Annotated in this window: 56 protein-coding genes and 1 pseudogene (2 of these 57 cut by a window edge); 34 read left to right on the forward strand and 23 right to left on the reverse strand. The window is 42.9% G+C overall.

Annotated elements, in window-relative coordinates:
* Nucleotides 1–471, forward strand: the 3' portion of a protein-coding gene (locus tag H0913_RS09785; RefSeq protein WP_154603783.1) for a LysR substrate-binding domain-containing protein. It extends 417 nt beyond the left edge of the window; 471 of the gene's 888 nt are visible here — the last part of the coding sequence; the start codon falls outside the window, past its left edge; the stop codon is at nt 469–471.
* A 72-nt stretch (nt 472–543) separates the two neighbouring features.
* Here H0913_RS09785 and H0913_RS09790 read toward each other — a convergent pair whose 3' ends face one another.
* Nucleotides 544–846, reverse strand: a complete 303-nt coding sequence (locus H0913_RS09790; RefSeq protein ID WP_154603782.1) for a putative quinol monooxygenase — start codon at nt 844–846, stop codon at nt 544–546.
* 220 nt (nt 847–1,066) lie between these two features.
* On the opposite strand from H0913_RS09790, the gene yjjJ reads away from it, so the two are divergent.
* Nucleotides 1,067–2,380, forward strand: coding sequence for a type II toxin-antitoxin system HipA family toxin YjjJ (gene yjjJ, locus H0913_RS09795; protein ID WP_181477176.1), 1,314 nt, complete (start codon nt 1,067–1,069; stop codon nt 2,378–2,380).
* A gap of 48 nt (nt 2,381–2,428) precedes the next feature.
* Nucleotides 2,429–3,316 (forward strand): LysR substrate-binding domain-containing protein, encoded by an 888-nt coding sequence (locus H0913_RS09800; RefSeq protein ID WP_181477177.1) that lies wholly within the window; start codon nt 2,429–2,431, stop codon nt 3,314–3,316.
* Here H0913_RS09800 and H0913_RS09805 read toward each other — a convergent pair.
* Nucleotides 3,305–4,021 (reverse strand): sulfite exporter TauE/SafE family protein, encoded by a 717-nt coding sequence (locus H0913_RS09805; RefSeq protein WP_181477178.1) that lies wholly within the window; start codon nt 4,019–4,021, stop codon nt 3,305–3,307. The genes H0913_RS09800 and H0913_RS09805 overlap by 12 nt on opposite strands.
* A gap of 221 nt (nt 4,022–4,242) precedes the next feature.
* Between H0913_RS09805 and H0913_RS09810 the strand changes: the two genes are divergently transcribed.
* The 3 genes and pseudogenes from H0913_RS09810 (at nt 4,243) to H0913_RS09820 (ending at nt 5,648) form a co-directional block, all read left to right on the forward strand.
* Nucleotides 4,243–4,554 (forward strand): antibiotic biosynthesis monooxygenase family protein, encoded by a 312-nt coding sequence (locus H0913_RS09810; RefSeq protein WP_154603778.1) that lies wholly within the window; start codon nt 4,243–4,245, stop codon nt 4,552–4,554.
* A gap of 2 nt (nt 4,555–4,556) precedes the next feature.
* Nucleotides 4,557–4,976 carry an amino acid-binding protein gene (locus H0913_RS09815; RefSeq protein WP_181477179.1) on the forward strand — a complete coding sequence of 140 codons (420 nt, stop codon included), beginning with the start codon at nt 4,557–4,559 and terminating at the stop codon, nt 4,974–4,976.
* A pseudogene (locus H0913_RS09820) lies at nt 4,969–5,648 on the forward strand (ArsR/SmtB family transcription factor). The gene H0913_RS09815 and the pseudogene H0913_RS09820 overlap by 8 nt, the downstream one beginning before the upstream one ends.
* On the opposite strand, the gene H0913_RS18995 reads toward H0913_RS09820, so the two are convergent.
* Nucleotides 5,638–5,892, reverse strand: coding sequence for an alanine-tRNA synthetase second additional domain-containing protein (locus H0913_RS18995; protein ID WP_220127905.1), 255 nt, complete (start codon nt 5,890–5,892; stop codon nt 5,638–5,640). The pseudogene H0913_RS09820 and the gene H0913_RS18995 overlap by 11 nt on opposite strands.
* 42 nt (nt 5,893–5,934) lie before the next feature.
* The gene (locus H0913_RS09830) at nt 5,935–6,288 is read right to left on the reverse strand and encodes a type II toxin-antitoxin system YhaV family toxin (RefSeq protein ID WP_181477180.1); all 354 of its coding nucleotides are present in this window, start codon (nt 6,286–6,288) and stop codon (nt 5,935–5,937) included.
* A gap of 462 nt (nt 6,289–6,750) precedes the next feature.
* Here H0913_RS09830 and H0913_RS09835 point away from each other — a divergent pair, with 462 nt between their 5' ends.
* The gene (locus H0913_RS09835; protein WP_181477181.1) at nt 6,751–7,872 is read left to right on the forward strand and encodes a cupin domain-containing protein; all 1,122 of its coding nucleotides are present in this window, start codon (nt 6,751–6,753) and stop codon (nt 7,870–7,872) included.
* A gap of 70 nt (nt 7,873–7,942) precedes the next feature.
* Here H0913_RS09835 and H0913_RS09840 read toward each other — a convergent pair whose 3' ends face one another.
* A complete protein-coding gene (locus tag H0913_RS09840; protein WP_181477182.1) occupies nt 7,943–8,563 on the reverse strand; it encodes a LysE family translocator in 621 nt (206 codons plus the stop codon).
* Nucleotides 8,564–8,649: 86 nt separating this feature from the next.
* On the reverse strand, nt 8,650–9,558 hold the full coding sequence (locus H0913_RS09845) for a LysR family transcriptional regulator (RefSeq protein WP_154603772.1): 909 nt from the start codon (nt 9,556–9,558) through the stop codon (nt 8,650–8,652).
* Nucleotides 9,559–9,709: 151 nt separating this feature from the next.
* On the opposite strand from H0913_RS09845, the gene H0913_RS09850 reads away from it, so the two are divergent.
* The 5 genes from H0913_RS09850 to H0913_RS09870 all read left to right on the forward strand — a co-directional run bounded on the left by H0913_RS09850 (nt 9,710) and on the right by H0913_RS09870 (nt 14,150).
* Nucleotides 9,710–9,937 (forward strand): tautomerase family protein, encoded by a 228-nt coding sequence (locus H0913_RS09850; protein WP_154603771.1) that lies wholly within the window; start codon nt 9,710–9,712, stop codon nt 9,935–9,937.
* Nucleotides 9,934–10,959, forward strand: coding sequence for a quinone oxidoreductase family protein (locus H0913_RS09855; RefSeq protein WP_181477183.1), 1,026 nt, complete (start codon nt 9,934–9,936; stop codon nt 10,957–10,959). Before H0913_RS09850 ends, H0913_RS09855 begins: the two co-directional genes overlap by 4 nt.
* A gap of 234 nt (nt 10,960–11,193) precedes the next feature.
* Nucleotides 11,194–12,822 (forward strand): mucoidy inhibitor MuiA family protein, encoded by a 1,629-nt coding sequence (locus tag H0913_RS09860; protein ID WP_181477184.1) that lies wholly within the window; start codon nt 11,194–11,196, stop codon nt 12,820–12,822.
* A 119-nt stretch (nt 12,823–12,941) separates the two neighbouring features.
* The gene (gene ydfG, locus H0913_RS09865) at nt 12,942–13,688 is read left to right on the forward strand and encodes a bifunctional NADP-dependent 3-hydroxy acid dehydrogenase/3-hydroxypropionate dehydrogenase YdfG (RefSeq protein WP_154603768.1); all 747 of its coding nucleotides are present in this window, start codon (nt 12,942–12,944) and stop codon (nt 13,686–13,688) included.
* Between the two features lie 90 nt (nt 13,689–13,778).
* Nucleotides 13,779–14,150 (forward strand): DUF1283 family protein, encoded by a 372-nt coding sequence (locus tag H0913_RS09870; RefSeq protein WP_006659792.1) that lies wholly within the window; start codon nt 13,779–13,781, stop codon nt 14,148–14,150.
* A gap of 82 nt (nt 14,151–14,232) precedes the next feature.
* Here the strand turns inward: H0913_RS09870 and bioD are convergent, their stop codons facing one another.
* From bioD to H0913_RS09885, 3 genes are all read right to left on the reverse strand, one after another.
* Nucleotides 14,233–14,910: a dethiobiotin synthase gene (gene bioD / locus H0913_RS09875; RefSeq protein ID WP_036947919.1), complete on the reverse strand. Its 678-nt coding sequence runs from the start codon at nt 14,908–14,910 to the stop codon at nt 14,233–14,235.
* Between the two features lie 141 nt (nt 14,911–15,051).
* Nucleotides 15,052–16,263, reverse strand: coding sequence for an ROK family protein (locus H0913_RS09880; protein WP_181477185.1), 1,212 nt, complete (start codon nt 16,261–16,263; stop codon nt 15,052–15,054).
* Between the two features lie 119 nt (nt 16,264–16,382).
* Complete coding sequence (locus H0913_RS09885; protein ID WP_181477186.1) at nt 16,383–17,288, reverse strand: LysR family transcriptional regulator; 906 nt, start codon at nt 17,286–17,288, stop codon at nt 16,383–16,385.
* 112 nt (nt 17,289–17,400) lie between these two features.
* Between H0913_RS09885 and H0913_RS09890 the strand changes: the two genes are divergently transcribed.
* The 3 genes from H0913_RS09890 to tus all read left to right on the forward strand — a co-directional run bounded on the left by H0913_RS09890 (nt 17,401) and on the right by tus (nt 20,409).
* Nucleotides 17,401–18,663, forward strand: coding sequence for an MFS transporter (locus tag H0913_RS09890; protein ID WP_154603765.1), 1,263 nt, complete (start codon nt 17,401–17,403; stop codon nt 18,661–18,663).
* Nucleotides 18,664–18,777: 114 nt separating this feature from the next.
* Nucleotides 18,778–19,350 carry a lytic polysaccharide monooxygenase gene (locus H0913_RS09895; protein ID WP_181477187.1) on the forward strand — a complete coding sequence of 191 codons (573 nt, stop codon included), beginning with the start codon at nt 18,778–18,780 and terminating at the stop codon, nt 19,348–19,350.
* A gap of 153 nt (nt 19,351–19,503) precedes the next feature.
* Nucleotides 19,504–20,409, forward strand: a complete 906-nt coding sequence (gene tus, locus H0913_RS09900; RefSeq protein ID WP_181477188.1) for a DNA replication terminus site-binding protein — start codon at nt 19,504–19,506, stop codon at nt 20,407–20,409.
* 59 nt (nt 20,410–20,468) lie between these two features.
* Here the strand turns inward: tus and fumC are convergent, their stop codons facing one another.
* Nucleotides 20,469–21,866 carry a class II fumarate hydratase gene (gene fumC / locus H0913_RS09905; RefSeq protein ID WP_036947899.1) on the reverse strand — a complete coding sequence of 466 codons (1,398 nt, stop codon included), beginning with the start codon at nt 21,864–21,866 and terminating at the stop codon, nt 20,469–20,471.
* A gap of 178 nt (nt 21,867–22,044) precedes the next feature.
* Here fumC and manA point away from each other — a divergent pair, with 178 nt between their 5' ends.
* The 3 genes from manA (at nt 22,045) to add (ending at nt 26,121) form a co-directional block, all read left to right on the forward strand.
* Nucleotides 22,045–23,220 (forward strand): mannose-6-phosphate isomerase, encoded by a 1,176-nt coding sequence (manA, locus tag H0913_RS09910; protein WP_181478738.1) that lies wholly within the window; start codon nt 22,045–22,047, stop codon nt 23,218–23,220.
* 109 nt (nt 23,221–23,329) lie between these two features.
* On the forward strand, nt 23,330–24,970 hold the full coding sequence (locus H0913_RS09915) for a YdgA family protein (protein ID WP_181477189.1): 1,641 nt from the start codon (nt 23,330–23,332) through the stop codon (nt 24,968–24,970).
* A 149-nt stretch (nt 24,971–25,119) separates the two neighbouring features.
* Nucleotides 25,120–26,121: an adenosine deaminase gene (gene add / locus H0913_RS09920; protein ID WP_181477190.1), complete on the forward strand. Its 1,002-nt coding sequence runs from the start codon at nt 25,120–25,122 to the stop codon at nt 26,119–26,121.
* A 177-nt stretch (nt 26,122–26,298) separates the two neighbouring features.
* On the opposite strand, the gene H0913_RS09925 is transcribed toward add, so the two are convergent.
* The gene (locus H0913_RS09925; protein ID WP_154599237.1) at nt 26,299–27,276 is read right to left on the reverse strand and encodes a bile acid:sodium symporter family protein; all 978 of its coding nucleotides are present in this window, start codon (nt 27,274–27,276) and stop codon (nt 26,299–26,301) included.
* A gap of 59 nt (nt 27,277–27,335) precedes the next feature.
* The gene (locus tag H0913_RS09930) at nt 27,336–28,379 is read right to left on the reverse strand and encodes an oxidoreductase (protein WP_154638443.1); all 1,044 of its coding nucleotides are present in this window, start codon (nt 28,377–28,379) and stop codon (nt 27,336–27,338) included.
* Nucleotides 28,380–28,508: 129 nt separating this feature from the next.
* Between H0913_RS09930 and H0913_RS09935 the strand changes: the two genes are divergently transcribed.
* The 10 genes from H0913_RS09935 to osmB all read left to right on the forward strand — a co-directional run bounded on the left by H0913_RS09935 (nt 28,509) and on the right by osmB (nt 38,434).
* The gene (locus H0913_RS09935; RefSeq protein WP_154603760.1) at nt 28,509–28,949 is read left to right on the forward strand and encodes a DUF2569 domain-containing protein; all 441 of its coding nucleotides are present in this window, start codon (nt 28,509–28,511) and stop codon (nt 28,947–28,949) included.
* Nucleotides 28,950–29,036: 87 nt separating this feature from the next.
* On the forward strand, nt 29,037–29,618 hold the full coding sequence (rsxA, locus tag H0913_RS09940; RefSeq protein WP_154603759.1) for an electron transport complex subunit RsxA: 582 nt from the start codon (nt 29,037–29,039) through the stop codon (nt 29,616–29,618).
* Nucleotides 29,618–30,220, forward strand: coding sequence for an electron transport complex subunit RsxB (gene rsxB, locus H0913_RS09945; RefSeq protein WP_154603758.1), 603 nt, complete (start codon nt 29,618–29,620; stop codon nt 30,218–30,220). The genes rsxA and rsxB overlap by 1 nt, the downstream gene beginning before the upstream one ends.
* On the forward strand, nt 30,213–32,828 hold the full coding sequence (rsxC, locus tag H0913_RS09950) for an electron transport complex subunit RsxC (protein WP_181477191.1): 2,616 nt from the start codon (nt 30,213–30,215) through the stop codon (nt 32,826–32,828). The genes rsxB and rsxC overlap by 8 nt, the downstream gene beginning before the upstream one ends.
* Nucleotides 32,829–32,839: 11 nt before the next feature.
* The gene (rsxD, locus tag H0913_RS09955) at nt 32,840–33,919 is read left to right on the forward strand and encodes an electron transport complex subunit RsxD (RefSeq protein ID WP_181477192.1); all 1,080 of its coding nucleotides are present in this window, start codon (nt 32,840–32,842) and stop codon (nt 33,917–33,919) included.
* Nucleotides 33,920–33,928: 9 nt separating this feature from the next.
* Complete coding sequence (rsxG, locus tag H0913_RS09960) at nt 33,929–34,558, forward strand: electron transport complex subunit RsxG (protein ID WP_036956566.1); 630 nt, start codon at nt 33,929–33,931, stop codon at nt 34,556–34,558.
* Nucleotides 34,558–35,274, forward strand: coding sequence for an electron transport complex subunit E (locus H0913_RS09965; RefSeq protein WP_132495987.1), 717 nt, complete (start codon nt 34,558–34,560; stop codon nt 35,272–35,274). The genes rsxG and H0913_RS09965 overlap by 1 nt, the downstream gene beginning before the upstream one ends.
* 19 nt (nt 35,275–35,293) lie before the next feature.
* Nucleotides 35,294–35,935 (forward strand): endonuclease III, encoded by a 642-nt coding sequence (gene nth, locus H0913_RS09970; RefSeq protein ID WP_036956562.1) that lies wholly within the window; start codon nt 35,294–35,296, stop codon nt 35,933–35,935.
* 121 nt (nt 35,936–36,056) lie between these two features.
* The gene (locus tag H0913_RS09975; protein WP_154638440.1) at nt 36,057–38,000 is read left to right on the forward strand and encodes an exoribonuclease II; all 1,944 of its coding nucleotides are present in this window, start codon (nt 36,057–36,059) and stop codon (nt 37,998–38,000) included.
* Nucleotides 38,001–38,227: 227 nt separating this feature from the next.
* Entirely contained in the window at nt 38,228–38,434 is a 207-nt protein-coding gene (gene osmB, locus H0913_RS09980) for an osmotically-inducible lipoprotein OsmB (RefSeq protein WP_006659769.1), read from the forward strand.
* Between the two features lie 81 nt (nt 38,435–38,515).
* Here the strand turns inward: osmB and yciH are convergent, their stop codons facing one another.
* The 5 genes from yciH to H0913_RS10005 all read right to left on the reverse strand — a co-directional run bounded on the left by yciH (nt 38,516) and on the right by H0913_RS10005 (nt 41,983).
* Complete coding sequence (gene yciH, locus H0913_RS09985; RefSeq protein ID WP_154603753.1) at nt 38,516–38,842, reverse strand: stress response translation initiation inhibitor YciH; 327 nt, start codon at nt 38,840–38,842, stop codon at nt 38,516–38,518.
* Nucleotides 38,839–39,576, reverse strand: a complete 738-nt coding sequence (gene pyrF, locus H0913_RS09990) for an orotidine-5'-phosphate decarboxylase (RefSeq protein WP_132495989.1) — start codon at nt 39,574–39,576, stop codon at nt 38,839–38,841. The genes yciH and pyrF overlap by 4 nt, the downstream gene beginning before the upstream one ends.
* Before the next feature lie 45 nt (nt 39,577–39,621).
* Nucleotides 39,622–40,794 carry a lipopolysaccharide assembly protein LapB gene (gene lapB, locus H0913_RS09995; protein ID WP_154603752.1) on the reverse strand — a complete coding sequence of 391 codons (1,173 nt, stop codon included), beginning with the start codon at nt 40,792–40,794 and terminating at the stop codon, nt 39,622–39,624.
* 6 nt (nt 40,795–40,800) lie between these two features.
* A complete protein-coding gene (locus H0913_RS10000; RefSeq protein WP_006659765.1) occupies nt 40,801–41,118 on the reverse strand; it encodes a LapA family protein in 318 nt (105 codons plus the stop codon).
* Nucleotides 41,119–41,272: 154 nt separating this feature from the next.
* Nucleotides 41,273–41,983 carry a phosphatase PAP2 family protein gene (locus H0913_RS10005; protein WP_181477193.1) on the reverse strand — a complete coding sequence of 237 codons (711 nt, stop codon included), beginning with the start codon at nt 41,981–41,983 and terminating at the stop codon, nt 41,273–41,275.
* A gap of 246 nt (nt 41,984–42,229) precedes the next feature.
* On the opposite strand from H0913_RS10005, the gene ribA reads away from it, so the two are divergent.
* Together ribA and hemB are read left to right on the forward strand one after the other, a co-directional pair.
* Nucleotides 42,230–42,826: a GTP cyclohydrolase II gene (gene ribA, locus H0913_RS10010; protein WP_036956569.1), complete on the forward strand. Its 597-nt coding sequence runs from the start codon at nt 42,230–42,232 to the stop codon at nt 42,824–42,826.
* A gap of 247 nt (nt 42,827–43,073) precedes the next feature.
* The gene (gene hemB, locus H0913_RS10015; protein ID WP_181477194.1) at nt 43,074–44,051 is read left to right on the forward strand and encodes a porphobilinogen synthase; all 978 of its coding nucleotides are present in this window, start codon (nt 43,074–43,076) and stop codon (nt 44,049–44,051) included.
* A 93-nt stretch (nt 44,052–44,144) separates the two neighbouring features.
* Here the strand turns inward: hemB and H0913_RS10020 are convergent, their stop codons facing one another.
* The 3 genes from H0913_RS10020 to cysB form a co-directional block, all read right to left on the reverse strand.
* On the reverse strand, nt 44,145–44,594 hold the full coding sequence (locus H0913_RS10020) for a hypothetical protein (RefSeq protein ID WP_154603750.1): 450 nt from the start codon (nt 44,592–44,594) through the stop codon (nt 44,145–44,147).
* A gap of 203 nt (nt 44,595–44,797) precedes the next feature.
* Nucleotides 44,798–47,470: an aconitate hydratase AcnA gene (acnA, locus tag H0913_RS10025; protein ID WP_181477195.1), complete on the reverse strand. Its 2,673-nt coding sequence runs from the start codon at nt 47,468–47,470 to the stop codon at nt 44,798–44,800.
* A 93-nt stretch (nt 47,471–47,563) separates the two neighbouring features.
* A complete protein-coding gene (gene cysB, locus H0913_RS10030; protein ID WP_154603748.1) occupies nt 47,564–48,538 on the reverse strand; it encodes an HTH-type transcriptional regulator CysB in 975 nt (324 codons plus the stop codon).
* A 289-nt stretch (nt 48,539–48,827) separates the two neighbouring features.
* Here cysB and H0913_RS10035 point away from each other — a divergent pair, with 289 nt between their 5' ends.
* Nucleotides 48,828–50,861: a M13 family metallopeptidase gene (locus H0913_RS10035; protein ID WP_181477196.1), complete on the forward strand. Its 2,034-nt coding sequence runs from the start codon at nt 48,828–48,830 to the stop codon at nt 50,859–50,861.
* Nucleotides 50,862–51,189: 328 nt separating this feature from the next.
* Here H0913_RS10035 and sodC read toward each other — a convergent pair whose 3' ends face one another.
* A complete protein-coding gene (sodC, locus tag H0913_RS10040; protein WP_154603746.1) occupies nt 51,190–51,723 on the reverse strand; it encodes a superoxide dismutase family protein in 534 nt (177 codons plus the stop codon).
* Nucleotides 51,724–52,048: 325 nt separating this feature from the next.
* On the reverse strand, nt 52,049–54,667 hold the full coding sequence (gene topA / locus H0913_RS10045) for a type I DNA topoisomerase (RefSeq protein WP_181477197.1): 2,619 nt from the start codon (nt 54,665–54,667) through the stop codon (nt 52,049–52,051).
* A 287-nt stretch (nt 54,668–54,954) separates the two neighbouring features.
* Here topA and H0913_RS10050 point away from each other — a divergent pair, with 287 nt between their 5' ends.
* Entirely contained in the window at nt 54,955–55,212 is a 258-nt protein-coding gene (locus H0913_RS10050) for a DUF2498 family protein (RefSeq protein WP_154603744.1), read from the forward strand.
* Nucleotides 55,213–55,306: 94 nt separating this feature from the next.
* Here H0913_RS10050 and sohB read toward each other — a convergent pair whose 3' ends face one another.
* Nucleotides 55,307–56,353, reverse strand: a complete 1,047-nt coding sequence (gene sohB, locus H0913_RS10055) for a protease SohB (RefSeq protein WP_181477198.1) — start codon at nt 56,351–56,353, stop codon at nt 55,307–55,309.
* Between the two features lie 178 nt (nt 56,354–56,531).
* Between sohB and H0913_RS10060 the strand changes: the two genes are divergently transcribed.
* Together H0913_RS10060 and cobO are read left to right on the forward strand one after the other, a co-directional pair.
* On the forward strand, nt 56,532–57,293 hold the full coding sequence (locus tag H0913_RS10060; RefSeq protein ID WP_181477199.1) for a YciK family oxidoreductase: 762 nt from the start codon (nt 56,532–56,534) through the stop codon (nt 57,291–57,293).
* 23 nt (nt 57,294–57,316) lie between these two features.
* Nucleotides 57,317–57,671 carry the 5' portion of a cob(I)yrinic acid a,c-diamide adenosyltransferase gene (gene cobO, locus H0913_RS10065; protein ID WP_154603742.1) on the forward strand. 236 nt of this gene lie beyond the right edge of the window, so only the first 355 of its 591 coding nucleotides appear in the window; it begins with the start codon at nt 57,317–57,319; its stop codon lies off the right edge, out of view.

Below are 57,671 nucleotides of genomic sequence, written 5' to 3' on the forward strand. Positions count from 1 at the left end.
TCAATATTAGAGAATAAACTGGATCTCGTGCTTTGTTGGCATGGTAATGATGAAACGGCATTTTGTGAGTCTTTAGGTCAATTATCCCTACGTTGGATTGGCTCCCCGAAGTTCGATCTTTCATATTATCTGAACAATAATATACCGTTACCGCTATTGGTCTTTGATGCGCCATGCCTTATGCGCATGAAAGCCATTATGGCTTTAGATAAAGCAGGTATTCCATGGAGAATTGCCTTCACTAGCGGAAGTTTAAGTGGAATATGGGCGGCTGCCGCGGCGGGTTTAGGTATTACATTAAGAACTGAAATTGGCGTACCTTCATCGTTACAACTCTATGATTTATTTGAGTTACCAGACGTTGGGTATATGGGCGTTAACTTGCATCGAGCTGAAGAAAAAATGTCTGAAGCGGTAGCATCGCTGTATCACACGATTACCGAATTTGTTGCGGATAAAATCATCGCGTGATGAAGATTGGCTTCTGTATGAAGATAGTTTTTATATAAAGACAGATTTCCATCACGCGAAAGGATTGGCACATTAAATTTGTATAAAACTGAATTCACCACCACGAATAAATTGCACATTGAATAAGCCATTTTCAATGCATGCTTTCATTAACGGAACATATTTTTTGACATGTTCTTGTGCTAAATGAATATCCAGAACGTCTTGGTTTTCCCAGCGCTCAATCGTGATAAATGTTTCTCCATCAATAAAGGATTCATATTGAAGGCAGCCAGTTTCTTTATGTGAATATTCATACTGTAAAATGTCTGCAATACGCCTAAGTTCATCTTTTTTATCAGCTAAAATAGTCGCTTTTACGATAGCGGTAATCATATCTAAACCTTAATTATTTTGTTTATCTTGGGATAGACGACAATATAAATAATCAAGCTCATTTTAAAAATCAGATAATTTTTGATACAGGATCCTGAATATCAGGATGATTGATAGAGCAAAAGTTAGAGATCTCAGAAAGATGACAATACTGAAAATAGCTGCTAAATTATCTATTCATTCATCTATTCATTTATTTATTCATTAAGCGGCTAATACCATGACCAATCGCTCTGAGATGATACGTCAGTTACTCCGTAACGGACCAACAACAGCAAGGCAAATAACTGATATAATGAATATTAGTCAGCCAACTTTGTCTCGAGCGCTAAAAGTATTAGGTGACGATATTGTCCGAATTGGTGCTGCATCCTCTATTCAATATGCATTGCGTGATACGTTTCGAGGGTTTAATTCTGCTCCTATTTATCGCATCACAGAAGAAGGAACATTACGACCTCTAGGTCAGTTGATTCCTGTTTATCCAGATGGATTTGTTATGGAGCAGGTTGATGGAGTATGCCTTTATAGTGATGGCTTACCATGGTGGCTATTTGATATGCGCCCACAAGGATACCTTGGTCGAGCTTATGCATCCGCCTATTCAACGCAACTTGGAATATCGCCAAACCCAGATCGCTGGTCAGACTCCGATATTATAAGAGCCTTGCTCGCTCATGGGCATGATGCAGTAGGAAACTTATTAATTGGGGAACAGGCAAGAAACCAATTTCTGGAAATGCAGGCACCAACTCCTGTTGATCGAGCCGCGGTGTATCCAACATTAGCGCGAGCGGTTAGCTCGGGTGAGGCTCCTGGTTCATCCGCAGGCGGTGAGCAACCAAAATTTTGTACTTACACTGAACGAGGTCATGTCATCGTAAAATTTACGGCTCTCGATGATAACCCTGTAAGTGAACGTTGGCGTGATCTGCTACAAGCTGAGCATCTAGCATTAAAAGTGCTGGGAGTAGAAACAGAGGTGTTTGATTTTGAAGGTCAACGCTTCCTTGAAATTCCTCGATTCGATCGCATTGGTTTACTCGGCCGTCGAGGGCTTTTTTCTTTACAAGCTCTGGATGCAGAATTTGTAGGGCGGGCAAGGGAGCCTTGGCCTGTGTTGGTTAATGAATTAGTTAAGCAAAAACATGTACATCCCGATGCTATCACCAGTACAGCACGGCTTTGGGCATTTGGTATGCTTATCGGTAATACCGATATGCATCATGGTAATCTATCGTTTATTAGTAGCCATGGCCGTCCATACCATCTTGCACCAGCTTACGATATCCTACCTATGGGGTTTGCGCCTAAGTCGGGTGGTGAAATCGTCAATACTCTTAGGTCAGTAACACTACTTGAGGGGATCAGTAGAAAAACTTGGCGGGAAGCGTTGGAATTAGCTGAGACGTTTTTTACTTTAGCCAATGATTGCGACTGTTTTTCTGAAAACTTTGCTTTATGCTTACAAACGTTACGCGTTCACATCGATGAGGCCAGTTCGCGGATATCAAGACTTGCTGATGAGCTATGATGCTAAAACTTAGCCTAAGTATGGGTTATAAACATTTTCGGAGCGATTATGCGTTTTGATATGGTTGATTTACGGTTATTTGTAAATACCCACAAAGCTGGGAGTATTACAGCAGGGGCCAATTTATCTAATTTAAGTTTGCAATCAGCCAGTGAACGTATTCGAGGTATGGAAAATGAGCTTGGTGTTTTATTATTGACGCGCTCTTCGTCGGGGATAAAACTGACAAATGCAGGGTTGGCATTATTAAATCATGCGAATCAGGTGCTATTGCAAATCGACCATATGCGCAGTGAATTGCGACAATACAGCCAAGGTCTACGAGGGTATATTGATTTATTATGCAATTCTTCAGCACAAGCTGGTTTTCTTCCAAAAAAATTAGCGGACTATCTGCAAAAATACGCGAATATTAGCGTTGGGATCCGTGAAATGCCGAGTGAAAAAATCATCAGTAGCCTCAATAATCAAATGGCAAACTTAGGGATTGTTGCAAATCCGTCGTCATTATATGACTTGGAATTTAAGTTCTTGTGTGATGACCACTTGGTTGTTTTCGCGCCATTATCTAAATCTAACGATTTAAATGATCAAAACATCTTTTCACTCAGCCAAATTGACCATCATGATTTTATTGGGCTTTCTCAAGGCAATGCTTTGCAGGATTATATTGACCATCATGCACAAAACTTGGGAACTACATTAAATTATCGTATGCGTTTAGCAACAATGGATGCGGTGATGCAATTAGTGAGTGAAGGGCTTGGCTATGCCATTTTACCGAGACAAGTAATATCTCGGTTTATCGGAATATATCCAGGAAATATCATCCCTTTATCTGATGAATGGGCAAAGCGCAAACTGTATATTTGCGCCCGAAGATTTGATGAATTACCGAGTTATATGGATGAGTTTGTTAAGTTTTTACTTGAATAACATATAAACGCCCAATGCGATTAATCCAAAGAAAAAACAGCGTCTAAATATTTTTTCACTAATCAAATTTCTACAATATTGACCTGCGTACATACCAATAATTGCTGGAATAAGTGCAATTGAAGAGGTGTAATAATCTATAGTCTCACTACTATTTTCCCTTATTAATAAGATGGCTAACGCAATTGTTGACGTGGTAAACGCGAGACCTAATGTTTGTATTAATTCATTTTTATTAAGATTTAATGATTGTAAATAAGGAACGGCAGGGATAACAAAAACCCCCGTGGCTGCGGTAATAACCCCAGTGATATAACCAATTAGTGGGGATAGCCATCGTTCATTTTTACTCGATATTGACGATTTAGGGAGGAACATGGCCACCAGTCCATAAATGATTAATATCAGACCCAGTGCAGGAAATACCCATTCTGATGCTGAGCTCAATTTTGGTAATGGGCTATAAACAGTGCCAATAAAAATAGCGATAATAAATAAGTAAAATCGTCGAGCTAAGTTTAAAAACTTACCACCAATCATAAGCTGCCATATATTGGTGACGAAAGATGGAATAATCAGAATACTTGCGGCAACAGCAGGTTCCATGACCGTTGTTAACAAACCCATAGATAGTGTTGGCAAGCCTAGTCCAATAACGCCTTTAACAAATCCCGCAAAAAAAAAGATCACTAAAATTAATGCCATATAGGGTTCACTTTTGAATTGATGAGTATTGCTTAAAGGGTAATCAATTAAATAACAATAACCTATACGGATTATTTTTAGGGGAGCTAAGGAAAATACAGAGCAAGGCTTTCAGTAAATTATGGCTATTATTGCGCTCAATGTTTGTCATTTCGATGGTTATCGAAGTGATATTAATACGAGATTGATAACCTATTTAACGGTTAACAAGGAGACATAAAATGATCGCAGTGATATTTGAAGCACGTATTGCACCGAATAAACAGGGACGTTATTTATCTTTAGCAGAAAAATTAAAGCCGTTACTGAGCGATATTGAAGGGTTTATTTCAATCGAGCGTTTTCAAAGCTTATCGAACGAGGGCAAGATATTGTCACTGTCATGGTGGGAAAGCGAATCGGCAGTTTTGCAATGGAAACAAAATATTTTGCACATGGATGCTCAACAAGAAGGCCGCGAAACGATTTTTGATTTCTACAAAATCAGTATTGTTAATATGGTTCGAGAATATGCGTTTGAAAAGGATAAATAATAATGTTTGATATTCATGTGGTTTTAGACGGCAAACCAGGGCAATTGGCGCTGTTAGGAAAAACATTAGGTAATAACCATGTGGGTTTGGAAGGTGGCGGAGTATTTACCGTCGATGGGAAAAGCCATGCACATTTTCTTGTTAAGGATGGGATAAAAGCGAAAACTGTTTTAGAATCGATGGGATTATCTGTCGAAATTAACAAACCGATTATTCGTAAATTAAGACAGGAAAAGCCGGGGGAGCTAGGGGAAATAGCACAAATATTAGCGGATCATGATGTGAATATTTTAGTGCAATATAGCGACCATGCTAATCAGTTAATACTGATTACCGATAAAGTGGATATTGCTGAGTTAATCACGCGTCCTTGGGCGGTAGAGAATTTTTTGAATGACCATAAAAACACCAACAATGACTGATACCACCACATTAGAATTATCTATAGCCGCGATTGGAGCGGCTATTTCTGATAGTTCTAGGGTAAAAATACTGTGCGCTTTAATGGATGGAAGGGCGTGGACAGCAACGGAGCTGGGCGTAGTTGCGGAAATTTCAGCATCACCGCGAGCAGTCACTTAACAAAGTTATTGGACAACCAACTGATCACGGTTATTTCCCAAGGAAAATATCGCTATTTTCGAATTGCGAATGAAAGCGTTGCCAATATGATTGAAAGTATCATGGGATTATCTGCAAGCAATGCCTCTCAAGCCAAAATAATGACACCGCCGAACTTAAGAAAATCTCGAACTTGTTATAACCACTTGGCCGGTGAAGTGGCCGTTCATATTTATGATGCACTTAGGCAGCAAAACTGGCTCACTGAGAATGGAACCGAGATTACGTTATTAGGTATTGAGAGCTTTAGAAAAATGGGGTTCGATTTTAATTTCAAGCATTCAACAAAGGTTTGTTGCCCATGTTTAGATTGGAGTGAGCGACGTTTTCATTTAGGCGGCCAAGTTGGTGCGGCTTTTCTTGTGCATGCCGAAAAGCAAGGCTGGCTGTTCAGGCATGCGGGTTATAGAGAAGTGACTATCAGTGAAAAAGGGCGTAGGGCGTTTGCGAAATACTTTGGTATTAATCATTAAGATATATTTCGACCCGTTCTTTTCCTTTGCCGATATTCACTCTTTTTAACCGAATGGTACCAATTTCAGCTGTGGATCTGACGTGTGTGCCGCCACAGGGAACTTTAGAAAACCCTTCAATTTTCCAGTACCTACGTTCATTAATTTCATCATCAAACCCAGTCTGAATTTGATGATCCTCAAGAATGATTTCATTGGCCTTTACGGCTAAATCGGGAAGCAGATTTGTGATACTTTCTAGCAAGCAATAAAAGGCTGGGGTTCTATGAAAGAACCCCGATATTATTTACTTCGCGGCTTTAAGCAGCGCATCCCAGTCATCCGGTGGATGACCTTTTTTCAGCATTTTACCGAATACTTTATAGGCGTCCGTTTTACTGCCGTAAGTGCGCAGTGTGCTGTCATCATTAACCCATGCCAGAACAATGATTTTTTGGCTGAAATTATATCGGAAGAATAACCGGTACCGGCCATTACCAAATTTGGCTCTGGACCAGTTCGTGTATTTCTCACTGATGGCATTACCCGGCCTGAATTCCGGGGTGCGGGGATCACTTGTGATGTTCGCTATTGATCTCAGCAGATGAGCTAAAATCTTTGTGTCAGCTTTTTTCTGATAAGTATCATTGAAAGGGTCCATCTCATGAAGTTATTGGTTATTGTGTCCCATTAATTCAATTTAACATAATATGCATTATGCGAACCTAAGTGTGAAATGAAGGAATCCAGCGTAATCGTGTTGGTTCGTTTATCGCTTAAACTGCCTTTTATCTATGACCAATTAAGCTTTTAGCCGTCGCTTCATGTTCGCCAGTTAAAGTTCCATGAGATTTAAAATGTGAGCTTGGGGATCATACTGGCGTTGTTAACTTTGACGATTGAACTTCCTTACCCATTTTGTCATCGGTACTTTTAAATGACAGATCACCTCAATGCATTATGAATAAGTTAAGATTTTATTTAATAGCAAATGAAGCATCCAAAATACTAAAGCACAGACTACTCTCAAAAGTTATCACCCTACGTTTGACGCCAAACAAAAATATAGCGGTACATTACTTCTATAATGACTGGCTATATTTACTCATATAGATGTGGTCACATGGCTAACAAACTGAATCTTAACTGGCCTGAATTTTTAGAAAAATACTGGCAGAAAAAACCCGTTGTATTGAAAAATGCATTTCCTGATTTTGTCGATCCTATCACTCCAGATGAACTGGCCGGTTTGGCGATGGAACCGGAAGTCGACAGCCGCCTAGTCAGTTTTATTGATAACAAATGGGAAGCGAGCCATGGCCCGTTTGAGGACTACAGCGAATTAGGCGAAAAAGGATGGTCGCTGCTAGTGCAAGCCGTCAACCATTGGCATATGCCTGCCGCTGAACTGGTGAAACCGTTCCGCGTACTGCCTGAATGGCGTCTTGATGACTTGATGATCTCCTATTCGGTGCCTGGCGGTGGTGTTGGGCCACACATTGATAACTATGATGTTTTCATCATCCAAGGAATGGGACGCCGCCGCTGGCGAGTCGGTGACGCCCTTCCCATGCGTCAGTTTTGCGCACATCCAGCATTATTGCATGTCGACCCGTTTGAGCCGATTATTGATGTAGAAATGGCGCCGGGCGATATTCTGTATATTCCGCCGGGATTCCCTCACGATGGTTTCACCTTCGAAGATACCATGAACTATTCTGTCGGATTTCGTGGCCCGACTGGGCGCGATTTGCTGAGTAGTTTTGCAGACTATGCGCTGGAACAGGATTTGGGCGGAATAAATTATGGCGATCCTGACCTGAAAGTCAGTAAAAATGCAGGAACCATGGAATCTCATGAGGTTGAACGCCTACGAGCAATGATGATTGAAATGGTCAACAAGCCCGGTGATTTTGAACAGTGGTTAGGCCGTTTTGCAACCACCCCTCGCCATGAGCTGGATATTGCCCCTGCAGAACCGCCGTATCAGCCGGAAGAAGTACTGAGCACTTTGAATGCCGGTGAAAAATTGATACGACTAAGTGGGTTGCGTGTTATGCGCATCGGAGATTATTTTTTCGTGAATTCAGATGGTTGGGATACCTCAGAAATAAAGGGTGCCGACGCATTATGCCAGCTTACGGAAGTCGGAATGAATGAGCTCGGTGAAGCATTGGAGAACCCAATTTTTGTCGCTGAGTTGACCGAATTTATCAATCAGGGATATTGGTATTTCGAAGAGTAAATAACATCAGCCTAATAAGATAAAACACCTGCAAACGGGTGTTTTATTTCAGCGTTCCCCTGCTTTCAAACTATCTTCGACTTATCGCCAATTTTGCGGCAAACAATAGAAACAACAATCCGGTCACGCGATCCATCCACTTAACCACCGCTGGCTTTTTCAAAATTCCAGAAGCATACCGAGTTGCGGCAATAAGCGTTAATGACCACAGCGTGCCAATCACTACGTGTATAGTAACCAGAAGAAATGTCCAGCCTATAGGAGAATGTCCGGTTGGAATAAACTGCGGTAAAAATGAAACATAGAAAATGCCCATTTTGGGGTTAAGCACATTACCCAACATCCCTCTTAGGAACCAATTGCTTGCAGGATTTTTTACTTCTTGACTCAAGCTAAATTGTTGTCGTGGTCGTAGTAACAATTGAATGCCTAACCAGAAAAGATAGGCTGCCCCGCACCATTTCAGCAATGTATAAGCAAGTTCAGAAACCGCTAATAAAGCCCCCAAACCAAAGGCCACTAATGCGCCCCAGATAAAACAGCCAACATCAATGCCTAACGCTGCATGGAAGGCTTTTCGGCCACCTTCAACGGCCGCGGTACGGAGAATGAGTGCGGTATCAAGACCCGGAGTTATGGTGAGAAGTGTTGCTGCGAGAGTGTAAGCAAGTAGAGAATCTGTAACGGACATGCGCTATCTCCGAAAGAGTTAAGACTACTGAAATACTTACACAGTTGCAACAGTCATGGCGATCAGTGATGAAATCTTATCTTTCATTACGATTCATTACTCGTCATAAACTCAATAAACTTTCTTGTTTTCAACGGAATATAACGGGCATAGGGATAAATTAAAATAAACGGACGCGTTGTTCCTGCGTACTCTTGCAAAACTTCTACCAGCTCACCGCGTTGCAATTCTTGCTCGACAGTAAATCGATATACTTGCATAAGGCCAGCACCATTTTTCACTAATGTCAGAGTGGCCAAAAAATCCTGCTGGCATAACAAACGCCCTGTCGTCTCTACTTTTACAACATTCCCTTGTGAACGAAATGTCCACGGTATTTTTCTACCGCTACTGGGTAAGGAATACTGAATACATTCATGATGCATGAGGTCAGAAAGTGCATGGGGTGTGGAATGCTGCTGCAAATATGAAGGTGCCGCCACAATGATGAGTTCAGCATCCTCAAGGCGACGGGCAATTAATCCTGAATCATGTAACTCACTTCCTCTGATAGCAACATCATAGTTATCCTCTGAAAAATCAATATTTTCATTACTGACCTCCAGATTTATTTTCAACTGAGGATACAGAGAACAGAACTGATTTAATCGAGGGAGTAATCGATAATGCGCATAGAGTGTTGGAACACTAATCCGAAGTATCCCTACTGGAACCTGATGTTCCCCAGAGATTTTGTTTTCGGCCTCAATGAGCTGATTCAGCGCATTTCTGCAATCCAAATAATATTGTTGCCCCGTGTCGGTTGTTCGCATACTGCGTGTCGTTCTAACAAATAATCGGGTTTGCAATCTTTTTTCAAGTCGGCCAACAGAACGACTGACAGCCGCTGGTGTAACGCCAGCTGCATTAGCCGCCGCTGTAAAACTACCGGTTTCTACGGTAAGGCAGAACAATTCGATACTGCCCATTTGCATATCATCAAAATAGCGTTGCATAGCCACCTGAAAGATTAGTTACATAATGTATAAACTATAATAACACTGCGGTTATTTTTCAATTTTAAGTAATGAATTATTGTCATAGGCAACATCAGTACAACAACGCCAACTTCTGTAATCAGTCGATGGCACTACAGAGAATAATAAAATGCCCTATATCAATATCAAAGTGACAGATGAAGGTGTCACCGACGATCAAAAAAAACGCCTCATTGAAGGTGCAACCACCCTGCTCAATCAGGTTCTTGGCAAGCCGAGATCGTCTGTTTTTGTCGTAATTGATGAAATCAAAACCGATAACTGGGGAGTTGGCGGGGAGACCGTAACCGATCTTAGAAAAACGAAAATTCACGATAAGTTGGAGATAAAAGTATGAAAGCTGCAGTAATTCATCAATTTGGTGGCCCTGAAGAAATAAAATATGAAGAGTTAAAAATGCCTCAACCGGGTTCAGGCGAAGTGCTCGTTAAAACACTGGCAATTGGCACTAACCGACTTGACCATTATGTACGTTTAGGTGAAATTTCACCCGATATCACCTTTCCCCATATTTTAGGTTCTGATGCAGTTGGCCAAGTTATAAATTGGGGCAAGGATGTCACTGGATTTAATGTTGGTGACCGTGTTATTTCAATGCCTGGTTATCCACTGGAGCCGTCAGAAGCACATATTCGTCCAGTGACAGTTGCCAGTAGTTACGCTATTCCGGGAGTTCACACTCAAGGGACCTATGCGGAATATATTGTCGTACCTGCGCAGTGGTTACTGATTGATAATACGGATTTACCTGTTGAACAAATCGCTGCACTTCCAGTCCCACTACTTATTGCTATTCGTTCTGTTGAAATTGTTGGTGAAGTTAAAGCCGGAGATACCGTTCTGGTGCAGGCTGGTGCGTCAAGTACAGGGATGATGAGTATTCAAGTGGCGAAAGCACTCGGTGCTCGCGTGGTAACAACAGTACAGAATTCAAACTCTGTTGAAACAGTTAAAGAATTTGGCGCCGATTTTATTATTAACACCTCTGAACAGGACTTTGTTTCCGCCATCCATGAATGGACCGAAGGGAAAGGCGTTGACGTTGCAATTGATAACTTAGGTGGCGACATTCTTCAAAAAACAATCAATGTAGTGCGGCCAGAAGGCATTATTGTCTCAATGGGCTTTATGGCAGGTACGCAAGCGACAATCGATGTGCGTAACTTTTTCTTCACTCAAAAACAGCTGCGAGGAACATTGGTTGGCGATATAGAAGATTTTTCAAGATGGCTTCCTGCTATTAAAAAAGGGTTAATCAGACCATTGATTGACAGTACGTTGCCGTTATCTCAGGCAGCTTATGCTCATGAGCGAATTGCAAACAACCAGGCACGTGGCGCAATTATACTTATCCCTTGATATTATTTCGTCTCAGCCACCGACCTCTATAAAAGTCGGTGGTTTAATTCCTATCTATCCTCATAAATCAAAACATCTTTTTTAACAGCTAATCAAAAGATCAGCCAATCTTTCTGATTGTTCGTTATAAATAGAATCTTACTTTAAGCTTATTCTGTTATCTCAACTGATTAAATTCCAATATGATTAAAAACTATCAAGAAAACTAATTTATCCAGCTAATGGAGTATCAATATGTTTGTCACTCGCAAATTCACCAAAGGAATTTTATTTGTATCGGCGTTAGCGTCATGGCAAGCATTTGCTGAATCAGCACCGCTTTTGCACCCTCTTAAGCTCAATCAAGCCACGATCTTTTTACGCGGTGCTGAGTTAACGAATAGCGCCACTGTTAATTTACCGCAAGGCGAAAGTAAACTGGTTTTTACCAATGTTGCTGACCACCTTGATCAAAAAAGCCTTTCTATTAGCTTAGATAATGAAGATGTTTTGATCCGCTCAATTGACGTGCAAACCGTCGCGGTGGAACCTGTCTACACGGGTGAAGTGGCAAATTTAAAAACACAAATAGATGCGATAACCAAACAAATTTCAGAGCTTAATATCAAGATAAAAGTGGGTGATGACCAACTCGCTTTACTGAAAGATCAGCGTTTTTTTGGTGAAACAACAACATTATCCCTTGAGCAGTCCGCATCTAAATTGGAGTTTATTCGCAAGCAAATGTCTGCGATATTGAGTGAAAACTTAGCGTATCAGCAGCAGATTGATGAATTGACAGAGAAACAAGCATTATTGCAGGCAAAATTTGAAGGAATTCTTCCCGATAATATTGGTGAGCAGACGCAAATTGTGTTGACGGTTGATACACCCAAAAATTTGAGCACTAACATGCAAATCTCGTATGTCACCCCCGATGCCGGTTGGTCTCCAAGTTATGATATTCGCGCTAAAGATATTGATAAACCAGTCAAGATTACCTATAAAGCTGATGTTATTCAAAATACAGGCTTGGACTGGGATAAAGTTAAACTCACCCTTTCCTCTGCCAATCCAACACGCAATATCACCCCGCCATTTTTAGCACCATGGCTATTGTCAGTTTACGATCAATATAATCAAGGCTATATGAGCGAAAAAATGTCCGCGACCATGGATATGGAAGTAGCAGCACCCGCGCCAGTAGCGGAACTCTCTACAGTAAAAAAACGCAGCCCGGGTATGGCAAACTATGTGTCAACCAATACCAATGGCGTGAATCTCAGCTACAACATCGAATTACCTTTTAGCTTAGCCTCTACCCCTAAAGCAAAATCTATTACCATTAAGCAAGCGGATATTGACGCAAAATATCGTTATACATCAACACCAAAAATGGCTGAAGAAGTCTATTTGCAAGCACAAATTGATGACTGGGATACACTGAATTTACTGAATGGCCCTGCAAATATTTACTTTATGAACAGTTATGTCGGTGATTTTTACGTAAATTCAGGGCAATTAACTGAGACTCTCGATATTCCATTCGGCGTGGATGATAACATTCAAATTTCTCGTGTGAATAATGCGGCTATGCGTAAAAAACCGTCCTTTATGGGCTCCACAGTTGAGCAAAAAGAAAGTTTCTTAATTAAGGTGCGTAATACACGGAAAAATGACATTAAACTATCTGTTTACGACCAACTCCCGACGAGCAGAGATACCGATATTAAAGTGCTCAACCCTGAATATAAGGGCGGAAAATTGGATGAAACAGAGAATAAGATTGAATGGGATTTAACGCTTAAACCTCAAGAAACGGTCGAGTTGCCGTTAAGTTATACGCTGAAATACCCTAAAAATAAGCAGATTAATGGATTATAACTCGCTAAATAAGTTAATTATTTTATCGGTGTAAAAGAACTAAATAGGGGCTTGGAAGCCCCTTAATAATAAGGTTAGAATGATTCAAAACAAACAACGATAACAACCTGAGGTACCTAATGATTATTCTAGTAACCGGCGCAACATCAGGATTTGGTGAAGCTATTGCTCGCAAATTTATTCAACATAACTTCACTGTGATTGGGACAGGACGCAGAACTGAAAGATTAAATGCATTACATCAAGAATTGGGTGATAAATTTTATCCATTAACTCTGGATGTACAAGACCGAAAAGCCATTCAACACGCTGTCGCCAATTTGCCTTCCCACTTAAAAAACATCGATCTTTTAGTCAATAATGCGGGGCTTGCTTTAGGATTAGAACCCGCATTTGATGCAAATCCGGATGACTGGGAAACCATGATCAACACAAATACCAAAGGCTTAGTCAATATGACTTATGAAGTGCTGCAAGGTATGGTGGAGAAAAATCACGGGCACATTATCAATATTGGTTCAACAGCTGCATCTTGGCCATATAAAGGCGGCAACGTTTACGGCGCAACCAAGGCGTTTGTGAAACAATTTTCCTTAGGATTACGTGCAGATTTAGTGGGCAAAAAAATCCGTGTGACCGATATTGAGCCTGGGTTAGTCGGTGGAACTGAGTTTTCAAATGTCCGTTTCAAAGGTGATGATGAAAAAGTCACAAATACCTATAAAGGCGCGGATGCCCTTACTGCTGAAGATATTGCGGAAACAGTTTATTGGGTGGCAACACTTCCGGCTCATATGAACGTTAATACACTGGAATTAATGCCAGTGTGCCAAACATTTGCTGGATTAACCGTACATAAACAATAATAAATTTTCGTACTATTCTATAAAGACGGCATTATTGTTTATTAGTTATACTCTGGCTATAGATCGAGTATTGAAACGAAAGGAAATTACATGAGCACGTCACAAAAATTTATCAAAAATGGTCTGGCTGCAATCTGCTTCTGCCTCCCTTTGATGTGGGTTAATGCGGCGCAAGCAGCTAATACATCATGCGCTGCGGGTAGCACTTGTGTTTCTGTCGGTAATGGTAGTAATGACCCGTTGAATAAAGAACAGGCGCGACAAGATAAAGAGCAGTGGGATGAGACTAAAATGCTGCGTTCTAAAGTTAACCGCCGCACCGAAAAAGAGTTTGATAAGATTGATGCCGCATTTGATGCGAAAGATAAATGTGAGAAAAGTTTGAATCTTAATGCGTATTGGGAGCCAAATACTCAACGTTGCCTTGATGTTAACTCAGGCCGTCCAATTATCAATCCATAGTTGAAAATAGAATATCTCGGTAAAATAAAGGGCGCTATTTGCGCCCTTTTGCTTAGATATTAAATTAAAATTTATATAAAGATTAAAATGCAGGAACCGAAACAAACTCTTGCAGTTTTTCACCATCTAAATAATGTCCCAATTCTTTTTCTTCAGGACGCAATAAATAAGGAATTTCACCCAGTAATGGCGCATTAATATGTTGTTGCATACGCTGAATAATTTGAGCGTAATGTGCCAAGCCTGGGTTGATTCTATTGGCTAACCAACCGACTAACGGTAAACCATCCGCTCGAATAGCTTCAGCTGTCAATAATGCATGATTGACACACCCATGCTGAATGCCGACAACTAAGATCACGCCAACAGATTGTTTTTTCAGCCAATCGGCATAAAAAGTATTATCATCAAGAAGATAACGCCATCCGCCATTACCTTCGATAACGACTATGTCGCTTTGCTCATGAAGGTGGTCTAACCCTTTGTTGATTTTATTAAAATCGATACTGTTTTCATGGCTGTAATTATCGCCAAGTCTGACAGGGTTAACTTCATCATACGAGACAAGGTCTTGCGAAACACGGTGAATAAGAAGAGCATCCTTATTGCGCTTCCCTTCAGGTGTATCGATACATTGATCTGCAATAGGTTTGTACCCTACGGCTTTAATACCTTGATTATTAAGTGCTTGTAATATTGCTAGTGTTGATACCGTCTTCCCGACATCTGTATCTGTCCCGGTAATAAATAGATTGTTCATGGTTGTTCTATCCTGAAGTGACAGACTAAGGTCAGCAAAATGCTATAAAAATGATATGAATTCAGTTTATGGGAATGGGGAAATGATAAGTTTGCGTTAGCTCAATTTTGTGTAAGATAGTGAGAAGTTTATCAAATTGTATTAGCCTTGCAGTAATTGCAACAACAGTGAGCCATCATAAAGTGCATTCTGAATTAATGCCGTTTCACTTTCTTTAATTGAAATCGTTGATTTATCAAGCATTAATTTATTACTGTAAAGCGGGTTCCCATATAAAGAGATAAAATATTGTAGACGAGTAAGCCAGTAATTTTGCTCATCAGTTAAAGCAGAATTAACTAAAATCAATTCGGTTCCAAATAAATTAATCATCATTGCTAATGGATAAGCAAGGCGCTGGGCTGTTATATCGAGTAATAAAATACATAATGGATCATTTTCTATTACACCTCGATTAATTGTATTAATATCGATGCTCTCTTTATGCAAAATGGATGCAGGATAATCTGCAAGTAATTCCCTTGCTTGCTGAACAATTGCAGGAATGGATATCTTAGTTTCTAAGCAGCCCTTTCCTCCACAATAGCAAGATTGTGGCCTTTCTGAATCAGTTTGAGTATGCGCAAATAATATAGGTTGATGTGTTATTGCATCCAAAGAATAACCGTGATTCAGCACCGCGATATTAACCACATCTTGAATTTGTAGATAAATAATATTTTTTTGTGGACGAGACTCTGAATATTTGAGGTGGTCGCCGATAGCCAGGGCATTAACAGTAGGGTGAAGATAGACGGGCAGACCTGTTTTTTCTGTTAGCAATTCACCGATATCCAGTTGGTGAACATGGTAGTCAGGCAACCTATGAATAACCCCAGAATAAGAGTCTAAGAGACCATCTAATAAGATACTGATCGCCGTGACTCTTTCTAAGTGAGATGCGTTTTCTTCGAAAAATAGACCAATCAGTTCCGATAACCGATCACTAAATTGTTGATTGCCTTTTACATCAAAAGGATAGCTTTTTTCTGTGAGGGTTTTAGCATTAATTTCTTTTAACGAAATGATGGCGTGTTGTTGTTCAATTCGAATGGCTAAAAATTGCCAACCTTCACTTTCAATGACTAACCCAACAGCTGGACGCCCTCTTAACCCTAATACTGGAAATTCACGTTCCTGTATCAAGTGAGCATCCATCAGTTCACGGGTAATTTTGGTGATACTCGCTGGGGCCAATTGAGACTGTTTTGATAACGCAATACGGGAAATAGGACCATGCTGTGCAATAATTCGGTACACAAGCCCAGTATTTAATTGCTTTATTTGGTCGGTATTCCCCGTTTGGTTTATCATCTTAACACTCAGAAATCGTTATAAATTATGATTGATTATGCCTGATACAAATGAAAATGCGGCTACATTTACATATAAAACGTGATACAAATCTCGTTAATCATTTCAAATTCTACGCCTTATATATCCACAATATTGTGCAGCAGTAACTCAGTCAGTTTTTTGGCTGCAGCAGGTGGCGTTCGTCGCGTATTGTAGACTAACCAGACCTCTGAAGTAGCTTGAATATTCGCGAGTTTTAGATATCTCACGCCGTCAATCTTCATTCGTGTAAAGGATTCAGTGATGATAGAAATTCCCATTCCAGCAGACACTAAGCCTAGAATGGTCATAGCTTCCCCCGCTTCTTGGGAAATAGTAGGAACCACCCCTTCAGAGGCTAATAATTGGTTAATCTCATCATACAGCGCCGTACCCACTTCCCGCTCAAAGAAAACTAACGGGTAAGCCGCAAGCTGCTTAATATCGACCCCACTTTCTTCGAAAGCCAGTAAAGGATGCCCTTCATAAACAGCAACCATGAAAGGCTCTCTGAATAATAATTGATAGTCCAATTGTTCAGGCAATATTGTATTGCGCATGATGCCAATGTCTATGCGCCCAGTCACTAAAGGCGGGATTTGCTGCTTCGTATTCATTTGATGCATATGAATGGAAACATCAGGGTATGCTTCTCGGTATTGGCGCAGGCTCATAGTGACTTTATGCATAAATGGCGTTGTGGACGTAAAGCCAATAGACAGTTCGCCAAGCTCCCCTTTTTCCATCCGAGCCGCTTTGGTCGCTGCCGCATCGACCTGTCCTAAAATTTGGTAGGCTTCTTTGAGAAACATGGCACCGGCTGGCGTTAAGGCGACATTGCGGTTATTGCGCTCTAATAATTTGGCATTTACCATCTCTTCAAGAGCTTGGATCTGCTGGCTTAATGGTGGCTGAGACATGTGCAAGCGCTCAGCCGCACGTCCAAAATGTAGCTCTTCGGCAACAGCAATAAAATAACGTAGGTGGCGTAATTCGATGTTCATCTGATTGATATTTTAAATGTATCATTATGTATTATTAATATATTAGACAAAAAAATAGAAAGTTTCTATTCTTTGAACGAAATCAAGTCCGTCTAGTCGTCAAGGAATTTACATGGAACAGCAGTCAAATAGCCTCTCAACGAGCCAATCTCTCCAAGGAAAACAAACCAAAACCTTGACCAATGCAGCCCCGAAAAAACACTATATTCAACGGGATGATGCGCTGTATCTGCGTGTAACGCTGTCATTTTTTACTGTGGGTTTTGCAACATTTGCGTTGCTGTACTTTGTACAACCTATTCTGCCAATGTTGTCCGCGGACTTTAATATTTCCCCGGCGACTGCCAGTTTATCACTCTCCTTAAGTACGGGATTAATGGCATTGGGGTTATTGATCACCGGCCCTATTTCCGATGCAATTGGTCGTAAAAATGTGATGGTCATTTCCCTGACGTGTGCTGCACTCTTTACGTTAATGAGTTCAATAATGGAAAGCTGGCAAGGGATTTTGATCGCTCGCGCATTAGTGGGGTTATCGCTTAGTGGTGTAGCGGCCGTCGCCATGACCTATTTGAGCGAAGAAATACATCCGAGCTATGTTGCACTGTCGATGGGTTTATATATCAGTGGTAACTCTATCGGAGGAATGAGTGGACGCTTAATGACTGGGGTAATTGCCGACTTTTATTCATGGCGAGTCGCAGTTGTTATTTTAGGCTCATTGGCGTTGTTGGCGGCGATTGGATTCTGGCGTTTATTACCACCATCCCAACACTTTCGTGCAAGCTCTCTGAAACCTAAAAACCTTTGGGTTAACTTACATTTACATCTACGTGATACGGGTTTGCCCTGGTTATTTGTTGAGGGCTTTATCTTGATGGGCGGTTTCGTCACCATGTATAACTACATTGGATATCGCTTACTTGAATCACCTTATAATTTTAGTCAGTCTGTCGTGGGATTCTTATCTGTTATTTATTTAACAGGAACTTACAGTGCGACGAAAACAGGGAGCTTGACCCAGAAACATGGTTTTGGGCGAATTTTAATTGCAGCCATTGCGATGATGTTAATCGGCGTAATTTTGACGTTACACAGTAATATTTGGGTCATTTTATTAGGCATGACAGTATTGACTACCGGATTCTTCGCCGGGCATTCCGTTGCAAGTAGCTGGGTGGGACGTCGCGCTAAACGGGCAAGAGGACAAGCATCGTCCCTCTATTTGTTTAGCTATTATGCGGGTTCCAGTATAGCCGGTACATTGGGCGGTTTTTTCTGGTCGGCATATGGCTGGAATGGCGTCGCGTTATTTATTGCGGCGCTTCTACTGGCCGGCGTAGGTATCGCATATAAGTTAAAAACCAAATGTTAGTGACTTATAAATTACCGAATAATCCAATAAGTTAACTGCTGCTAAAGGTTAGAATTCACATCCTCATCATGGTTAATAGAAAATATATAAATTAATCAATGATGAGGATCTTCAATGAAAAAATTATTATTATTTCCTTTATTACTCTGCTATAGCTACTTTGCCCTGCCTCATGGCTATATCGAGTATCCCGCAAGCCGAGCCTACCTGTGTAAATTACAAACCAATAAAAACTGTGGCGCTGTCCAGTATGAACCTCAATCGGTTGAAGGATTGAAAGGTTTTCCTCGAAAAGGGCCGAATGACGGCAAAATTGCCAGTGCAGGTATTGCGGCTTTTTCGCCTCTCGATGTTCAGCAACCTTTTCGTTGGACTCGCATGTTTATAGAATCTCCCGATTTTGATTTTTTCTGGCGCTTAACTGCTATCCATAAAACAACGAAATGGGAATATTTTATTACGCGGAAAGATTGGAACTCAAGTGAGCCATTAACTCGAGCGCAATTTGAATTAACACCATTTTGCAAATACGAAAAAGTAGAGACACCGGCGAGTTTAGTGCAACACAATTGCAGGCTCCCTCAAAATTATCAAGGTTATCATGTTGTTTTAAGTGTTTGGACGATAGATGACACGGCTAATGCATTTTATCAAGTTATTGATATAGAAGTTGATTATAAGAAATAACAGCAAGAAAATTCCATGATGGGATAGTATAATACCCTACTTCGCTATCCCTTAATTTCCTGATTAAGCTAGTTGATAAACACGGATGTTAATGCTACTTTTGTTTTATAAAGCAGAGAATGTTGTAACTAAACATAGAGTTGAATACATCAAATGTCCAAACAACAGTTAATTAGTTCATTCAATCTATTAGAGTCGAATATTAATCGGCTATGCCAATTGCTTCAGGCGCAAAAAGATATCCATGCGGCTGTATTTAGTTTACCGGAAACCCTTAAAGGGAATGAAAACAATGAAGTCAATTCTATCTTTGTAGATAAACATACGGGACACGATGCAATCATCCAAACAACAGAGCTATTTAAGCTATTGTTTATTCATAAAAAATCAGAATTAGTTAGCAATAAAACCGCGATACGTTTGCCTGGCGCGATTTGTTTAGCTCCCTCTTATACCGAATATAAACAATTTCAGCAGTTAATTTCTGATATCAACCAATTAAAAATAGACATAAAGCAGATAGTGACCCATGTTGATGATGCTCATCGTTTTGAATTTATAAGAGAAAGCTTGCATGGGCTACTTACGCTGAATACCTATAGAACCCTCACCGCTGTTGTCGACCCCGATACCATTCGTTTTGGGTGGGCAAATAAGAAAGTGATCAATAAAGTAACTCAAGAAGAGATGCTCAACCGTTTGCAAGCCAGTTTAGAAAGCGGAAGAACACCGGCTCATTTACAGCGCGAACATTGGCAGTTACAGTTAGAAACTGAGATCCAGTTAGTTCGCTCCCTTCCCCATGATTGCATTCTAAAAACACAGCGTCCGGTAAAAGTTCAACCTATCGCCCGAGTTTGGGACAAAGAAACACAGAAACAGACTCAATATCCTTGTGCCACGCCGATATTGGTTTTTGCTGTTGATAAAGCATTGAGTGACATAAAACTAGGGGAGCTGGCGGATTATCATCAAGATAGTATCGCACTGCGTAATCGCCCAAAAGCTAAGCCAGTTGAATTACTGATACCACGCTTAAACCTGTATATAGAGCGATAAAAAAGCCCCTGCTCTATTTCTAGTTCAGGGGCCGAAAACCTTATCTTAGATAAAGATAATTACGATTTCATGCTGCCAACCATATCTTCTGGACGAACCCATTCATCAAATTGAGCTTCAGTTAAGTAGTTCAATTTCAGAGCAGATTCTTTCAGAGTCAGGCCTTCTTTGTGCGCTTTTTTCGCGATTTCAGCTGCTTTGTCGTAGCCGATATGGGTATTTAGCGCAGTCACCAGCATCAGAGATTCGTGCAGTAATTTCTCGATACGCTCACGGTTTGGTTCGATACCTTCCGCACAGTGTTCGTTGAAGCTACGCATACCATCAGCTAATAAACGGATAGATTGTAAGAAATTATCGATAACCATTGGACGGAATACGTTCAATTCAAAGTTACCAGAAGCACCACCAATGTTAACTGCAACATCGTTACCCATAACTTGAGCACACAGCATGGTTAATGCTTCGCACTGTGTCGGGTTAACTTTGCCTGGCATGATTGAGCTGCCTGGTTCGTTTTCAGGAATCGAAATTTCGCCGATACCACAACGAGGACCTGATGCTAACCATCTAACATCGTTAGCAATCTTCATTAAAGAAGCTGCTAAGCCTTTTAATGCACCGTGTGCGTGAACTAATGCATCACAGGTTGCTAATGCTTCAAATTTGTTCGGTGACGTCACAAACGGTTGGCCAGTTAATTCAGCGATTTTTTTCGCAACACGAACCGCATATTCAGGGTGAGTATTCAGCCCTGTACCAACAGCCGTACCACCTAATGCAAGCTCACAAACATGTGGCACTGCATTTTCAATATGTTTTTCATTATGGGCTAACATCGCCGCCCAGCCTGAAATTTCCTGACCCAATGTTAATGGCGTTGCATCTTGTAAATGCGTACGACCGATCTTAACAATGTCTTTGAATTCTTTTGCTTTCGCATCGAGGGTTTTATGCAGAACTTTCAGTTCTGGCAGCAAATGCTCACGCATCGCGACAACGGCCGCTACGTGCATTGCTGTTGGGAAGACGTCGTTAGAGCTTTGGCTCTTGTTAACATCGTCATTTGGGTGGATCAGACGGTCGTTACCGCGCTGTCCGCCGAGGATTTCGCTACCACGGTTAGCAAGTACCTCATTCATGTTCATGTTACTTTGAGTACCAGAACCAGTTTGCCAGATAGCGAGAGGGAATTCTGTTGGATGCTTGCCAGCAAGGACTTCGTCTGCCGCAGCGATAATCGCATCACCGCGATCTTTTGGCAGTAAACCTAAATCCATGTTCACGCTTGCGGCCGCTTTTTTAGTAACGGCTAATGCGTGGATCAGAGCAACAGGCATTTTCTCTACAGAGATACGGAAATGTTCTAAAGAACGCTGCGTTTGCGCGCCCCACAAGTGGTCAGCAGGTACTTCAATTGGTCCCATTGAGTCTTTTTCAATGCGAGTGGCTGCCATTACTAGCTCCTTAGGTACATATTCAGAATAATTAATTTTAGAATCATCTGCTTGCAGGTAAGCAAATAACCGAGCAGTATAATGCCACAAATTGAATTTCAATTATGAGACTTGGTCGAGCTTATTGTGCTGTAGTAAAAAGGAAATTAGTTGATTTTTGCAAAAAGAGAGATTTGATATGCTAAAAATGATTAACCAAATCCAACACTATGATTGGGGAAGTAAAACGGCCCTCAATGAACTGTATGGTTATCCTAATCCGGATAATTTACCTATGGCTGAACTTTGGATGGGCGCTCACCCCAAAGCCAGTTCTGAGGTCATATCCCCCTTAACACATCAGAAAATCTCGTTAAACGCATTCATTAACGAAAACCCAGAGAAAATACTGAGTAAACATATTGCCGAGCACTTTGGCCGCCTGCCTTATTTATTTAAAGTACTGTGTGCTGCGCAACCGCTATCTGTTCAGGTTCATCCTAATAAACATGATGCAGAAATAGGATTCACTAAAGAAAATGCACAAGGGATCCCGTTAGATTCCCCTATCCGTAATTATAAAGATGATAATCATAAACCAGAGCTGATTTATGCTTTAACGTCTTTTAAAGCAATGAATGCATTTCGTCCTATAGATGAAATTGTCGAATTATTCAGCTTTATTGCAGCCGCTCACCCTGAAATTCAACTATTTGTCCAAACACCAAGTGAAGAACGACTTAAAAAACTATTTGCACAGATTCTTAATCTGACAGGCGAGCAAAAAGATCTTGCTATAGGGGTATTAAAAGCCGCACTGAATAGCAAACAAGGAGAGCCTTGGAATTCAATTAAACAAATGGTGAACTTGTATCCAGACGATAATGGTTTATTTACACCTTTAATGCTAAATATCGTTGAATTACAACCAGGTGACGCCATGTTTTTAGCCGCTAGAACCCCTCACGCCTATTTAGAAGGTGTTGGGTTAGAAGTAATGGCTAATTCAGATAACGTCTTACGAGCGGGATTGACCAGTAAACATATCGATGTTCAAGAATTGGTTGATAATATTGATTTTAAATCAATTAAAGCTGAGGATTTGTTCAATATCCCCGAAAAATCTGGAAATGTCTGGAAATATAAGATCCCAGTAGAAGATTTTTCATTTAATATATATTCTATTGACTGCTCGGGGGTATCCATAACTAACCATGTTGCTTCAATTTTGTTCTGTATTGAAGGTAAGTTAGTATTGCGATCAGGTAATCAAGAAATAAACATGAATTCTGGTGAATCTGTTTTCTTACCTGCTTATGAAGATAACATTTCTATTAAAGGAAATGGTCAATTAGCCCAAGTATTTAATTTTTAGGTCGTATTCTGTATTTAGCCGTTGGTACACACAGCCAAACGGGTAATAAAAACTTATATTATTTTTACATAAGTACGTTTTGTACGTACTGAAAGGATGGATGTTGATAATGAAAAAGTCATTAGTTGCGGTAGGTGTTATCGTTGCTCTGGGCGCAGTATGGACTGGCGCATCATGGTACACAGGTTCAAAAGTTGAAGCTGAACTGAATAAAGTGATTACGAATTCCAATGCGTTTATCACCGCTAACGATCCAAGTGCTGATGTTGTCTTTAAATTAGAGAACTATAAACGTGGTGTGTTCTCTTCTCAAGCTGACATCGTCATTACTTCAACCACTTCTGCTGACGAAAACATCGTCTTTAAAGCGGATATCTCACACGGTCCGCTGCCATTATCTCAAGTGGCTAAATTCAACCTGATGCCAAAATTGGGTGCAGTAAATGTTGAATTAGCGAACACTAAAGTGACTAAAGAGCTGTTTGAAGCGACTAAAGGCAAGCCATTCATGCATGGTTCTGCAGTTATCGGCTACAGCAAAAACGTGGATTCTAGCATTGAGCTGATCCCTCTCGAATACACAAAAGATGACGGTAAGTTCTCTTTCAGTGGTGCTAAATTTGATATCGCAACCGGTTCTGACTTAAGCACCGTTGATGCATCTTTAGTGACTGATAGCTTAGTCATTAGCAGCACCAAGGAAGAAGGCTCTATCACTATGAAAGGCCTGAAGCTGGTTTCTAACGTAACGAAATCTCAGCACGGCTTCTATACTGGTACTCAATCTTTCGTGATCGCAGATACTGATGTTAGCATCCCTGAGACTAAGTTCTCGTTCAAAAACTTAGACGTTTCAAGTGATACTTCTATCAACGGTGATGATGTTAAAGGTAACATTTCTTACAAAATCAGCGATGTGAAAGCGTTAGAGCAAAACTTAGGTTCTGGTGAGCTGACTGTTGCTATCGAAAAATTAGATGCGAAAGCATTAGGCAAGTTTGTTGAGCAATACAACCAAGCACTGGCTGATGGCTTAGCAACAGGCAACCCAGGTGAAGTTAGCGAAAAAATCGCAATGCAGATGATGACCACCACTCTGCCAGAGCTGATGAAGAGCAAGCCTGTATTCACTATGAGCCCGTTCTACTGGAAAAACGATGCTGGTCAAAGTTCTATCGACCTGAGCATCACATTCAACAAGTGGAATCAAGACGAAATCACTGCGTTAGCGATGCAAAACAAAGTGGATGAAGCGTTCAAGCAACTGATCACTTCTTTTGACTTCAGCATGAAACTGAACAAGCCAATGATCATTGAGTCAATGACTCAAGCGATGATCTTAGATGGCGGCGTAGCAGTATCAGCAGAAGACAAGAAAGCGGTTCAAGAACAAGTTTCTGAAGAGTTCGCAGGCGTTCAACAAATGCTGACAGCAGATATGTTCTCTAACCCGTTCGAAGAAATGTTCATGACTGATGAACAACGCGCAGAAAAAGCAAAAGAGAAAAAACACCCTTGGATGATCGACAGTGAAAACGATTTAACCATGACTGTTAAATTCTCTGGTAACGACCTGACCTTCAACGACGACAAATATACCTTAGCTGAATTCTTAACTAAGATGAAAATGATGCCGGGCGCAGAAGATGAAATGGGTTACGAAGAAGAAGCTCAACCAGCTGATGGTGCAGAAGTTGCAGAACCTGCAATTGAAGCAGAACAACCAGCAGAAGCGCCATCTGCACAGTAATTGATTCTTAAGATGATTTTTCCTTAAGATAAATCAAGTAAACGCCAGTCACACAGACTGGCGTTTTTCTTTTTATCACCCTCTTTTTCATTGATTTTTACTCAATTACAGACAAAATGGAGGCAATATATCTATAAGGATCATTTATTGTGATAAACAAACAACTCCCACTCACGGATTTACATCGCCACCTTGATGGCAATATTCGCCCTGAAACCATTCTTTCCCTTGCACAACAACATCATATTCAGCTTCCAGCCGATGAAATTGAAGCATTACGCCCTCACGTTCAAATTATGGGACAAGAAGCCGATTTAGTGGGCTTTTTGACTAAACTGGACTGGGGTGTTGCTGTCCTCGCGGATTTAGATGCTTGTAAGCGCGTCGCATTTGAAAACGTGGAAGATGCGTTCAACGCAGGCATCGATTATGCTGAATTGCGTTTCTCCCCTTACTATATGGCCATGAAGCACCAGCTTCCTGTTGAGGGTGTTGTCGGCGCAGTGATTGATGGTATTGCCGCTGGTTGTCGCCAATATGATATCCAAGTCAATCTGATTGGTATTTTAAGCCGTACATTTGGACAGCAAGCTTGTGCTATTGAATTAGACGGCCTTCTCGCTCATCGAGATAAACTGTGCGCTCTCGATTTAGCGGGTGATGAGTTAGGATTCCCAGGCGCCCTATTTGAAGAGCATTTTACCAAAGCACGTAATACTGGACTCAATATTACCGTTCATGCTGGTGAAGCCGCGGGCGCAGCCAGTATTTGGCATGCGATCAAGCATTTAGGCGCTCAACGTATTGGTCATGGCGTAAAAGCCATTGAAGATCCTGAACTGATTGAGTTTTTAGCCAAGAATAATATTGGGATTGAAAGCTGTTTAACTTCAAACATTCAAACCAGCACCGTTCCTTCACTAGCTCAGCACCCATTGAAAGCATTTTTATCCCACGGTGTATTAGCATCCATTAATACCGATGACCCTGCTGTTCAAGGTATTGAGCTGCCATACGAATATAATGTGGCTGCACCGCAAGCGGGCCTAACACAGTCTGAAATTGAGCAAGCTCAACGTAATGGTTTAACCATGGCATTCCTTTCCGACAGCGAAAAAGCTGCATTAATGCGTAAAGCAGCCAGCCGATAATCCCCGTTATAACCGCCTATAACCAATCCTAGGGCAGAACGCTTCTCTGCCCTTGTTAACCTTTCGATATTTCAAGTTTTCTCTGTTGCTAACTTATTTATAGTAATAAACCCATTAGTATGTTGTAACTAAACTGATGTATTGATAGAGGCAGCTATCGCTGCCTAATCATGCTAATTATTGTTTTTCTAATCGTTTGGCATATTTCTGGGCTATCACCGCACACACCATCAATTGAATTTGATGGAAAATCATTAATGGCAGCAAAATAATCCCCACTGTTGCCGCTGGGAATAAAACGTTCGCCATCGGCACGCCGTTCGCTAAACTCTTTTTCGAGCCACAGAACAAGATGGTAATTTCATCTTCCTTGCTAAATCCAAGAAGGCGCGCTGACATCACGTTAATCACCATTACCACCACTAACACCACGCAAGAAACTAATGTAATGATAAACAATGAATAAGCATCGATAGTTTGCCAGATCCCCTCCACTACCGCTTCACTGAACGCCACGTAAACCACCAGAAGAATCGATGAGCGGTCAGTGGTATTCACCAATCGTTTATGGCGATTAATCCAGTTAGCAATTAACGGACGACACAAATGGCCAACAATAAACGGCACCATTAATTGCAACATAATAGAGCCAATTGCGTTCAGAGTGTCCATGGCTTGGCTACCATCGGTATCCATGAGTACTCCCACCAAAACCGGTGAGAGGAAAACCCCTAAAATACTGGATGCCGAAGCACTACAAATCGCAGCAGCAACGTTGCCCCCTGCTACCGAGGTAAATGCAATCGCTGACTGCACGGTTGCTGGCAACGCACATAAATAAAGGAATCCCATGTATACCGTCGGTGACATCCAATGAGGCACCATGAAACGTAACGCAATACCAATAATGGGAAAGAGAATAAAAGTACTGGCAAATACCAGTAAATGAAGCCGCCAGTGCCCCATCCCTGCAACAATAGATTCTCTGGATAATTTAGCGCCATGCATAAAAAACAGTAGCGCGATTGCCGCTGTGGTCAAGTGCTGAAAAACGGTTTTAACTTCCCCTTCACATGGGAAAATACTGGCGATAACAACCACGCCAATCATGATCAACAGAAAAGAGTCTATTTTGAGTTTTGCTAATAAATTCATTCGATTTTCCACAAATAAAAAGCCAGGTTTCACTCTGGCTTTATCTTCAACGTTGAACCTTAGAAAATATTTTCGATGGTACGTTTTTCTTTTGCTGATTGGATACCTGCCTCAATCAGTTTCATAATATCGATAGCTTCACTTGGCGTCACAGGATTTGGCTTACCGAGGCGGATAGCATCATAAATGGCTTCATAATAGCCGCCATAGTTGCCTTTTTCATTGTTCCACGGCTTCGTCACCATTTCATCACCTTGTGACAGGGTCACAACACCATGATTCGGATCTTCCCCCCAATGCTCTCCTTGCGGAATCGCGCCGCTTTTTAACGCATCTTCTTGAGTATCCAGACCATATTTCACGTAACTGCCCTTCATTCCATGAATGGTATAGATTGGCATTGGCGCAGCGGCAAGCGTCGTTGAGTGTAGAACCACTTTTTTATCTGCGTAATCCAGCATTGCATGGAAATAATCCACCGCTTCCGCCCCCGGACGAATAATACCGAGATCCACCGTAATCGCTTTTGGCTTGCCAAAATATTGCAGGACTTGGTCAATAACGTGCGGCCCTAAATCGTACCAAATTCCTGCCCCTGGAATATTGGCTTCGCGCCAGCGTTGTCTAACCACGGGACGAAAACGGTCAAAATGAGATTCATAATATTTAATCTCACCTAAACAACCATCTTGCAGGATTTTTTTCACGGTACGATAACCCGAGTCCCAGCGGCGATTATGGTAAACCGACAACAATTTACCTGCTTTTTCAGCTCGTTGTTGAAGGTCTTCGGCTTCTTTGACATCGAGTGTAAAGGGCTTATCGACCACCACATGCTTACCCGCTGCTAGCGCTTTACAGGCTAATGGGTAGTGAGTGTCATTAGGGGTTGGGATCACCACCAGTTCAATTTCAGCATCTGCGAACAACTCTTCTGGTGTGCCCACTACCTTAACATTAGGATGGTCGGCATGAACTTTGCTCGCATCGCTACTGGAGATTGTGGTTAGTTCAAACTCCTCTAACATGGCTAAAAATGGGGCATGGAAAGTTTTGCTGGCATAACCGTACCCGACAATCCCAACTTTAATTGGCTTGGACATGTTGACCTCACATTAGTGGCATATTTTGCTATTTTAAAAAAGTACCATCAGAATGAATCAATTAGCAAATAAATCTATGATAGGATTATTATTTATCTGTATTATTTAGTGATAACGGATCCCTTATTTATGACTTCTGTTTATAACGCAGACCGCATTACTGGCTGGCTATTAGTCCCTGCTAGCTATTTACTGCTGACATTATTTGCTGCTTGCAGCATGACCGTGATGTACTGCATTAAGTTTTATGAGATTGTAACCACCGTTGAAAGCTGGAGTAGTTTCATTACTCCTCAGTGGTATTTGTCATTCGCTATCAGCCTAGCTATGTCACTATTTAGCGTACATGTAGCGCAATTGATGTTTAAACGCTCTCGCTACTTCCCCCGTCGTTTTACTATCTGGCTATTAGCATTAATGTTAATCGGGCTAAAAACCTTCGCCTTTTCCCCGATCGATGACCAGACAGCCTTACAAATCCTTGCGTGGCCACTCTTAGGCGCTGCTTTTTTCGTCCCATATATGAAAGTTTCTAAACGTGTGAAAATGACTTTCACACAAGATCGATAAGCATCACAAAAATAGCTTTGATATCATAGCCTCCGTTAAACTGACTGCGGTCAGTTTTTGGGCTTTTTTCTCTCTTCAGGCTATGAAATGACCGACTATCTTCTACTTTTTATTGGGACAGTGTTAGTCAACAACTTTGTCCTCGTTAAATTCTTGGGATTATGCCCATTTATGGGCGTATCAAAAAAACTAGAAACTGCCATTGGGATGGGGTTTGCGACAACGTTCGTTATGACCCTCGCCTCTATTTGTTCGTGGCTAATCGATACGTTGATCTTAATCCCACTAGATTTAGTCTATTTGCGCACACTGAGCTTTATCCTTGTGATTGCTGTCGTTGTGCAATTTACCGAAATGGTTGTGAGAAAAACCAGCCCAACGTTATACCGCTTATTGGGGATCTTTTTACCGCTGATCACCACTAACTGCGCAGTTCTTGGGGTGGCTTTATTAAACATCAATCAATCCCATAATTTCTTGCAATCTGCGGTCTATGGCTTTAGCGCCGCCGTCGGATTCTCTTTTGTGATGGTGCTTTTCGCTGCGATCCGCGAGCGTTTGGCTGTCGCAAATGTCCCAGCGCCTTTTAAAGGTTCGTCAATTGGCCTGATCACGGCAGGGTTAATGTCCCTTGCATTTATGGGCTTTAGTGGTTTGGTGAAATTCTAATGATGTCTTTGTGGATTGCGATTGGCATATTAGCCGTTTTCGGGCTGATTTTTGGTCTGATCTTAGGCTATGCCTCATTACGTTTTAAAGTTGAAGAAGACCCGATTGTTGAAAAACTGGATGCGATTTTACCGCAAAGCCAGTGTGGTCAATGCAGTTATCCGGGGTGCCGTCCCTACGCAGAAGCCGTTGCCAATAACGGTGAGATGATTAACAAATGCGCCCCTGGCGGCGAGCAAGTGATGCTCAAAATAGCCGAATTGATGAACGTGGACCCTCAACCGATTGATGGCGATGAAGAGGCGCAAAACCCCGTTCGCAAAGTAGCGGTCATCGATGAAGAAAACTGCATTGGTTGCACCAAATGTATTCAAGCTTGCCCAGTGGATGCCATTGTGGGCGCCACTCGCGCTATGCATACCGTGATTGAAGATTTGTGTACAGGCTGTGACCTGTGTGTAGCCCCTTGCCCTACGGATTGTATTGAAATGGTACCGGTTAAAACCACAACCGCTAACTGGAAATGGGATTTAAACACCATTCCTGTTAAAAACATTACGGATGCACCTCTTTCTTCAGCTAAAGAGGGTTCCCATGCTTAATTTATTTAAGTGGTTGAAAAAAGATAATGTTTGGGACTTCGATGGCGGCATTCATCCGCCAGAGATGAAATTGCAATCTAGCCAAACGCCTATGCGAGTCGCTTCCGTCCCTGACGAATTGATTATTCCGCTGCAACAGCATTTAGGGCCTGAAGGTGAACTGATTGTTAAAGTTGGTGATACTGTACTTAAAGGGCAGCCGCTCACCAAAGGTACGGGTCGCACAGTCCCCGTCCACGCCTCAACATCGGGAACCATTGTTGCCATTGAGCCGATGGTTACCGCTCACCCTTCTGGGCTGAAAGAGCTGTGCGTCAAAATTAAATCTGATGGTTTAGATACTTGGGCACCTTTGCAACCCGAGCCTAATTTCCAACAACTTTCACGCGCCGATTTACTCAATAAGATTGAGCAATCAGGGATCGCAGGTTTAGGGGGCGCAGGTTTCCCAACGGCCTCTAAACTAGCAGGCGGTAAAGACGCCATTAAAACATTGATTATCAATGCTGCTGAGTGTGAGCCCTACATCACTGCAGATGACCGCTTAATGCAAGAGCATTCCCAAGAGGTCATTGAAGGTTGCCGCGTTTTACAACATTTACTCAATCCAGACCAAGTGCTGATTGGTATTGAAGATAATAAACCCGAAGCTATTAAGGCATTAAAACGTGCGCTGACGCCTACAGACTCGCAGATTTTTGTGCGCGTGATCCCAACCAAATATCCATCGGGTGGCGCAAAACAGCTCACAAAAATCTTAACCGGAAAAGAAGTCCCTTCTGGCGCACGTTCTTCCCAAATTGGCGTGCTAATGCAGAACGTCGGTACCGTCGTTGCTATTAAACGCGCGGTGATTGATGGTCAACCACTGATTGAGCGTGTCGTGACAGTGACGGGCGAAGCAATTAAACAACCTGGTAACTTCTGGGCGCGTTTAGGCACTCCAGTTAAGCATCTGCTTCAACAATCCGGTTTTGAACCGGAAAATGAGCAAATGGTGATTATGGGAGGCCCATTGATGGGCTTTACACTGCCGGATCTGAATGTGCCGGTGGTGAAAATCTGTAACTGTTTATTGGTTCCTACCCAAGAAGAAATGGGTGAAAAGCCCGTCGAAGAAGCCTGTATTCGTTGCGGTTTATGTGTTGATGCCTGCCCTGCGGGATTACTGCCCCAGCAATTATATTGGTTCAGTAAAGGCAACGAACACGAAAAAGCGCAAAAACATAACCTCTTCGACTGTATTGAGTGTGGCGCTTGCGCTTATGTTTGCCCAAGTAATATTCCGTTGGTGCAATACTATCGTCAAGAAAAAGCTGAAATTCGCGAGATAGATCAAGAAGAACGTCGTTCTGCAGAAGCGAAACTACGTTTTGAAGCCAAACAGCAACGAATGGAACGCGAAAAACTTGCCCGTGAAGAGCGCCATAAAAAAGCAGCGGTTCAAGTGGATACTGCGGATAAAGATGCGGTTAATGCGGCGCTGGCTCGTGTTAAAGCGAAGAAAGCATCAACCTCTGAACCAATAAAAATTATTTCGGGCGAATTGCCGGATAATAGTGCCGTTATTGCAGCAAGAGAAGCGCGTAAAGCCCAAGCTCGTGCTAAACAGGCGCAAAAAGTCGCAGAGCAAACCCAATCTGACAACCCTGCTATTGCAGATGGTGCTGAGGGTGATGACCCGCGCAAAGCCGCCGTGGCTGCCGCAATTGCTCGTGCAAAAGCCAAGAAAGCAGCTGAGCAACAAACTTCAGAACCTGTAGTTGAAGCTTCGGTTGAATCTGCTGAAGAAGTTGATCCGCGTAAAGCTGCCGTTGCTGCTGCCATTGCCCGTGCGAAAGCGAAGAAAGCCGCTGCGCAACAGACTTCAGAGCCTGCCGTTGAAGCGCCAGTTGAAGCCGCTGAAGAAGTTGATCCGCGCAAAGCCGCTGTTGCTGCGGCGATTGCCCGCGCAAAAGCCAAGAAAGCGGCTGCGCAACAGACTTCAGAGCCTGTTGTTGAAACTCCGGTTGAATCCGCTGAAGAAGTTGATCCGCGCAAAGCCGCTGTTGCTGCTGCCATTGCCCGTGCGAAAGCGAAGAAAGCCGCTGCACAACAAGCTTCAGAGCCTGTTGTAGAAGCGTCAGTTGAAACCGCTGAAGAAGTTGATCCGCGTAAAGCTGCCGTTGCTGCTGCCATTGCCCGTGCGAAAGCGAAGAAAGCCGCTGCACAACAAGCTTCAGAGCCTGTTGTTGAAACTCCGGTTGAATCCGCAGAGGAAGTCGACCCACGCAAAGCTGCCGTTGCTGCGGCGATTGCCCGCGCAAAAGCCAAGAAAACGGCTGCGCAACAGACTTCAGAGCCTGTTGTTGAAACTCCGGTTGAATCCGCAGAGGAAGTCGACCCACGCAAAGCTGCCGTTGCTGCGGCGATTGCCCGCGCAAAAGCCAAGAAAACGGCTGCGCAACAGACTTCAGAGCCTGTTGTTGAAACTCCGGTTGAATCCGCAGAGGAAGTCGACCCACGCAAAGCTGCCGTTGCTGCTGCCATTGCCCGAGTTAAGGCAAAGAAAGCCGCTGCCCAGCGATCTACAGAACCGCAATCAAATGAACAAACCACTACAGAGTAAGTGATAAACAGATGAAATTTAGACCGCTTGATAGCAAAGCACGCCGTTTAAAAATTGCTAGCGCCCCATTTACTCATGATAACCAAAGCACCAGTCAAGTCATGTTTTGGGTCCTGCTTGCAGCTATCCCTGGTATTGCAGTGCAAACCTATTTTTTTGGTGTCGGAACCTTATACCAAATCGCCATTGCGATGGTCACAGCCGCAGTAACGGAAGCCATCTCCATCCGCTTACGCCAGCAGCCAGTGTTACCTGTTTTGAAAGATAATTCCGCGATTGTTACCGCGTTATTACTGGGTGTGAGCTTACCGCCATTATCACCTTGGTGGCTGATTGTATTGGGCACTGTATTTGCCATTATTATTGCTAAGCAATGCTACGGCGGCTTGGGGCAAAATCCATTTAACCCTGCGATGGTCGGTTATGTGGTATTGCTGATTTCATTCCCAGTGCAAATGACCAACTGGTTGCCACCTCAAGAATTGCAACAGCTGCATATTTCTGGCTTTGATAGCTTGATGGTGATCTTTAGCGGGCATACCTCGACAGGGATAACTCTGGATCAATTACGTACCGGTATTGATGGTATGAGCCAAGCGACTCCGTTAGATAGCTTTAAAACGGGCTTACTCACTCATTCAATTTCCGATGTACTACAGCAACCAATCCTGCAAGGTTCTTTAGCTGGTATCGGTTGGCAATGGGTGAACCTTGCCTATCTAGCAGGCGGATTAATTATGTTAAGTCGTCGCATTATTAGCTGGCATATTCCCGTAGCATTTATTGGTACCTTAGCCCTGCTCGCTGTGGTTAGCTGGTTAATTGACGATAGCCGCTATTCTCCACCATTAATCCAATTATTGTCAGGGGCGACTATGTTAGGCGCATTCTTTATTGCAACCGACCCAGTCACTGCATCAACAACACCAAAAGGACGAATTATTTTTGGTGTGTTAATCGGCTTCTTAGTGTGGGTGATCCGCGTTTATGGCGGGTATCCTGATGCTGTGGCCTTTGCTGTCTTACTTGCCAATATCACCGTACCGTTAATCGACCACTATACGCAACCTCGCGCGTATGGACATAAGTAAGGAGCCAGCATGTTAAATACAATGCGCCGTCATGGCACAATCTTGGCTCTGTTCGCGGCGGGTACAACTGCACTGAGCGCTGCTGTATATACGCTAACGAAAGATATCATTGCCGAGCAAGCCGCCATTGTGCAGAAAAAATTGCTCGACCAAGTGGTACCTGAATCCTTATATGACAATGAGCTCGCCAAAGAGTGCTATCTGGTCACCAATGAAGCTATACTGGGAAATAAACTCCCTCGACACCTGTATATAGCCCGTAAGGATGGTCAACCTGTTGCTGCCGCTTTAGAAAGCACGGCTCCCGATGGTTATTCCGGCGCGATCCACTTGTTAGTCGGTGCGGATTTTAAAGGCAATGTTTTGGGTGTACGAGTCACTGAACACCATGAAACACCGGGGCTTGGGGATAAAATCGAAACCCGTATTTCCGATTGGATCACCCATTTTACAGGCAAAAAGTTAGAATCTGCACAAGACCCTCATTGGGCTGTGAAAAAAGATGGTGGTGATTTTGACCAATTTACAGGCGCCACGATCACGCCTCGTGCGGTCGTCAATGCCACAAAACGTACCGCTGCATTTATCCAAACGGTACCGGAAGAATTAGCGAATTACCCAATTTGTGGGGATGAATAATGAGTAGCGAAACTAAAGAATTATTTGCACAAGGGTTATGGAAAAATAACTCTGCATTGGTACAACTACTGGGTTTATGCCCATTATTAGCAGTATCATCAACCGCGACTAACGCATTAGGTCTGGGGCTAGCAACGACCCTCGTTCTCGTCTGCACTAACGTCGCGGTATCCGCATTTCGTCGCTGGGTTCCTGCTGAAATCCGTATTCCTATTTATGTGATGATTATCGCCTCCGTGGTGAGTGCCGTACAAATGCTGATCAACGCGTATGCGTTTGGTTTGTATGAATCGCTGGGGATCTTTATTCCGCTGATTGTCACAAACTGTATCGTCATTGGACGCGCTGAAGCTTATGCTTCTCGCAACACAGTGCCTTTATCTGCCGTCGATGGTTTGGCGATGGGATTAGGAGCAACAGCCGCACTGTTTGTACTCGGCGCTATGCGTGAAATTCTTGGTAACGGCACTTTGTTCGATGGCGCGGATCTACTGTTAGGTTCATGGGCGAAATCGTTACGTGTGGAAGTCTTACACCTTGACTCACCTTTTTTACTCGCTATGCTGCCACCGGGCGCGTTTATTGGCTTAGCCTTAATGCTAGCCGGTAAATACCTTATCGATGAAAAAATGAAAAAGCGCGCAGCGCTAAAATCAGGTCAACAACCAGCTCGTGAATACCAAAAAGAACAAGGTTGTGGCACTCATATTTCTTAAATTTGAAGCTTTGTGAGCAATGAATAAAACTAAACGAATCGAAATTCTCACTCGCCTGCGCGATAACAATCCTCATCCTACAACGGAGCTAGAATTTAGCTCCCCTTTTGAATTACTAATTTCGGTGCTGCTGTCTGCACAAGCCACCGATGTCAGCGTCAACAAAGCGACGGCAAAACTTTATCCAGTCGCCAATACGCCAGAGCAGATGGTCGCCCTCGGCGTTGATGGCATCAAAGAGTATATTAAAACCATTGGGTTATTTAATACTAAAGCCGAAAGCGTCTATAAAACCTGTCAGATTCTGATTGAAAAACATCATAGCCAAGTCCCTGAAAACCGCGAGGCATTAGAAGCCTTGCCGGGTGTTGGGCGTAAAACGGCAAACGTTGTACTCAATACCGCATTTGGCTGGCCGACCATTGCCGTCGATACCCATATCTTCCGCGTGTGTAATCGCACCAAGTTTGCTCCCGGCAAAGATGTTGTGGAAGTCGAAGAAAAACTATTAAAAGTGGTTCCTGCTGAATTTAAAGTCGACTGCCACCACTGGTTTATTCTCCATGGTCGTTACACATGTATCGCCCGCAAACCACGCTGTGGATCTTGCATCATTGAAGATCTTTGTGAGTTTAAAGATAAAATTTACCCTGAAAATTAATCAACTTAGCCCAAGATGCGAATTTCCACACAGTTATAAAGTCATTCGCATTTTTTTCTTGCTCTAAGACTTTGTCTTACGCAACAATAGAGCCAAACTCAACATCAAATAAACGGTAAGTATGTTTCAAGACAACCCATTATTAGCGCAACTCAAACAAACGTTGCACGCCAAAACACCTCGCGTCGAAGGTCTGGTGAAAAGCACTGAAAAAGGCTTTGGCTTTTTAGAAGTCGATGGACAAAAAAGCTATTTCATTCCACCTCCGCAAATGAAAAAAGTGATGCACGGGGATAGAATTTCTGCTGCTGTTCATACGGATAAAGACCGTGAATTTGCTGAGCCTGAAGAGCTTATCGAGCCATTCCTTAACCGTTTTGTTGGTAAAATTCAGAAGAAAGATAACGACAATCGCCTGTTCGTTATTCCCGATCATCCACTGCTAAAAGATGCCATTTCTTGTCGCCCAATCAATGGTATCACTCATGAATTTAAGCAAGGTGACTGGGTTGTCGCAGAAATGCGTCGCCATCCATTAAAAGGCGACAAAGGTTTCTACGCAGAAATTACAGAATATATTACCTTCGGTGATGACCATTTTGCACCGTGGTGGGTAACGTTACGCCGTCACCAATTAGATCGCGCTGAACCTGCTATGGTGGAAAGTGAGCGTGATGATGAAGGCTTAGAGCGTATTGATTTAACTGACCTTCACTTTGTCACCATCGACAGTGCAAGCACTGAAGATATGGATGATGCACTGTATATCGAAAAAACCGCCGAAGGCAACCTGAAACTGTATATCGCGATTGCCGACCCAACCAGTTATATCAAAGAAGGCAGTGAGTTAGACAAACTGGCATTAGCCCGTTCATTCACTAACTACCTTCCAGGCTTCAACATTCCAATGTTGCCTCGCCAGCTGTCTGATGATTTATGTTCACTGCGTCCAAATGCTCGTCGCCCTGCTCTGGTTTGCGTTACGCAAATCCTGCGAGACGGCTCAATTGATAGCAATATTGAGTTCTTTAGTGCGTGGGTTGAATCGAAAACTAAGTTAGTTTATGACGAAGTTTCTGATTGGTTAGAAGAAACGGGTTCTTGGAAACCACAGTCTGATGCCGACACTCAGCAAATCCTGCTATTAAAAGAGATGGCAGATAAGCGCTTACAATGGCGCCATGATAATGCCTTAGTCTTCAAAGACAGACCGGATTACCGCTTTGTTTTAGACGAAAATGGCAACGTGGTGAATATCGTCTCAGAAAGCCGTCGTACCGCAAACCGCATTGTTGAAGAAGCGATGATCACCGCTAACTTATGTGCGGCTAACGTACTGAAAAACAAATTAGGTTTCGGTGTATTTAACGTCCATATGGGCTTTGAACCGCTGCAAATCGAACAAGTGGTTCAGACCTTGAAAGATAATGGCATCGAAGCAAAAGGTGAAGAGCTATTAACCCTTGAAGGTTTCCGTCAATTACGCCGCCTCTTGGATTCACAGCCGACTCAATTCTTAGACAGTCGTATTCGTCGTTTTCAAACCTTTGCGGAAGTCAAAGCGGATCCGGGCCCTCACTTTGGTTTAGGTTTTGATGCATATGCCACATGGACATCGCCAATTCGTAAATACACCGATATCGTCAACCACCGTTTGCTGAAATCGATTATTGCGGGTGCTCCAACGCCAGAAAAACCAAGCGAAGAGTTATCCCTTAAGCTGGCAGAACGCCGCCGTGCTAACCGTATGGCTGAGCGTGATGTGGGTGATTGGCTATATTCCCGCTACCTAAAACCGTTTGAAGGTACTGACACCAAGTTCCCTGCGGAAATTATCGATATTACTCGCGGTGGTGTGCGTGTGCGTTTAGTGGATAATGGCGCCGTTGCCTTTATTCCTGCACCATTCCTGCATAGTGTTCGTGATGAAATTCAGTGCAGCCAAGAGACTGGTAGCGTGCTGATTAAAGGCGAAAAAGCCTATCAATTAAACGATATTATTGATGTTAATATCGCTGAAGTGCGTATGGAAACCCGTAATATCGTGGCTCGCCCAGCCGCGTAGTCATTCTCCATTTCGTATTAAAAAGACCATCACTCAAATGATGGTCTTTTTTATATGGTCAAAATACATTCAATATGAATGAGTTAGCATTTAATGTTAAACATCTAACGTTTCTTGACATTTCTTTCTGATTATTCCGATCCGCCTATTCTTTTTTCATGATATTTTAATTCGGCTATATGCTGATACGTAATTATCATTATAAAAAATAAGTTGGAGTAAACATCATGAAACGCATCCTCTCTTTTGTCATTATCGCAACGGTGGCACTGGGTCTCAGTGCTTGTTCAAATATGTCAAAACAGAATAAAAACACAGCGATTGGAGCGACTGTCGGTGCTGTTGGAGGCGCAATATTAACGGATGGAAGCGCACTGGGCACAGTAGGTGGCGCGGCTATCGGCGGGATTATTGGACATCAAGTGAAGAAGTAAATTTAACACACGCTTTAATGACAAATGGGGGAATAATTTCCCCCATTTTTATTAGGATGGTTATTTCTTAAATACTACTAATCAACCACCTGCCAATTTAACTTGAAAACCTTTGGCTTCCAATAATTGCTTCAGCAAGTCACGCTTATCGCCTTGGATCTCGATATCACCGTCTTTTACTGCACCGCCACAACCACATTTTTTCTTCAATTCAGCGGCTAGTTTTGCCAGTTCAGCATCATCCAGATCTAAGCCTGTCACAACACAAACACCCTTGCCTTTACGACCAGATGTTTCACGACGAATACGCACGATACCATCGCCTTTCGGGCGCTCGGCTTTCGGTTTTTCTTCCTCAATGCGGCCAATATCCGTGCTATAGACTAGACGGCTGTTAGCGTCACTCATGCGATATCCTTAATGGACTGGTTAATTTGTTGTAAGGTCAGCGCTGGGTCTTCACTACGGGTGATCGGACGCCCAATTACCATATAATCGACACCCGCTTCAATCGCTTGTTGTGGGGTCATAATACGACGCTGGTCACCCACTTCGCTACCTACAGGACGAATACCTGGCGTGACTAACTTGAATTCTTGCCCGCATACTGCTTTTAGCGCTTTTGCTTCGTGTGCTGAGCACACGACACCATCAAGACCACACTGCTTAGTTAACAGCGCTAAACGCTCAGCATGCTCTGCCGGCGTTAAGTTAATACCAACACCCGCTAAATCTGAGGCATCCATACTGGTTAATACGGTGACAGCCGTTAATAAAGGAGCGTCTTTACCGTAGCTTTCAAGAGCTTGGCGTGCAGCTTCCATCATTCGTGCACCACCGCTAGCATGAACGTTGACCATCCAAACGCCCATTTCTGCCGCTGCAGAAACAGCGCGAGCAACCGTATTTGGAATATCATGGAATTTAAGATCCAGAAAAACATCAAAACCACGGTCATGGAGTGACTTAACAAATTGAGGACCATTAAATGTGAACATTTCTTTGCCCACTTTTAATCGGCAGTCGCGCGGGTCAATCCTATCAACAAATGCGAGTGCGGCATCCGCAGTTTCATAGTCTAGAGCCACAATGATAGGCGAGTCAGTGTTTACGCGAACGAGGTTCTCAGTTGAGGAGATCATTTCATAGCCTTTATTGAGTATTGTCAGAAATTAAAAGTGACACTGTCACTGACCATCCAGCCCGCGAATTGGCTTGATGGTGTCCCAAGAGCGACAAGATGGACAGTGCCAATAGAGCGAACGGGAGGTAAAACCACATTTGTGGCAACGGTAATCCGGCTTAGTACGAATTTGCTCACCCACCATTTTACGTAGCAAAATCAAGCTCTCTTTGGCTCGGCCTTCTTCTGCCTCCGCCAGATGGTAATCCATCAAACGGTAGAATAAACGCATGGTTGGATGACGCTGAATTTGGTCATTGATATAGCTAGCAGCCGCTTCGTGATTCTGTTTTTCAACGATAATATCGGCGAGATAAAGCTCAGCAATGGCGCCTGTATTTCCATCAACACATTGACGTAAATAGGTTTCCCAGCCTTCCGCCAGCCCAGTGTGTCGATAACATTCATACAGCATTGGCAACGTTTCAGACACCAGTTCTCTATCTTGATGATAAACCTGTACTAAGGCAGAAATCGCTTTATCATAATTGCCTTGCTCGATAAAAATACGCCCTTTCATAATCGAAACGCGTGCGCAGTTTTTATCCGCTTGCTCGCCTTTGTTTAATAGGCTTAAGGCTTCGTCGATATCATCACTCGCCAATTCTTGAGTCGCTAACTCACAGTAGAAATGGGCGATTTGTTCCCGTAGCTCTTCCGCGCCTAATTTCACCAGCTTGGTTGCCGTTTCAATGGCTTTGCCCCAATCACTGGTTAACTGATAAATCGATAACAAAGATTGCAGTGCACTCTGTTTAAAATCCACTTCATCGGTTAATTGCTGGAACATGTTTTCGGCGCGGTCATACACACCCGCGGTCATATAATCACGACCAAGTTGTTGAGTGGCTAATAAACGTTGTTCAAAAGAGAGCGCCGCACTTTCCACCAGCGACTGATGAATTCGAATCGCGCGTTCAACCTCGCCACGAGAACGGAATAAGTTACCTAGCGTTAGGTGAGCTTCAAAGGCGGAGCTGTCTTCCGTTTTGAGCATTTCGAGGAATAAATCAACGGCTTTATCTTGTTGATTAGATAATAGGAAGTTCACGCCTGTCACGTAATCACGGGACAAGCGATTTGCATGCTGCTGCTTATCTTGCTGAGCACTTCTGCGCCCCATGTACCAGCCGTAGGCAGCGGCAACAGGTAGCAACAGAAAAAGCAACTCGAACATTGAGGATTATTCCTTGTTCTGAGCTGTCACTAATTCGGTTGAGTCAGAAATAGTTTTCTCTCCAGCACCCAATTGTGATTCTAAACGTCTAATTTTACGACGTGCATTTTTAAGGCTAACAATGGTGCGCAAATAGAACACCGCACACACCAGCCACCCCAGCACAAAACCGACACCAAACAAGGTTGCAAGTAAGGAAGATAAAGAAAAATCCCCTTTTGCAATCAGGTAGTTAAATGTAATAACCTGATCATTGCTTGAACCTAGCGTAATCGACACAATAAAAACGGCGACCGCTAGTAATAAAATCAGAAAGTATTTCACATTTTTTCCCGTTATCAGTTCTTATCGTTCCAAAACATATCGCTGATAAGGTAGCATTTTCAGCGCATTCAGACAAAGTAAATTATTCGCCTGCCAAGTGTATTCGCACTAAAAACCGCCCTTTTTCATCATGATAATCCGATTAGCGTTAAATTCATTTCTCTAAGAATCGAGATTGATATATCCAGTAACCTAACAGTGCGAAAAGCCCACTAATCAGCGTGGAGGCAATAATATCAATTGGCCAATGCATCCCGAGTAGCATCCGACTTAAGCCGATCCCCTGTGCCCAGCATAATATAACGAGACCCAAGGCATATTGACGTTGTTGCCAAAACAGCATCATTAACAGCAATGCCCATCCCGCCGCAAAGAACATGTGACCAGATGGAAAAGAATAGCCCGTTTCTGCCTGCCAATGTTTACGCTGCCATTTAGGGATCAGCGAGTTCGACTTCACGGTATTTTTAATTAAATCCGCTCGCTCCCCGCGTTTTAAATCATAAAACTCCTGATGGGAAATTTGATACGTTTTCTCCAGCCATACCACATAAGGACGCGGTTCTTGGAAGGTGCTTTTCATGAAGGATTTCACCCCTTGCGCACCGAGAATACATAACGTGATAACCACCAGCAACTTCAGCCATTGATTCCGCTTATGACGAAAAACGATTAACGTTAAAAGAGTTAAAAATACAAACGTCACATAGCTATAAGGCAATCCTGCGCTATCCGTCAGCCAAAGTAACCATTTCATCGAGGGCTGATGCTCAGGAGACCACTGCCAGCCTGTGGCTATCATAACTATCGGCGGTAATAACAAAAAAATGACACTTATTGCGATAAGGTAGGCACTCTTTCTCATCTAGAATATTCCTTACGTTTTAATTATTTCCTAATTAACAATTTTTACATGGCCTGCAAATATCTCTGTTATAGTAGTATAGCGTCGGCTGTGTGCAAAGAATGCCGGACTCTATATGCAAACGTCATATAGTATCGATATATTTAACTTTAGTGACTATATGGTTTTGATGGCTATATAACTTTAGTTCCATATCGATTTACGTGTTTAATTCAGCAAGAGTTACTTTAACTAATGAAAGAAAATATGCAGCTAAAACGTATTGCCGAAGCCAAACTACCTACCCCTTTCGGTGAATTCCTAATGGTAGGCTTTGAAGAAATTGCAACAGGTCGTGACCATGTCGCACTGATTTTTGGTGATATTACAGGCGCAACGCCAGTACTCAGTCGTATTCATTCCGAATGCTTAACCGGCGATGCATTATTTAGTTTACGTTGTGACTGTGGTTTTCAATTAGAAGCTGCGCTCAAGCAAATTAGTGAAGAAGGCCGAGGGGTACTGCTGTATCACCGTCAAGAAGGTCGTAATATTGGGTTACTGAACAAAATCCGTGCTTATGCATTGCAAGACCAAGGATTAGATACCGTTGAAGCTAACCTAAAATTAGGGTTTAAAGCCGACGAACGTGATTTTACCCTGTGTTCTGATATGTATAAATTATTAGGCATTAATGAAGTTCGCTTACTGACTAATAACCCGAAAAAAATTGATATTATGCGTGAAGCAGGTATCAACGTTGTTGAACGTGTGCCGTTAATTGTTGGACGAAATCCTAGCAATGAACATTATTTAGATGTGAAAGCACAAAAAATGGGTCATATGTTATTTAAGCACCAATAATTACCCTTCTCAATCAGGAAGAGCATCCCTTGCTCTTCCTATTATTCTTGCCTTAATTCCCATTTTCATCATAACAATCGAATCTATAACAATTGACGAGTGATATATTCACATTCTTTTTATAAGGTTTATACTGTTCGCAACTTAATCCCATTCATTATTAAATACATCGAAAAATAAGAGTTGAACATTCCCACATAATAATCCGAATGGGAAATGTCTATTTTTCGTCTACCAAGGAGATAGTGTGAATAACCTGCATTCCATCCAGCGCATGAGAAGACTGCGTAAAAGTGAACAATTCCGCGACCTATTCCAAGAAACCCACCTCTCCATCAATGACTTGTGTTTGCCTATTTTCGTCGAAGAAGGCTTAGATGATTACGCACCGATTGCGAGTATGCCAGGCGTTGTGCGTATTCCAGAAAAACGCTTAGCCTATGAAATTGAGTGTATTGCAAAAGCGGGCATTAAGTCGGTCATGACCTTCGGTGTGTCTCATCACTTAGATGAAAATGGTAGCGATGCATGGCAAGACAATGGTCTGGTAGCGCGTATGTCTCGTATCTGTAAAGAGACCGTCCCAGAAATGATTGTGATGTCAGATACCTGTTTCTGCGAATACACATCTCACGGTCACTGCGGTGTGATGCACGGTGACGTGGTTGATAACGACCAAACTATCCATAATTTAGGTCTGCAAGCCGTTGCTGCTGCACGTGCGGGTGCTGACTTTATCGCTCCTTCAGCTGCAATGGATGGGCAAGTTGCCGCAATTCGCCATGCACTTGATGAAGCCGGATTTACCGATACGGCGATTATGTCTTACTCCACGAAGTTCGCTTCCGCGCTGTATGGCCCATTCCGTGATGCAGCAGGTTCATGTTTAAAAGGTGACCGTAAAACTTACCAAATGAACCCAATGAACCGCCGTGAAGCGTTGCACGAATCACTAATTGATATGCAAGAAGGCGCAGATGCGCTGATGGTCAAACCGGCGGGTGCATATTTAGATATTATCCGTGACCTACGTGAATGCACCCAATTACCTATTGGGGCTTATCAAGTCAGTGGTGAATACGCCATGATCAAATTTGCCGCGCAAGCAGGCGCCATTGATGAAACTCGCGTCACATTAGAAAGCTTAGGGGCCATTAAACGCGCGGGAGCCGATTTAATCTTTACTTATTTCGCCCTGCAATTAGCTGAAAATAAGATCCTGTAATCTCTCTTTAAGATAACAAAACGCCAATACTGGATATAAATACAGTATTGGCGTTTTTGTTCATTTCCGCTTATTTATTCAACGATACGAGCGTTAACTCGCCTTTTTTTGTTGAAATTCTAGCTGCTCGGATAGACGGTCTGCATACATTTGAGCTGTTTCTGGGGTCAGTAGCCCTGCAATCAGAAGATCTTTTTTACCATTTGCAAGGTTAGCAACGACGCCCCACGTTTCGATATCCATGGCTTCACAATCAAGTTCGTGATCAGTGACAGGCAAAATATCAAAGAAATCTTTTAGAGGTGCAATAGAAATTGCGGTGTACTCGGCATTCAAGCCTAATGGGAACTCTTTATCTGCATATAATCTTAAATCATGGACTTCGGTTTCTGGGGTTCTCATTACAACCGAATAGAGATTCGGAATATGTTCTAAAATGTCACGAACTTCGTCATTCGCCCCCGCACAATGTGAAGTGCTTAATAGAATGTCTGCCGCCCATAATGCACCCTTGAAAAAATCAGTTTCATTGATATTTGCCATATTGATTTCCTTTACGCTATTTTCGATAAATGCGGTCACTTCATTCCATCAAACTACTGAGCTTTTTCTGAATACTGACTATCACAATAACTGAGAAACTGGCTAAAAAACTTGAGAAATAACAATATTAAGCGTTAATAAAGAAAAAACGCCCACAAGAGCTTTGAATATACTCAAAATTCTGCAGGCGCCATAAACATAGATTAATTGAGCATTTGGCGGATCACATAATGCAAGATCCCACCGTGTCGGTAATATTCCATTTCAGTTGCCGTATCGATGCGGCAACGAGTATTCACCTCTTTCACTTTACCATCACCATATGTAATTTTGACGGTGATATTTTGACTTGGTGTCAGAGACTGCAAACCGGCAACATCAATACGCTCATCACCTTTTAAACCAAGGGTTTTGCGCGTTTCGCCACCTGTAAATTCTAATGGAATCACCCCCATACCAATTAAGTTAGAACGGTGAATACGTTCATAGGATTCAGCGATCACCACACGAACACCCAATAAATTAGTGCCTTTTGCTGCCCAGTCGCGGCTAGAGCCTGAACCATATTCTTTACCTGCAATAATGGCTAACGGGTGTTTTTGTTGCTGATACAGCATCGCCGCATCAAAGATAGCCATCTGTTTGCCTGTTGGAATATGTAAGGTATAGCCACCTTCTACACCCGGCACCATTTCATTACGAATACGAATATTGGCAAACGTGCCACGCATCATGACTTCATGGTTACCACGACGAGAACCGTAAGAGTTAAAATCCGCAACCGCCACACCGTGCTCTTGGAGATAACGCCCCGCTGGACTTTCCTTCTTAATATTCCCTGCCGGAGAAATATGGTCAGTCGTCACAGAATCTCCGAGAATAGCGAGAATGTTTGCCCCGTGAATATCAGCGACAGGCTTAGGTTGCGCAGGCATGTTTTCAAAGAATGGTGGATGGCGAATATAGGTTGAATCCCCTTGCCAATGGTAGGTTGACGAGCTTTCAACATCCAACGCACGCCAAGCTTCATCCCCTTCAAAAACCGCGTTATATTCCTTATGGAACATATCGGTTTTGACTTTCTCAACCGCGCTGGCAATTTCCGCGCTGGATGGCCAGATATCTTTCAAGTAGACAGGCTGCCCCTGTTTATCCACACCTAAAGGGTCGGTTTTTAAATTAACGTGCATATTGCCCGCTAGTGCATAGGCAACGACGAGTGGCGGTGATGCCAGCCAGTTGGTTTTTACCAACGGATGAATGCGCCCTTCGAAGTTACGGTTACCTGAAAGCACAGCTCCAACCGTCAGATCAGATTGCTTAATCGCCTCTTCAATTGGTGCAGGTAACGGACCGGAGTTACCAATACAGGTCGTACAACCATACCCCACAAGGTTAAAGCCCAGTTGATCAAGATAAGGGGTTAATCCCGCTAGCGCGAGGTAATCAGTCACGACCTTCGAACCCGGCGCGAGAGAAGACTTAACCCATGGCTGACGAGAAAGCCCTTTTTCTATCGCTTTTTTCGCCAGTAAGCCTGCCGCCATTAATACGCTAGGGTTAGAGGTGTTGGTACAGGATGTGATAGCAGCGATCACTACCGCACCATCGGTAAGGTCGAATTCCTGCCCTTGAAAATTCACGCTAGGATGCGCGTGCTTATCTTGTTTATTCAGCTCTAAATCCACAGCACCTTGGAATGCTTTCGGAACTTGGCTCAGTTCAACGCGGTCTTGTGGACGTTTAGGCCCCGCAAGGCTCGATTCGACCGTCCCCATATCCAGTGCTAAGGTACTGGTGAAAATCGGTTCATCCCCTGGATGGCGCCATAAACCTTGTTGCTTGCTGTACGCTTCCACCAGCGCGATTTCATCATCTTCACGCCCTGTCAGTTTCATATACGCAAGGGTAATTTCATCTATAGGGAAGAAGCCGCAGGTTGCCCCATATTCTGGTGACATATTGGCAATGGTCGCGCGATCGGCTAATGGCAGGTCGGCTAATCCATCCCCATAGAATTCAACAAATTTACCCACCACACCATGCTTACGTAGCATCTGAGTGACGGTTAATACCAAGTCTGTCGCGGTGATCCCTTCTGCTAATTTACCGGTTAGCTTGAAGCCCACCACATCGGGGATCAGCATGGAAACAGGTTGCCCCAGCATCGCGGCTTCTGCTTCAATTCCGCCAACGCCCCAGCCTAATACCCCAAGGCCGTTGATCATGGTGGTGTGAGAGTCAGTTCCAACCAAAGTATCGGGATAAGCAACTAATTTTCCGTCAACCTCTTCATGCCAAATCGCTTTACCGAGGTATTCAAGGTTAACTTGGTGGCAAATCCCCGTTCCCGGCGGTACCACCCTAAAGCGGTTAAACGCTTTTTGTCCCCAACGTAAAAATAGGTAGCGTTCGTGGTTACGCTTCATTTCGATTTCGACGTTGTCATCAAACGCTTGGGAATTACCAAACTCATCGACCATTACTGAGTGGTCAATAACTAAATCGACGGGAGATAACGGGTTAACTTGATTAACGTTACCACCAAGGGATTTGACAGCTTCACGCATGGCCGCAAGGTCGACAACCGCGGGAACACCGGTAAAGTCTTGCATCAGCACCCGCGCAGGACGATAAGCAATTTCTCTATCTGCATGGGCGTTTTTTTGCCAATCGATAATGGCTTGGAGATCGGCGTCTACGACGGATTTACCGTCGATATGACGCAGTAGGTTTTCGAGTAGAACTTTGAGGGATTTAGGAAGTCTCGCCCCGCTGCCTAATTGTTTCTCTGCAAGGGCAAGACTGAAGTAATTATACTGTTTGTTACCGACATTCAGTGTTGCTGCACTGTTTGTTTTTAAACTCAACGACATAACTCCTCCTTGGCGTTTTTATCACCTTATTTTTTTACGCAGTATTATTAATCATAGTCCTCATAATCATTTCCTCTATAGATTTTGTGCCAATTAAAGAATAGGAAGCTCAATTTCTTTGAAAAATTCTTCGATATCTTCGTTGTTACGCAAGGCAATGGCTTTATCCACCACATCACGCGTGAGATGCGGGGCAAAACGCCAAATAAAATCATACATATAGCTACGCAGGAAACTGGTACGCTTAAAACCGATTTTCGTGGTGCTGTAACTAAACTTATCGCGCATATCGATAACCACGAGATCTTTATCCACCTCAGGATCCACCGCCATGCTGGCGATAATGCCAATCCCTAAACCGAGCTTCACATAGGTCTTGATCACATCCGCATCTGTGGCAGTGAAAATAATTTTGGGTTCTAAGCCCACTTTTTGAAATGCGACATCCAGCTCTGAACGCCCAGTAAACCCGTGGGTGTACGTCACAATTTGGTATTCTGCAATATCTTCAATCGTAACATTCTTTTTCTCGGTCAGAGGGTGCCCTTTAGGGACAATCACACAACGGTTCCAGTGGTAGCATGGCAACATAATAAGGTCGCTGTACAGATGGAGCGCTTCTGTTGCGATAGCGAAATCACTATTCCCTTTGCAAACTTCTTCAGCGATTTGGGTTGGCGAGCCTTGCTGCATATGCAAGGAAACATGAGGATAACGTTCAATAAAGGTTTTAATCACCGGTGGTAAGGCATAACGAGCTTGGGTATGCGTCGTGGCGATTTTTAAACTACCGCGATCAGGAATGGTATGCTCACCGGCGACAGAGCGGATGGCCTCAATTTTGGAGAGCACTTCACGGGAAATGCGTACCACTTCCTCACCGGCTGGAGTCACATGCGTCAAATGCTTACCACTACGCGCAAAAATTTGAATGCCTAGCTCATCTTCCAACATTCTGACTTGTTTACTGATCCCTGGTTGGGAAGTAAATAACCCTTCTGCTGTCGATGAAACATTCAGGTCGTGATTCACCACTTCAACAATATATCGCAGTTGCTGTAACTTCATACTCGCTCCACCTCTTACAGGAAATCATTTCTGCTATAGCTAAAAAACATTACATATAACAAAAAGTAATATTGTTTAATTTATATATAACCAATATAACATCAAACTAATGAGAATAAACAGTATGATGATATTATTTCATCTTGCTGTGAAAAAAAGACGGCACCCAAGTAAGGTATTGCAAAGTCAGATTATTTTTTTCTTCGACTATGCTTGAATAATTAGCATACGAATTTTATTTCCATTTTTGCGGTGAGCATCCTATTTAGACTACAGAGAGGTTATCTAGATGCGTATAAAAGTTTTAGCCCTGATGGTCGGTTTATCAACCCTATCCTTTGCGCCTCACTTATTAGCAAAAGAGCTATCTTACGGCCAGCAAAAAATCGTGTTATCTGACACCATCGTACCGGGTAATGATTTTTACCAGTACGTTAACCATGATTGGATTAATAAAGCGAAAATCCCAACGGGCATGCCACGAATTAACTCTTTCGTGGATTTGTATTTAAGTACCGAAAAGCAAACTCAATCGATTATCGATGAATTAAAGCAAGCCCCTGAGAGCAGCTTGGATCATAATCAGAAAAATATTCGTAACTTATATTTGAGTTATTTAGATGAGGCCAGCATTGAAAAAGCGGGTTTAACGCCAATCAAATCCGACTTAGCGGCCATTGCTAAAGCCAAAGATCATAATGATATTAGCCGTCTGATGACGCTGCCGGGTTATACCTCCGTGCTCTCTTATTGGGTGGATTTGGACGCCAAGGCGCCAGATACGTATATTCTGTATCTTGGTCAAGGTGGGCTGGGGTTACCTAATCGTAATTACTACCTTGACGATACCCCGCAAATGAAAGAGATCCGCAAAAACTACATTGCGTATATTGCGACTATCTTGAAATTAGCCGGCGAAAAAGACGTTAAGAAAAAAGCGCAGCAGATCTTCGACCTTGAAAAATCCATTGCTGAAGTACATTGGAGCCCAGAAGCTCGCCGTGACACCATCAAAAATTATCACCCTATGACCCTCGCTGAAATGAAGAAATTTACCGATGGTTTTGCGTGGGATAGCTTTATTCAGCACTGGAAGTTAACCGATCAGCAACTGGCGAAAGTGGTGGTTGAGAATGATACGGCGGTAGAAAAAACGGCGCAGATTTTTGCCAAAACCCCGGTTTCAGTCTTGAAAGATTATCTAACGTTCCAGTACGTGAACGACCATGCCAGTTATCTGAACAAAACCTTATCTGATGCACGCTTTGATTTTTATTCGAAAAAACTCAATGGCGTTGAAAAACAGCGGACTCGTCAAGAACGTGCACTTCAAACGGTCAATTCCCTGCAAGGTGAGCCTCTCGGACAGATTTATGTAGAGAAATATTTCAATCCACAATCTAAAGAAAAAATCCAAGATTTAGTCAGTTATGTGCGCGGTACCTTTAATGCACGCCTGAAAGATAATGATTGGATGGATGAACCCACCCGCCAAGAAGCGCTGAAAAAATTAGAGCAGTTTACGGTTAAAGTCGGCTACCCTGATAAATGGAATGATTTTAGTAGCGTTAATTTGAAACCAAATACGTTGATGGATAACTATAAGCAAATGGAAGCGTGGTCATACAACGATGCCATGAGCAAAATTGGTCAACCTGTCCGCAAATGGGAATGGGGTATGACACCGCAAACCATCAATGCGTATTTCAATCCAGTGCAAAATGAAATTGTGTTCCCTGCGGCTATTTTACAAGCACCATTCTTCGACCCAAATGTGGATCCTGCTTATAACTACGGTGCCATCGGGGCAGTAATCGGTCATGAAATGGGCCACGGTTTTGATGACCAAGGCAGCTTATATGATGGCACAGGCCAGTTACGCAATTGGTGGAGCGACAGTGCCAAAGCCCATTTTAAAGAGAAAACGGCCAAGTTAGTGGATCAATATAATGGCTTTACCGTCGATGGCCAGAAAGTGAATGGTGAATTGACCCTCGGCGAGAATATCGGTGATTTAGGTGGCTTAAATATCGCGCTAAGCGCCTATAAGCAATTTGCTAAAGAGAACTACCCAAATGGCGAGCCTCCGATTATTGATGGTATGACTGGCTTGCAGCGTTTCTTTATTTCCTGGGCCAGAACCTGGCAGGAGTTGTCGAATAAGGAATCTGAGCGCAACAAGATCCTCACCGATCCACACAGTCCAAATCAGTTCCGCGCTAATGGTGTTGTCCGTAATATCGATGATTGGTACACCACCTTCGGCGTTGATAAGGATAATGCCCTATACCTCGAGCCGGAGAAACGAATTAAGATTTGGTGATTGATTAATCGGTAAGATAACGTTGAAAAGCCTCTTGGATAAGAGGCTTTTTCTATTTAAGTCTTTTTATGACCGATAACATTGCCATTCATTCTAAATAATTCGTATTAGAACAAGGCGGCTAACACGGATATCTCCGGGAGCATACAAAAGTATGTGAGCCGAGTAGCCAAGTGACGCCAACGCAGTTATCACGCGAATTATACTCCAGAAACTTCCTTCTAAATAATTCGTGCTGTAGCAAGGCGGCAAATGAGCTAATCCCTAGGAACATACACAAGTATGTGACTAGGGTTAGTGAGTGTAGCCAACACAGCTACGGTGCGAATTATGACGAAGGAATGATGCCGCAAGCCATCCTAGCCCCACCACCGCCTAAAACCTCTGGATGATCGGAATAATTATCCCCACCCGCATGCACCATCAGTGCGCGGTTTTGGACATCTTTCAAGGATTTTAATTTTGGCGCTAACACGCTGTAGGTAGCATTACCTTGGCTATCAACCACTAAGCCCGGTAAATCTCCGAGGTGGCCTGTTTTGTCATAAGGTCCTTTGTGAACCCCGGTTTTGGCTGGATCTAAATGTCCGCCCGCTTTTAATGCTGGTACGGTTTTACCGTCTTTTTCACCCGGTTCGCAACTTGGGTTTTCATGTACATGGAAACCATGCACGCCACCCGCTTGCAAGCCTGAGAGTTTAGGCGTGAAGAGTAATCCGTATTCAGTTTCAGAAATCACCACTTCACCAATAGCTTTACCCTCACCTTTGGCTGTCGCTTCTTTCAACTCTACCGTGGTTTGTGCCGCATACGCTGCGCTAGTTGTGAATAGTGCCGCTAATAAACATAATTTGAACTTCATACTGCCTCCAGTCATTCACTGTGATTATTATCCTTAAGCTAAACGTTAGCATAATAAATGAATGAAAATGGGCGATTACTGCTTTTGTTATGTGAGAGCTATCGAATTATGAATAAAAAAAGAGCCCAGAGGGCTCTTCTATTTGATTCCAGATTTGGCTTTGGCTTTTATTTTGAACTTCGTTACAGAATTCCAAACTATTATTCTAAATAGTTCGCGTTAGAACAAGGCGGCTAGCGCGGATATCTCGGGGAGCATACATGAGTATGTGACCCGAGTAGCCAAGTGACGCCAACGCCGTTATCACGCGAAATATGACGAATAATTACTCTTTGGGTTTCCATTGCCCATCCACATAAAACGCACTCCACCCCGTCGCCTTGCCATCTTTCTCGGACGAAACATATTGCTGTTTTGTCTTGCGGCTAAAGCGAACCACTGTTGGGTTGCCTTCTTCGTCTTGTGCTGGTGCTTCCGCTAAGTACGCCATTTTTTCCGGTAGTCTGTCTTTAAATCGTTGCAGTTCTGCGACTAATGGCGCACGTGTTTCCCTTGATTTCGGGAAGGTGTTTGCAGCGAGGAATACGCCAGCTGCACCATCTCGTAACACAAAATAAGCATCCGATTTTTCACACGGTAATTCAGGTAACGGTACTGGGTCTTCTTTCGGTGGTGCAATTTCACCGCTTTTTAAGATCTTGCGGGTATTTTTACACTCTTCGTTGGTGCAACCCATGTATTTCCCAAAACGTCCCATTTTCAGGTGCATTTCAGAACCACATTTATCACACTCAATCACCGGACCATCGTAACCTTTGATGCGGAACTCGCCTTCTTCGATTTCATAGCCTTCACATGCTGGGTTGTTACCACACACATGCAATTTACGACCATTATCAATCAGGTAGCTGTCCATCGCAGTGCCACATTTTGGACAACGACGTTTTGCTCTTAAGGCGTTAGTTTCTGCATCGTCGCCTTCGAGGATGTTTAATACTTCATCTTCAGGGATAAGATTGATGGTTTTCTTGCAGCGCTCTTTTGGTGGCAATGCATAGCCAGAGCAGCCTAAGAATACCCCTGTGGATGCGGTACGAATTCCCATATGACGTTCACAGTCAGGACAGATAATCGAAGTGATCACCATTGGGTTGGTACGCATGCCGCCTTCTTCTGGATCTTTTTCTGCGACATCAAGCTGCTTGCTGAAGTCAGAGAAAAATTCATCCAACACCGCTTTCCACTCTGCTTCATGATTCGCAACGTGATCTAGCTGGTTTTCCATGCGAGCGGTAAAGTCGTAGTTCATCAGGTCGTTGAAGTTTTCTTCTAAACGGTCTGTAACGATTTCACCCATTTTTTCCGCATAGAAACGGCGGTTTTCCACTTTTACGTAGCCACGATCTTGGATCGTTGAAATGATTGCCGCATACGTCGATGGGCGACCAATACCACGTTTTTCTAATTCTTTAACCAAAGAAGCTTCACTAAAACGCGCTGGTGGCTTAGTAAAGTGCTGGCTTGGTAGTAATTCCAGCAATGATAATTCAGCACCCACTTGAATCGCAGGTAATGTTTTATCTTCGTCATTTTTACGTAGTGCTGGCATGACTCTTGTCCAACCATCAAAACGTAACGTACGGCCTTTGGCTTTTAATTCGAAATCTCCCGCTTTCACCGTTAATGTGGTGGAGTCGTATTTTGCTGGGGTCATTTGACATGCAACAAATTGATTCCAAATTAACTGGTAGAGGCGCTTCGCATCATTTTCCATGTCTTTCAGTGAATCAGGTAATACATCAACACTGGATGGGCGGATAGCTTCGTGCGCTTCTTGGGAGTTATCTTTACTGGTGTAAACGTTGGCGTCTTTTGGCAAATACTGAGCGCCAAAGTTATCGGAAATATAACCACGTACCATGTTCACTGCATCTTGGCTCAAGTTCGTTGAGTCCGTACGCATATAAGTGATGTAACCCGCTTCATATAAGCGCTGAGCCATCATCATAGTTTTCTTCACACCAAAGCTTAAGCGAGTGCTCGCCGCTTGTTGGAGTGTCGACGTGATAAACGGTGCACTTGGTTTACTGGACGTTGGTTTATCTTCACGATCAATTACTTGATAACGTGCTTTTTCCAGTAATTTAACCGCTGCTTCCGTTTGGACTTTATTAACAGGTTTAAAGGCTTTCCCCGCTTGGGAAGTCACTTCTAAACGTAAGTTAACGGCGTTTTTATCCGCTAAATCCGCATGGAGCTCCCAATATTCTTCAGGAACAAACGCTTTAATTTCACGTTCACGCTCAACAATAAGTCTTACTGCGACGGACTGTACGCGTCCAGCAGATAATCCGCGCGCCACTTTTTTCCATAATAATGGAGAGACCATATACCCAACAACACGGTCCATAAAGCGACGAGCTTGCTGAGCATTAACACGGTCGATATTCAATTCGCCCGGACTTTCAAATGCTTGAGTAATTGCATTTTTAGTGATTTCGTTAAACACCACTCGGCTAAAACGAGAATCATCACCACCGATCACTTCGCGTAAGTGCCACGCAATAGCTTCCCCTTCGCGGTCAAGGTCCGTCGCGAGGTAGACGTGGTCAGCATCTTCGGCTAACGCTTTTAATTCAGAAACCACTTTTTCCTTGCCCGGCAGAATTTGATAATTCGCTTTCCAACCATGATAAGGGTCGATCCCCATGCGTTTAACTAACGCTTCTTGCGGATCCTTTTTAACTTTCTTTGTTTTGTCGGTCTTTGCTTTATCGGTAGATGAGCCTGTACTCTTTGGTGAGCCGGATTGTGAACCAGAGCCGCTTTTCGGCAGATCACGAATGTGGCCAACGCTGCTTTTTACAACGTAGCCACTGCCAAGATACTTATTGATCGTTTTGGCTTTTGCCGGGGACTCCACTATAACAAGAGCTTTACCCATATTTACCTTTACCTACTATCAACGAAGGCGCATTTTTCTATTCAAATGCGCAAAATGAGAATCTCTTTTTTATATTGCGACAGAATCACAATATATCAATATTTTTTCGCACAATAATTTGTAACGAAACGAATTTTATCCATCAGTCACATTATTTTGTAAAGCATACAAATTGCTCTAGTTGACTGATTTTAACCACATAATGCAGTTTAGCCGCATTGAAAAACACACACTGTACCTGATAAAATGCTAGAAGCAACCAATTATTTTTTCAAGAGAGGCATTCTATGAACAATGAGATTCAAACTATTTCAAAGCAAGAACTGCTTGAAAAAGCCAACGAAATCATCAAAAACCACGATGAGTACCTTGATGGCATGTTCGTGGATAATGTCGAGCAACATCGCGATGTTTTAGTTTTCAAAGGCGAATTCTTCCTTGATGAAAACGGGATCCCATCCCTAAAAAGTCCAGCAGCTTTTAATATGTATAAGCATTTGGCGCACCTATTTTCTGATAAGTACCGACTGCAAGAATCAGAATAGTCATAAAAAAATACCGGCTTTTATAGCCGGTATTTTTAAGGGTAGTTCAACATAAATATTGTGTCATGAATATTCAGTGAACATTATGGCTTTTTTATAAAAGCGGCTTTTGCCCACGCTGCCACCAGCGTAATAATAGCTTATCCGCACTCTCTGCAGCGCTACTGGTAAAGCGCTCTACCATTTTCTTGCTCATCACAAAACGGATGCTGATAATTTCTTTGGTTTCGATTGCATTGATGATCAAATCATCACTAACACCAATTTGGTCAACGAGCCCTTTCTCTAGCGCTTGCGTTCCATACCAATATTCGCCTGTTGCCACCGCTGCAATATCAAGAGATGGACGATTTTGATGAACAAAGTCTTTAAACAGTTCGTGAGTTGAATTCAGATCTTCAACAAATTTCTTACGCCCCTGCTCTGTATTTTCGCCAAGCATCGTCAGAGTACGTTTATATTCCCCTGCTGTGTGCAATTCCACATCCACATCGTGTTTTTTCAATAATCGGTGAATATTTGGAACCTGAGCGACAACACCAATAGAGCCTATAATAGAAAACGGTGCCGCAACGATTTTATTCGCGATACACGCCATCATATAGCCACCACTTGCCGCAACTTTATCAACTGCAATTGTTAGCGGGATATTTTTTTCTTTCAATCGCATCAACTGAGAAGCTGCTAAGCCATAGCCATGGACTAAACCACCTGGGCTTTCTAAACGTAGTAAAACTTCATCTTGTTGATCCGCAACTGCCAGAATTGCACTGATTTCTTCACGTAAAGAGCTAACTTCACGTGCATCCATACTGCCTTTAAAGTCTAAGACATATAAGCAAGGCTTTTTGACGGCTGTTTGCCCCATTTTCGCCCCGGCTTTCTCATTTTTAGACTTGGCTTTTTCCTGCTTTTTAAATGCCTTTGACCACGCTTTTTGCTCAGAATCATTCATTTTGATCTGCTGCATTTGACGTTGGCGTTCACGGTAACTTTCACCTAGGTCAGTAATTTTTAACGTGCCTTTACTTCCTTGACGTCTCATACCTACGCCAAATACAAATACTGCAATCACAGCAATGGCGACCACAATAGTGACCACTTTTGCTAAAAACAGTCCGTACAAAGAAAAATACTCCACAAGTTGATCCTTCTAATATTTAACGCTAATAAAAAAATGATCGCATGATTGTTCATAAACAACCAGTAAAAAAACTGTTATCAATAACCACAGACATGAAACAAATGTGGTAAATTGCCCTCCCGTGCAATCTACGCGATGATAACCTTCAACGCGACTCATGACGATAGGAAAAATTATGCTTCATTATCAGCCTAGACAAGATCTTTTAAATGGTAAAACTATCTTAATTACTGGCGCTACCGACGGGATTGGTCAAGAAGCAGCATTAACGTATGCACGCTTTGGCGCCTCTGTCATTTTATTAGGCCGTAACCCGCAAAAATTAGACGCGGTTAAACAGCAAATTATTGACTCTACCGGCGCATCCGTAGAAACCTATGTGATTGATTTACTGACTGCAACTGACGAAACTTGCCAAGTTATCGCTGACGATGTTGCCAAACAACACCCTTATTTAGATGGTGTATTACATAGCGCTGGCTTGCTAGGAAATATCGCACCAATCAGCGAGCAACCCACTCAACTCTGGCATGACGTCATGCAAGTTAACGTCAATGCGGGCTTTATGCTCACACAAGCATTACTTCCTTTACTAGAAAAAGCTCCTCGCGCATCGTTGATTTTCACCAGTTCAAGTGTCGGTAAACAAGGGCGCGCTAATTGGGGCGTTTATGCCGTTTCAAAATTTGCAACTGAGGGTTTAATGCAAGTCTTAGCCGATGAGTACCAAGGCTCTGGATTACGCATTAACTGCATTAATCCTGGGCGCACCCGTACCGCTATGCGTGCAGGCGCTGCACCCGGTGAAGATCCAATGACCTTAAAAACACCTGCCGATATTATGCCGACTTATCTATACTTAATGGGTGATGATAGCGCCGAGCAAACAGGAACCAGCGTGGACGCTCAGCCCAATTTAAAACCGATTAAAGCTTAAAATCGACTGAAACGGAGCAAACCATGAGCCAAGACCGACACGAAGAACGCCAACAACGTTTAAAGCAAAAAGTGGATGAGCGAATTGAAGCCGCCCAGTTGGAGCGCGGGATCCTGATTGTCTTCACTGGCAATGGAAAAGGAAAAACGACGGCAGCATTTGGCACCGCTTGTCGCGCTGTCGGTCATGGCAAAAAAGTGGCAGTTGTCCAGTTTATTAAAGGGGGTTGGGACAATGGCGAACGCAATCTTTTAGAGCCTCACGGCGTCCCCTTTTATGTGATGTCCACAGGGTTTACTTGGGAAACGCAAAACAAGCAGACTGACACACAAGCTTGCCTTGAAACTTGGCAGCATGCAGTGGAATTATTGCAAGACC

This window comes from Providencia rettgeri, from assembly GCF_013702265.1.
GTDB classification, from domain to species: Bacteria; Pseudomonadota; Gammaproteobacteria; order Enterobacterales; family Enterobacteriaceae; genus Providencia; species Providencia zhijiangensis.

What these genes read in the sequence shown, in the direction of transcription:
- H0913_RS09790 (WP_154603782.1), bottom strand. Translation starts at nt 846, where the DNA reads ATGATTACCGCTATCGTAAAAGCGACTATTTTAGCTGATAAAAAAGAT.
- yjjJ (WP_181477176.1), top strand. Translation starts at nt 1,067, where the DNA reads ATGACCAATCGCTCTGAGATGATACGTCAGTTACTCCGTAACGGACCA.
- H0913_RS09800 (WP_181477177.1), top strand. Translation starts at nt 2,429, where the DNA reads ATGCGTTTTGATATGGTTGATTTACGGTTATTTGTAAATACCCACAAA.
- H0913_RS09805 (WP_181477178.1), bottom strand. Translation starts at nt 4,021, where the DNA reads ATGGCATTAATTTTAGTGATCTTTTTTTTTGCGGGATTTGTTAAAGGC.
- H0913_RS09810 (WP_154603778.1), top strand. Translation starts at nt 4,243, where the DNA reads ATGATCGCAGTGATATTTGAAGCACGTATTGCACCGAATAAACAGGGA.
- H0913_RS09815 (WP_181477179.1), top strand. Translation starts at nt 4,557, where the DNA reads ATGTTTGATATTCATGTGGTTTTAGACGGCAAACCAGGGCAATTGGCG.
- H0913_RS09830 (WP_181477180.1), bottom strand. Translation starts at nt 6,288, where the DNA reads ATGGACCCTTTCAATGATACTTATCAGAAAAAAGCTGACACAAAGATT.
- H0913_RS09835 (WP_181477181.1), top strand. Translation starts at nt 6,751, where the DNA reads ATGGCTAACAAACTGAATCTTAACTGGCCTGAATTTTTAGAAAAATAC.
- H0913_RS09840 (WP_181477182.1), bottom strand. Translation starts at nt 8,563, where the DNA reads ATGTCCGTTACAGATTCTCTACTTGCTTACACTCTCGCAGCAACACTT.
- H0913_RS09845 (WP_154603772.1), bottom strand. Translation starts at nt 9,558, where the DNA reads ATGCAACGCTATTTTGATGATATGCAAATGGGCAGTATCGAATTGTTC.
- H0913_RS09850 (WP_154603771.1), top strand. Translation starts at nt 9,710, where the DNA reads ATGCCCTATATCAATATCAAAGTGACAGATGAAGGTGTCACCGACGAT.
- H0913_RS09855 (WP_181477183.1), top strand. Translation starts at nt 9,934, where the DNA reads ATGAAAGCTGCAGTAATTCATCAATTTGGTGGCCCTGAAGAAATAAAA.
- H0913_RS09860 (WP_181477184.1), top strand. Translation starts at nt 11,194, where the DNA reads ATGTTTGTCACTCGCAAATTCACCAAAGGAATTTTATTTGTATCGGCG.
- ydfG (WP_154603768.1), top strand. Translation starts at nt 12,942, where the DNA reads ATGATTATTCTAGTAACCGGCGCAACATCAGGATTTGGTGAAGCTATT.
- H0913_RS09870 (WP_006659792.1), top strand. Translation starts at nt 13,779, where the DNA reads ATGAGCACGTCACAAAAATTTATCAAAAATGGTCTGGCTGCAATCTGC.
- bioD (WP_036947919.1), bottom strand. Translation starts at nt 14,910, where the DNA reads ATGAACAATCTATTTATTACCGGGACAGATACAGATGTCGGGAAGACG.
- H0913_RS09880 (WP_181477185.1), bottom strand. Translation starts at nt 16,263, where the DNA reads ATGATAAACCAAACGGGGAATACCGACCAAATAAAGCAATTAAATACT.
- H0913_RS09885 (WP_181477186.1), bottom strand. Translation starts at nt 17,288, where the DNA reads ATGAACATCGAATTACGCCACCTACGTTATTTTATTGCTGTTGCCGAA.
- H0913_RS09890 (WP_154603765.1), top strand. Translation starts at nt 17,401, where the DNA reads ATGGAACAGCAGTCAAATAGCCTCTCAACGAGCCAATCTCTCCAAGGA.
- H0913_RS09895 (WP_181477187.1), top strand. Translation starts at nt 18,778, where the DNA reads ATGAAAAAATTATTATTATTTCCTTTATTACTCTGCTATAGCTACTTT.
- tus (WP_181477188.1), top strand. Translation starts at nt 19,504, where the DNA reads ATGTCCAAACAACAGTTAATTAGTTCATTCAATCTATTAGAGTCGAAT.
- fumC (WP_036947899.1), bottom strand. Translation starts at nt 21,866, where the DNA reads ATGGCAGCCACTCGCATTGAAAAAGACTCAATGGGACCAATTGAAGTA.
- manA (WP_181478738.1), top strand. Translation starts at nt 22,045, where the DNA reads ATGCTAAAAATGATTAACCAAATCCAACACTATGATTGGGGAAGTAAA.
- H0913_RS09915 (WP_181477189.1), top strand. Translation starts at nt 23,330, where the DNA reads ATGAAAAAGTCATTAGTTGCGGTAGGTGTTATCGTTGCTCTGGGCGCA.
- H0913_RS09925 (WP_154599237.1), bottom strand. Translation starts at nt 27,276, where the DNA reads ATGAATTTATTAGCAAAACTCAAAATAGACTCTTTTCTGTTGATCATG.
- H0913_RS09930 (WP_154638443.1), bottom strand. Translation starts at nt 28,379, where the DNA reads ATGTCCAAGCCAATTAAAGTTGGGATTGTCGGGTACGGTTATGCCAGC.
- H0913_RS09935 (WP_154603760.1), top strand. Translation starts at nt 28,509, where the DNA reads ATGACTTCTGTTTATAACGCAGACCGCATTACTGGCTGGCTATTAGTC.
- rsxA (WP_154603759.1), top strand. Translation starts at nt 29,037, where the DNA reads ATGACCGACTATCTTCTACTTTTTATTGGGACAGTGTTAGTCAACAAC.
- rsxB (WP_154603758.1), top strand. Translation starts at nt 29,618, where the DNA reads ATGATGTCTTTGTGGATTGCGATTGGCATATTAGCCGTTTTCGGGCTG.
- rsxC (WP_181477191.1), top strand. Translation starts at nt 30,213, where the DNA reads ATGCTTAATTTATTTAAGTGGTTGAAAAAAGATAATGTTTGGGACTTC.
- rsxD (WP_181477192.1), top strand. Translation starts at nt 32,840, where the DNA reads ATGAAATTTAGACCGCTTGATAGCAAAGCACGCCGTTTAAAAATTGCT.
- rsxG (WP_036956566.1), top strand. Translation starts at nt 33,929, where the DNA reads ATGTTAAATACAATGCGCCGTCATGGCACAATCTTGGCTCTGTTCGCG.
- H0913_RS09965 (WP_132495987.1), top strand. Translation starts at nt 34,558, where the DNA reads ATGAGTAGCGAAACTAAAGAATTATTTGCACAAGGGTTATGGAAAAAT.
- nth (WP_036956562.1), top strand. Translation starts at nt 35,294, where the DNA reads ATGAATAAAACTAAACGAATCGAAATTCTCACTCGCCTGCGCGATAAC.
- H0913_RS09975 (WP_154638440.1), top strand. Translation starts at nt 36,057, where the DNA reads ATGTTTCAAGACAACCCATTATTAGCGCAACTCAAACAAACGTTGCAC.
- osmB (WP_006659769.1), top strand. Translation starts at nt 38,228, where the DNA reads ATGAAACGCATCCTCTCTTTTGTCATTATCGCAACGGTGGCACTGGGT.
- yciH (WP_154603753.1), bottom strand. Translation starts at nt 38,842, where the DNA reads ATGAGTGACGCTAACAGCCGTCTAGTCTATAGCACGGATATTGGCCGC.
- pyrF (WP_132495989.1), bottom strand. Translation starts at nt 39,576, where the DNA reads ATGATCTCCTCAACTGAGAACCTCGTTCGCGTAAACACTGACTCGCCT.
- lapB (WP_154603752.1), bottom strand. Translation starts at nt 40,794, where the DNA reads ATGTTCGAGTTGCTTTTTCTGTTGCTACCTGTTGCCGCTGCCTACGGC.
- H0913_RS10005 (WP_181477193.1), bottom strand. Translation starts at nt 41,983, where the DNA reads ATGAGAAAGAGTGCCTACCTTATCGCAATAAGTGTCATTTTTTTGTTA.
- ribA (WP_036956569.1), top strand. Translation starts at nt 42,230, where the DNA reads ATGCAGCTAAAACGTATTGCCGAAGCCAAACTACCTACCCCTTTCGGT.
- H0913_RS10020 (WP_154603750.1), bottom strand. Translation starts at nt 44,594, where the DNA reads ATGGCAAATATCAATGAAACTGATTTTTTCAAGGGTGCATTATGGGCG.
- acnA (WP_181477195.1), bottom strand. Translation starts at nt 47,470, where the DNA reads ATGTCGTTGAGTTTAAAAACAAACAGTGCAGCAACACTGAATGTCGGT.
- cysB (WP_154603748.1), bottom strand. Translation starts at nt 48,538, where the DNA reads ATGAAGTTACAGCAACTGCGATATATTGTTGAAGTGGTGAATCACGAC.
- H0913_RS10035 (WP_181477196.1), top strand. Translation starts at nt 48,828, where the DNA reads ATGCGTATAAAAGTTTTAGCCCTGATGGTCGGTTTATCAACCCTATCC.
- sodC (WP_154603746.1), bottom strand. Translation starts at nt 51,723, where the DNA reads ATGAAGTTCAAATTATGTTTATTAGCGGCACTATTCACAACTAGCGCA.
- topA (WP_181477197.1), bottom strand. Translation starts at nt 54,667, where the DNA reads ATGGGTAAAGCTCTTGTTATAGTGGAGTCCCCGGCAAAAGCCAAAACG.
- H0913_RS10050 (WP_154603744.1), top strand. Translation starts at nt 54,955, where the DNA reads ATGAACAATGAGATTCAAACTATTTCAAAGCAAGAACTGCTTGAAAAA.
- H0913_RS10060 (WP_181477199.1), top strand. Translation starts at nt 56,532, where the DNA reads ATGCTTCATTATCAGCCTAGACAAGATCTTTTAAATGGTAAAACTATC.